The following is a 57671-nucleotide window of genomic DNA, read 5'->3' on the forward strand; positions in this document are numbered from 1 at the left end:
AAAGAGGACATTTTGATTAGTAAATACCCCGGGACATTTTGATTAATAATTTGCATAAAGCATAATTATAAAAACAATTTTGTGTTATAATTATATTATCATTAGTAGAGCTGCTATTAGCAGTTTCCATTGTTCCGGCACTGGAAATAAGAAAAACTCACATTTAGTGAGTTTTTTGAATGCCTTGATTTAATTATTTTTTAAAAGTAAAGTTTCTTGCTGCATAATAAACAGCTTCTGCAATTGTTGGGTGTGTATATGATTTAGTTTGTAATTCAGTAAATGTTCAATCGTTTTGGATGGCATGAGCTATTTCGTTAATTAAAATATGTGCCCCTTCTAAAAACATAAAGCTTCCTAAAATTTTATTTGTTTTTTTATCAATTAAAAATTTAACAAAACCGTATTTTTTATCTAAACCATCAGCATGTACTCTTGGTAATGCAGCAGCAGGTAATACTAATGATGCATATTCTACATTAGAATTAATTAGTTGTTGTTCGCTTGAACCCACTCCTGCAAATTCAGGATTTAAATAAACAGATCAAGGAATAAATTTAGGATTTACTACCTCGTTATGTTTTTTATTTAATAATTCTTTTGCAACAATATCTCCTGTTTTATAAGCGGTTGTTGAAAGAAGTAAAATACCTGTTACATCTCCAATTGCATAGACATTTTTTACACTTGTTTCCATTTTGTCATTTACTTTAACAAAACCAGCAGGAGTTAATTCAACATTAAGTTTACTAAATGATTCTGTATTAGCAACTCTACCAACTGCCATTAATACTAAATCATCGGAAAATTCCTGTATTTTTGAATCAATTTCTACTAATAAAGTTTTATCTTTTACTTCTAAAAGTTTGACATTTTCATAAATTTTAACACCTTTTTCTAGTAAGTAATTTTTTACATTTTTTTGTAATTCAATGTCAAAATTACCCATAAAACTTCTTGCTTCTAAAATAGTAATTTTAACTCCAAGAGTTGAATAAAAATAAGCAAATTCTAAAGAAATTGGACCTGAACCAACTATTGTCATTGATTCTGGTAATTTTTCCAATGTTAGTGCTTTATCTGAATCAATTAAAAATCCTTCTTGGTAACCTTGTTCAAAACCTTTGAGGTTTAATTTTCTACTAGAAGAACCAGTAGCTAAAACTAATTTATCAAATTCAATAGTTTCACTAGTTAGTTTAATAGTTTTATTACTTAAAACTTCACCATATTCTTTAAAAATGGTTACATTACTAGAAACTAATAATTTTTCAATATTAACATTTAGTAATTCTTTATTATCTTTTCTTCTTTTTTGAATTTCATTTAAATGAAAGTGTTTTCCATTTAAATGAATACCAAATTCTTTAGCTTTTTTTACAGTTTCATAAACTTTTGCAGATTTAATTAAAGTTTTGGTAGAAATACATCCTCTATTAACGCAAGTTCCACCTAAGTCGCTTTTTTCAATTAAAGCGACATTTTTTCCATTTGTAGCTAAAATGTTAGCAAGGCTATATCCACCTGGACCACCACCTAAAACTACTACATCAAATTTTTTCATTTTTTCTCCTTTTTTATAATTTTTTATAAATATATTTTATAGTTTTATTATATAGCAGTTTTATTTAAAAAACTTAGAAAATAATAAAACAAATGAAAAAATTGCATTTTTTTGCATTTTTTTCATTCAGGAAAACAAATTTTTATTCTTCATAAAAGATTTTATTGTACATATCTTGATTTTCCCTTTCAGAAAAATGCAAGTATTTAAAAGTGGTTGTAATTTTAATATGCCCCATTAACATTTGTACCATTTTAGGATTTGCATCATTTTTTAAAAGAAAACTAGCAAAAGATCTTCTTAAACTATGTGGTGAATAAATTTTTCCTAAAATTTTCTTGATTTGCTTAGCCACTGTATTTGGCTTGGCATTTTTATATTTATCTCAATTTTCAAACATTATTTTTAATGTTTCATATTTATAAAACAATTGTCTTTCACGATTACCTTTTCCTATAGTATATAGTCTGCCATCTCTAATATTTAAATGCTTTAATTCTCCAATTCTTATTCCTGTTTCAAATAAAAAACGAATTATTGTTTTATAAAAAATTTCTGTTTTCCGTTTAGTTTTAATTGTTGTTTTTTCATAAAGTTCTTCTTTTGTTATTATCGCTCTAAAGTAGAGCGGGATGGGTTTGAGTTTGATTTTGCTTAATTTTTCTAATTTTTCTTCATCCTTTGTATACTTTAAAAAACTATGATAAATATCTTTTAAAGTATGCTGGTATCCACCACCTTTTTTATCATCAATAATAATTTCAATTACTTTTTTAAATTCTTTATTATCAACATCTAAAACATCTCCTAGTATATATTCGTATTGTCTAATTGTATTTTTAGACAAATTAATTTCTGTACAATATTCTAAAAAATCTCTAACTTTCATCTTTCTCCTTATTTATAAAATTTAAAAATACACAAACAAATTTAATTTCATTTTATTTTTGACTTAAAAACTTAACAAAAAATATATAAGTTATAAAATTCAATTTTATTAAATAAAAATTAAATTCTCAAATAGTTCTTTTTTAAATCCGTAATTTTGCACTATTAATGATATATAATTTTTGTTTTCACATTTTTATAAACATTTGTAGAAAAAGTGTTATAATAATATTGTAAACATAGTTCATTACACTTAATTATCTAAATTTAGATAATGAAAACCCCATTGCGCTACAATGAGGTTTTTTTATTATTTTTTGAGGTAATGAACTTTAACAAATTTATAATTTTAGAATTTGATAATAAATACTAAAATTATGATTAAAATTAAGGTTATCATTTTCTCTATGAATAATATAAAACATAGTTCACCACCCCTTTCTGTGACAAAAAACTTAGTCACATTTTAATATTACCACAGAATTTATTTTATTACAAAAATACGGAAAAAATTGGGATTTTTGGTTTATTTTTCCTAAAATTTTTGTGTCATTTTAAGATTAAAACTTTTAACAATCAATGAAAGAATGATAAAATTTTTTACATCGTTAAAAACCAACTTTTGAATTTTATTAATAATTTATTTATAAACAAAAATTATGATTAATATATAATTAATACTATGAAATTAATGCTATATAACTCAACTGGACCAAAAAAGGCAACTTATAAAAATATTGGATATTGACAAGTTAATGGAAAAACCAGAAAAAATGTTAAACTTTTAGGACTAGGAAACGTCATTCAATTAAAAAAGAAAAATGAAAATTTCGAAGCTATAATTAAAGAGGTTATCAAACAATACGATGAAAAAGTTAATTTAGTTTTTTTAAAATCAGAAATAGACAGAGCATTAGAAAACCGAGTTACGTATTGAGATATCTTATATTATGGTTCTGAATTTATAAAAGAATATATTGAAGATATAAAATTATTAAATCAAATTACTTTTGACCAAAATAAAGAAATGAAAGAAGTAATTTCTTATCAAATAGCCAACAAAATAATAAATCCTAAAAGAATAATTGAAGAATTCTATATTAAAAACATAACAACTTTAAATCCAGATTATTCCAAAAGTAATTTCCATCAAGCTTTAAGTATTTTATTTAAAAATAAGTCTAAAATTTTAGATTTTATTTTCAAAAATAAAATCAACAAAGAAAACAACTTATTATTTTTTGATTCAAAAACTATTTATTTAGAAAATATTATAAAGGACAATTTACAAGACTTTAGTTTTTTTGAATATTATGAATTTTATGATGATCAAGTTGTTTTATCTACGATTTACAATGATCAAGGAATACCTATTTTTTATAAAACATTTGCTAAAAATACAGAATATGTTGAAACCTTAATTCCATTATTTGAAGAATTAAAAGAAAGAATTTCTATCAATAAACTAACAATAATAATTAATAAAGAAATGAGTTCTACTGAAAATATACAATTTCTTGAATCTAACAATATAGATTTTATAATTCCATATAAAACAAAAACTGCTTCTAAAAAAGAAAATAACAATATCAAAACCAATGATTCTTTTAAATCTAAAAAAATAAAAACTTTTTCTGTTTATAAAACTTCTTTATTAGAAGTAGAATTAGATTTCTATTGAAATCAAGAAAAAATCCAAGAAATATTCAAAACTTTAAAAAGCAATGATGAAACTGGTTCAATGTTGGTGTATAATCAAAACCACATTGAAGAAAGTGCGTTTTTTTCCTTTATTTCCCTTTATGTTTTCAAAAATTTATTAAGCGAAATAAAAGATTATTATAAGGAATTAGGAAGTTCAGAAAAAATTACTGATAAATCATTAATAAACATTTTAAATAGTTTAGAATATATTGTAGAAAAAGATACAAACACAAAAGAAATTATTAGAAAATTTAAAAAAGAAGGAGAATTTTCTAATAATGCATGAAAAATTTTTGAAGAATTTGAAAACTATATAAAAACCAAAAAATCTAAAATCAATAAAAACTAGTTTAATTTATAATTTTTATAAAAAATCGTGACAAATTATTTCTGTTCTAATAAAAAATTTACAATTTACAAAACATTTGTAGAAAAAGTGTTATAATAATAATGAATAATGGATTCATCACATTTAATTATCTAGATTTAGATAATGAAAAACCCCATTGACGCACAATGAGGTTTTTTTATTATTTTTTTTGAGGTGATGAACTTTAACAAATTTATAATTTTAGAATTTAATTATAAAAACTAAAATTATAACTAAAATTAGAGTTAACACCTTATCTATAAATAATGAAATAATGGATTCATCACCCCTTTCTGTGACAAAAAACTTAGTCACATTTTAATATTACCACAAAATTTATTTTGTTACGAAAATACGGAAAAAATTGGGATTTTTGGTTTGTTTTTCCTAAAATTTTTGTGTCATTTTAAGATTAACACATTTAAAAATTCTATGAAAAAATAATAGAGTTTTTTACATTAGTAAATGCCCTGGGACATTTTGATTAATAATTTGCAAAATTTACATAATCACCTTTAGAAAAAGTGTTATAATAATATTGTAAAGAGATTTCTCATTACACTATAGTTATATAATTTTACAGAATTTATAACTTAAGAATTTAATAATAAAAACTAAAATTATAACTAAAATTAAAGTTAACATCTTATTAATGAATATTTAAATAAATAGTTCATTACACTTAATTATCTAAATTTAGATAATGAAAACCCCATTGCTCCACAATGAGGTTTTTTTATTATTTTTGATTATTTTCTCTTTATTTAATGAAAAAATATAATAGATAAAATGGATATTGAAAAAACTATTCAAATAATTAAAGCATTTTTAAAATAAATTGTTTTTGTTTTTTTGTAGTTTTTAGATAAATTAGAATCAATACTAATAAGTGATTCAATGTTTTTGTATTTATCTACTCTTTTTTCTCCTAAATAAAGTGTTAATAACATTAATCCAGATAAAATATTAGGTACTAATCAGTAGAAAATTTTAAGTGAAAAACTAAATATTTTAAGATTGTTTTCTAAATCAACAACATTTTTGTCAACAAAAATATTTTTAAAAATTACTAATAATAATCAATCAGATGTCCCTATTCCACCAGGTGTTGGAGAAAGGTTATTTGCTGTATTTACAAGAGCACTTCCTGCTAAAAAATTTAAGAATCAATACATAAATTGACCTGGTGCATTATATACTTCAAGTATTTTAGGTTGAATCATTAAAGCAATAAAAATAGCACCATTTAATATGAAATTTAAAATTTTATATAAAAATATACACTCTAAAAATAATTTAATATCTTTAAAGACATTTTTAATATTGTTTTTAAATTCAGAGAATTTATTTTCTAAAACTATTTTTTTTCTATCTAAATTACTAAAATAATATAAAGGATGAAGTTTATGAAAGAAAATGATAACTCTTATAATAAAGTGTTGAACTGGTTTAACAACTGAAATTAGTAGAATAATAAAAAACAGAACAATATTTAATAATATTCCTAAAATTAAAGAAATAAAAGTTATTATTTTTTTAGCATCTATATCAACTAAAAGAGTATCTCTATATAAATAAAAACCTAATGGAATAAAAATAAAAGAAGTTATTAAAATAGATATTTGTTGAAATAGTGATGATAAAGCAAATGCAGAAGCTAAATGTGATTTATTATACCCTTTTTTCTGTAAATATCAATATGAAGATAAATCACCACCAAAAGCAAAAGGAGTAATATTTTGAACAATAGTTCCTATAAAAATTGCTAAATATAAATGTTTGAACTTAACTTTAGTTCCTTGTTTTTTAAGTATTCTATAGAGCATAAACGTGCTAAATAGATAATAAAATAAAAAGGATAAACCAATTGCAATACTAAAAAATCTATTTAAATAATTATTTAAAAATATGTTGTAAAAAATAACAAATATTCCTAAAACTCCCTCAGCATCACTTTCTTTAGTTCTATAAATGGTTGAAAATAAAATTACAAAGATCACAAAGATTATTACTAAAAACGAAGCGAACTTAAAAATGTTTTTAATCTTACTATTTATGTTTGTTTCTTTTAATGAAATAGAAAAATCTATAATTTCTTTTTTGATTTCATCTTCTTTTTTAATTATTGAATTGATTTCTTGTTTGTGTATAAAGGTTGAAAAAGTAGAAAATTGTAGTAAATTTTGCACTTTATCAAAATAGAAATTAATAATAAATCCATTTTCTAAAGTTAGTTTTATAGAAATTGTTCTTTTTGAATAAAGATTTTCCTGCTTTTTAAGATCAAACTCTAAAATTTTATATTTAGAAATCATTTTTTCTCTTTTGATTTTTTTAACAAATTTTAAAAAGGAGTTAAAACTCATAGCTATAGTTTTATTAAATCTTGAAACATTAACATCAATTTCTTTTTTTATCTTTGTTAATGAATTGCAAATATCTTTTTTATTGTTTTTAAAATAATCAAAAACTTCTATATTAAATAAAATATCTGCTACATTTTCAAATCCAACTAAATCATTTTTGTTGCTAAAATCGATTTTATAAATTTTAATTCCATCATAAACAAAAACTAAGTTTTTAATCTTATTTTTGTTTTTAAACACAAAATCAGTTAAAGAAATTTCTTTTGGACTTTGTATAATATTAGTAATTCCTTTATCTCTTAAAAGTCTTTGAAAAATAGATAATTTATCATCTAAAATATGAAATTCAACATTATTTAAACCATTATTTTTATCACTAATATACTCAACAGTCAGTAAGTTAATATCATCTTGTGTTAATTCTATATATTTATTATTTAAATTTTTAACAAAGATATTTTTTGTTTGCTTTTGAATATTATTAAAAAATAGAATATCTTTTTTTTCTTTTTTTTCTTTTAATAATGTTTGTTTAATTTCTCTTTTTAAAGGAATTTCTTTACCATTTAAAAAGCCATTAAAATGTTTGATAGAAATATTTTTATATGGTAAAAATACAGATAAATCATCTTTTTTGTCAATAGAAATTAAATACTTATTATCAGAAAAAACGGTTTTGTTACTTTTGATAATTCTTTTATCTAAAAAAACAATACCTTCTTCTCTGTTTTGAACTTTATTAAAAGCTAAAGTATTAAATAATTCTAGTTTATTTAAAAATTGTTCTTCTTTTTTTGTTAAGTTATCTCAAGTTCTTTTTTTGAAAACAATTTTATAAAAATCATTTTCTTTTAAAAATAAAATGGAGTAATCATAACTTTGCTTAAAAATTTCGTTTAATGCAAAATCTTTAGTTAAATTATTTTCTGCATTTAAAACTGTTATTTTATTATTTTGATCACTTGATAAGATTTTAATAAAAATTTCTGCAAAAGCATAATTGATATCATCATGATCAAAATATATGAAAATTTTATGATTCTTATTTGATAACTTTTGAAGCATATTTTTAAATAAAGTAGCCTTTAGAAAAACACTATTTTCATTAATTTCTTCTTCAGAATTGCCTAATTTAGCTACGATTTCGGATGAAATTATATTTGCAGTTTTTAATTCATTTTCGGAAACAAAAAATTCTCCATCAGTTGCTAATGAATCCATTTTTTCTGTATTTTCTTCGTTTATATGATTAATTAAATGCTCGTTATTATTATCTATCGTCATTGTATCCTAAAATTATTTTTCTCTTTGTGAACCGAATAAATCAAAAGCTTCTTCTTCAACTTCCTCTATTTCATCGAATTCTCCAGATGGTTCTACAAATTGATCAAACTCGTGAAATTTTGGTAAATCTTGAAGAGATTTTAATTTAAAATAATCGTAAAATCTATTTGTAATTCCATATAAAGTTGGTTGTCCAACAGTTGGTGAAACACCCACCTCTTCTATTATTCCTTTCATTAATAAGGAAGCAACAATTGCATCTGAAGCAACTCCACGAATGTCACTAATCATCGATCTAGTTACTGGTTGTTTGTAAGCAACAATTGCTGCAGTTTCAATAGCTGCATTTGATAATTTGTGTCTTCTTGTAATTGTTACTAAATCAGAAATATATTCTTTAAATTCTTCTCTTGTAGCAAATTTAAAAACATCATTAAATTCAACTACAAAGATTCCACGTTCAAGTCTGTTAAAGTTATCTGCAAATCTTTTTAGCAAACTTCTTGCTTCATTAACTGTGTTTAACTTTAGAACTTGTTGTAATTGTTCAGAAGAAATCCCTTCTTCTCCTTGCATATAAATTAAAGCTTCAATTATTTTATTTTTCATAGTTTGGTCCTTTTTCTATTATTATTGTAGCAAATTGTTCTTCTTGTGTTAAGATAATTTCTTCTTTTCTACTCATATCTAATAATGCTATTAAAGTAATTACAAAGTGTTTTATGGAAGGTACTGAAAAGATCATTTCAAAAGTAACTTTTCCGTGTTTTGCAAATAACTCTCTTATCATTTTCATTTGATCGCCAGGAGTAACACTAACACTATCGATTTTAATTTGTCTTAATTTTTCAGCATGTAATCTTTCAAACATTAAAGTTAAAATTTGCGTTAATTTAGTTTTTGAAGAATTTCCATCCACTTGTGTTCTGTCAATAGGTCTAACAAATTCTTCCAAATCATTTGCTTTTTTAATAAAAATGTGAGATCTTTTTTCTTCTTGCTCTCTTAAAAGTTGAAAAATTGGTTTAAATTGTTGGTATTCAGCAAGTAATCTTAATAATTTTTCTTTATCTTCTTCAATTTCTTGTTTTATAACTTCATCTTTTTCTGCTAAAAGCATTTTTGCTTTTATTTGAATCAAAGTTGCTGCCATAACAAGATAATCAGTCGCTATTTCAAAGTGAGTATCCTTAATTCTATCAATAACTCTTAAATAGTCAGTAGCAAGTTCTGCTAAGTTTATTTCAAAAATATCTAAATTTTTCTCTTTTACTAAAGATAATAATAAATCTAATGGTCCACTAAAATTTTCAATATTTATATCAGCATCATTATTTTTTTCTGCTTCGATTTCTTTTTCAAGATTTTCTTCTATTTTATCTATATTTTCTTTAATTTTGTCTTTTAATTCATTCTCTAATTTTTCCATTATTTATCCTTTTTACTTCTTTTTTCTGGATCGCTAACAATATATTTACTTTCTATTATGTTTTTTACTCTTGCAGCTATTGCTTCATTTGATTGAGAACTAAAACTTAGTGGTTTTATTAAATTATGAAATATAACTTCTACCTTTAATTTTCCTTTTCTTTTGGAATCAAACATTAGTCCACTATAATTAATAGTTATAGGTAAAATTGGTAAAAACATTTTTTTAGCTATTTTAAAAGCTCCTGCTTTAAAATCTTGCATTTTACCATCTTTGCTTCTGGTTCCTTCTGGGAAAATTATTCCTATAGTTTTATTGGTTTTAACAAAATTTCCGAAATCATCTAAAGTTTTAAATGATTCTTTGATTTTAGAACGGTCAATAAAAAATGTATCAATTAAATTTAAAATACTTCTAGAAACTCAATTTTTAGTGAGTTCTTTTTTAGCAAGAAAGGTTAATATTCTTCTTGGATCTGTTTTTAACTCAATATCGGATTGCAAAGCACTAAATAAAATAAAAGAATCTCCATTAGACAAGTGGTTAGCAACAGCAATAAAATTTTTATTAGTTAAATTTTCTTTGCCCTTTACTTCAATTTCAACATTGTATAATTTTAAAATTTTTTCTGCATATTTTAAAATTAAATCGTTTCTAAATTGTGGTTTTAATTCAATTTTTCCTTTTTTATATTTTTTTGCCATTCTCCTAATTTTATTAAATCTATATAATCAAATAGGAGAAAACAGAATTTTTTTAAATTTTATATTCATAATAATATTCCTTTATTCTTTTTTAATTGCTACTGCAATAACTGTATCTTCATCATTTGAGGTTGATATTTCAAAATTTTGAAATTTATACTTTTTGTTTTCTTTATAAATATCAATTTGCTTAAAATTAAAATATTTATTATCTGCTTTAAAAATTGCTTCTTTAATTGCTCACCTTGTAGCTAAAAATTTTTCTTTATTTTCTGTTTTTATAAAAGAATTTCATTCATTTTCTGACAAAATTCTTTTTATAAAATTTTCTTTTTTTCCTTTAAATCTGGAAATTGAAATTATATCTACCCCAATCATATTTATAATTATACTTTTTTTTCGAAAAATAGGAAAAATATTGTATTTTTCTCATTTTTGTATTTTTTCTTACAAAAGTAGTAAAAAAAGGAAATAATAAGTATGCAAAACACTAAAAACAGAGGAATGATCTTAGAAAAAATAATTAATAATACTATTAAATTTTATTTAGAAAATAATATTGCAATTTTTCACAAAAAGAATTTAGATATTTCTTTTAAAAAAGTATCAAATAACAATGAGTTAGAAAATGCAATTATTTCTAAAAAAAGTACTGTTGATTATTATGGTATTTATAAAGGTTTTTTTATTTGTTTTGAAGCTAAAAGCACAAATGAAAATTACTTACCTAAACAAAACATAAAAGATCATCAATTAAAATATTTAAAAAACATTAATGCACATGGCGGTATTAGTTTCTTTATAATATTATTTAAACACTTAGAAAGATTTTTCCTTATTTCAGCAAATAAAATTGATCTAAATAGTGAACAATCAATAAATATTGATTTTTTATCAAAAGAAGGGATTGAAATAGATTTAATGTATCCAGGAATTATTGATTTTGCACCATTTATCGAATCTATTTAATATTATTTGATATAGATTCTTTAAAATGTTTTGCTGGTTTAAACTTTGGAATTTTTTTAGGTTCAACAATATATTTTTCTTTGGTTTTTCAATAAATTGTTTCTCTTGCTTTTTGAGTTGTTATACAAAAAGTTCCAAATTTTGGAATCAAAATTTCTTCTTCTTCATTTAATTTATCCATAACTAAATTAATAAAAGAGTCTAAAAATAAATCACAATGTCTTATGTTTAATTTAGTTCTTTGTGAAAGTTCAACTAAAATTTCTTTTCTTTTCATTATTTATTCTCACCTTTGTTTTTTAAAATTAATTTAATTGGTGTTCCTTTAAAATTAAAATACTGTCTAAGTTGATTCTCAATATATCTTAAATAAGTAAAATGTGCATAATCTTTGTTATTAACAAAAAGTAAAAAAGTTGGAATAGGTCCTTCTACTTGTTTTATAAAGGAAATTTCCAGTCTTTTTCCTTTTAATGATGGAGCAGGTTGACTTATTTGAATTTCCATTAACACTTCATTTAAAAGACTTGCTTGAATTTTTCTTTGTAAATTTTCTTTTACATGAAGAATTTCTTCTTTTAATTTTTCTAATCTATTCTTGTATAAAGCAGAAATAAATACAACAGAAGCTCAATCTAAAAATTTATAATTTTTTCTAAGTTTTTTTTCAAAATTTACCATAGTATTTGTTTCTTTTTCAACCAAATCCCATTTATTTACAACAATAATTATTGGTTTATTTTCTTCAAATGCATAACCAGCAAGTCTTGAATCAAAATGACTTAATTCTTGTGTTGCATCAATTATAATTAAAGATAAATTGCTTTCTGATAAGGAATTCATAGCTCTCATTAAGGCGTAATGATCAACCGATTCAACTAATTTAGATTTTCTTGTTATTCCAGCTGTATCAATAATTTCAAATTCTTGATTATCAATAGTTAAAAAAGAAGATATAGAATCCCTTGTAGTACCAGCTATCGGAGAAACAATAGATCTATTTTCATTAAGAAGAGAATTTAGCAATGATGATTTACCAGCATTTGGTTTACCTATTATTGAAAGTTTAAATTTATCCGATTTTTCTGTATTTTCGAAATTTAAATGAGCAACTACTTCATCTAATAAATCTCCTATACCTTCACTATGCATAGCTGAAAGTGGAAAATATTTTTCAAAACCAAGTTTATAAATTGAATAATCAAATTCTTTGTTTCCTTCTAATTTATTACATGCAACAAGGATTTTTTTTCCACTTTTTCTAAGTAAATTTACTACGAAAAAATCGTCTTTATCTACTTCATTTCTTCCATCAAGCATCAAAATAATTAAATCAGCTTCTTCAATAGCTATTTGTGCTTGAATTCTTATTTGCTCTTGAAAAATTCTTTCTTCAACTTCTATTCCACCTGTGTCTATTATTTTAAATTTCTTTCCTGTTCATTCAACTTCTTCATAAAGTCTATCTCTAGTTACACCAGGTTGATCATGAACTATTGATACACGTTTTCCTATTAATTTGTTAAAAAAAGTTGATTTACCAACATTAGGTTTTCCTACAATTGCAACTATGTTCTTACTCATTTTTCATCCTTTGCTCAACTAATTTTGAAATTTCTTCCACTACTTCTTCAAGAGTCAATTTAGAAGAATCAATTAAAATAGCATCTTCTGTTTTGTGTAAAGGATCATTTTCTCTATTCATATCTTGAAAATCACGATCTTCAATCTCTTTTTTGAGTTTTTCAAAATCTGTTTCAAATCCCATTTCTTTATTTTGTTTCATTCTTCTTAATGCTCGAACTTCTGCAGAAGCTCATAAAAATATTTTTAACTCAGCATTAGGTAAAATAACAAATGTTGTATCTCTTCCATCCATTATTACCCCTTTTTCCTTACTTGAATAATCTTGTAAAAATTTTACTATTTGCTTTCTTATTTCTTTATATCTGGCAATATTACTTGCTCCTCATGAAATAACATCTTGTCTTAAATCATTAGAATTAATTAGCTTATTTTCTAAATATAAATTACCTTTCTGATCTAAATGCAATTTGTCTATATTTCAATTTTCTAATACAAATTTTTCATTTGATATTTGAGAAAAATTATTTTCTCCTAATTTATTTAAAAAATACAAAGAAATTGCTCTATAAAATGATCCAGAATTAATAAATTTTAAGTCATATTTTTTAGCAAGGAGTTCAGAAACACTGGATTTACCAACTCCTGAAGGTCCATCGATAGCTATATTTATTTTTTTCATTTCTATCCTTTCATTTTCGATATTAATTGACTCAACATGTTGAATCTCTTCATCAAAAATATGTGAATCTATATTTATGTTTTCTACAAATGTAATTCTTTCCTTTTTTTCATTTAAAAAAGCATTTAACTCATTTATTTTATTATTTAAAAAATTAAAATTTAAACTTATATTTTTGTCATCTTCTAAATTACTATTTGCTTTTTTTTCTCTATCTAAATTTTCTAAAATTAAAAAATCATCTATTTTTAATGTGCTTTTTTTATTAAAATTTTCTACTATTTTTTTAATTTTATAATAATTTTTCTTAAGTTTTACATCTTTTTCTAAAAGAGCAAAATAAAAAAAAGAGTATCCATTAATAGAATCTCTATATTTTTTTCATTTTTGTCTTCTATTTTCTTTATTTTCATTCATAATTTTAATTAAATTATAAATGAAAATAAGAATATTTTTTTATTTATTTCTTAAATTTTTTCCAAAAATTTTATACTCTTCAGTAAGTCCTTTAATTCTTTCTATAAATCTTGTAACTTTAAATTCTTCATCTTCTTTTTTGTTGTTGTCCACAAAAGAATCTAAATAAATTTTTTTGAGTTCCAATAAAGAATAATTAGAACTAAAAAAAGTTATTTTTGAATTTTCTAAACGATAATTTAAAATTTCGTATAAAACTGAATCTCTGAATCACATTGATTTTTTTTCTAAACCAAAATCATCTAAAAATAATTTATCTACTTTTTTCAATTTTTCTAAAATTTCATTTAAATTTAATGTTTTGGAAGTTATTTTATTATTTAAATAAGTTTGAAAAATAGGAATATTTAAAAAAATTATAGAATTATTTTTTTTAGCAAAATGCACTGATGTAGCTTGTAAAAATTTTGTTTTTCCCACTCCCATATCGCCATAAAAATAAAAGCCATGCTCTAAATTTTTATATTTTTCTATGACTTTTAAAAATCTTGAGTTAATTTTTGTATCTTTTTGTTGATTTTGTTTTAAAAGAGTTTTTAAGTCTAAATCAACATCAAAACTAAAAATTTCTGTTAATCAAAAATTTTGTTTATATTTCTCTTTTTTTCTTTTCTCAGATAAAATAAATACTTTTTTCAAAGTTCCTGTTTCAGTTCTTACGATTGAAACTTCAAAATTTTCATTTTTTTCTAAAACTTGAATAAATAAATCTAAATTTTTTTCAATTTCTTGATCCAAAATTGAATATTGTTCAATTATTTCAGATGTTTTACTATTTCTTTTTATTTCTTGAATTATTAGTTGTTTCTTTTTATCAATTATTTCTTTTTCTTGTTCACTAGAAAAGATATCTAAATTTAATTTCATTTTATACCATTCTCTTTTCTATAAAAAATCTAATATTTTTTCTAATTCATTTTCTGAAACTTCTTTTTCTTTATTTTTAAATGAATTATTAGAACCACTAGTTTCTTCTTCATCTAAATCTAAAATATTAGTTTGGGAACTCTTTTTAAAAGAAAGGGCATCTTCTAACTCATTTTTAATATCCTTTGCTTCAGTTATTTCTTTTTTTAGTAAATCAGATATTATGGTAATAAAATACTTTCTATTTATTTTACCATTAACTTCATAACAAAAACTTAACACTTCATTAATAGATTCTTGACTCATATGAACTAAAAATTTATCAATTTCTTTTACTAAAGAAGGTTTTACAGATTTTTTAGTTAAAAAATTTAAATATCTTTCAGTATTAAAAGTTTCTTTAGCAGTTGAATTGTCATTAACCTTAGTTAATTCAATTTCTACTGTATTAGATATTTTTTGTTCATCGATTTTGAAAACTTCTAAAAAGCTTGTACTAATATCTTCATAATCATCTGTATTAGTTAATTTAACTTCAAATTTATTTATTAATTTTTCTAATTTTTTTTGTCCTATTTTTTTCTCTATTTCATTTAAAAATAATTTATTTTTTAAAATAGTCTCAACTTCCAAAGGTTTTTTTAGTAAAAAAATGTATTCATCTAAGTCTTCTGAATAGTAGGTTCTAATTAAACCAACAGCTTCTAAAAATTGTTTGCTTTTTTTGAATTTATCTTCTTTCATATTTAATTCAATAATAAATTCTTCAATTTCAAAAAATAGAGAACTTAAAGATAAGTTTGCTTTAACTTTATTATGTAAAAAACTAAACAAAAATACAGCTTTTGCCCCAATAATAGGTAAGTAAAAATTCTCTATGATTTCCATATCATAATCTGTTATTCTTTTTTCTAATTCTAATTTATATTTGCTTTTCATTTTACTCCCTAAAATTTTGTTTTTTTATTTAAGTGAAATTATTTTATTATAGTATTTTTAAAGTTGTAAAAAAATCTTCAAAAAAGTTTTCTTTTTCTATATCTTCTCACGAAATATTAACAACTTTTTTGCCTATTTTTCCATTATTTAGGAAATTATTTAATTCAGAAATTTTTTTATTCACACCTTTTTTTTTAATATTTTTTTGCCTTTTTTCTTCGGTTGTTTGAATATTTAAAATTTGTGAAAAAAAACGAAGAAAATTTGCGTTTTTCGTAAATAAATTTGGTATTTCAACAAAATCATATTTATACTTGCTTAAATGTTCTTCAAGCACCGGATAAACTAATTGTTCTAATTTATTTATATTGCCTTTGTCATTAAGAATAAAGTTTCTAATTTCTTCTTTATTTACTTCATCATTTTTAATAAAATTTATTCCTAATTTTTCTTTAATTATAGAAACGCAAACTCCGTTTTTTGCATAGCATTCTTTATAAAAATCATCGGTGTATAAAACTTTATAACCGTATTTTTCTATTTTTTTTAAAAAGGTTGTTTTTCCAGAACCATATTTTCCAATAACTGCTATCATCTTAAAAATTGTCTATTTTCTTTTCTAAATTTTTTAATTCTAAATATTCTAAAATATTTGCTAATTCTTTTGTTCTTCTAAATTTAAAAGTTGTACTTTCTATTGTGTGTTTAGTTGTTGCTTGGTCGTTTAATTTTACAATTTCTCTATATAAATAAACATTTTCTTTATCTGCAAGTAATTTTTCTTTTAAAGAATCTGAAACTTCTTCAATTCTTCTATAAATATTGTCAATATTACTAAATTTATTTAATAGTTTTTTAGCAGTTTTTTCTCCTATACCTTCAACACCTTTGATATTATCAGATTGATCGCCAGCAAGTGCTTTAAAATCAATAACTTGTCTTGGATCCATTTCTTCATAAATATAAAAGTTTTTTCTTGTTTTTAGTGTATATTCTTCTCTTCTTTTGTTTAATACTGATACATGGTCATCTACCAATTGCAATAAATCTTTATCTTCTGAAAATACTATAATTTCATTTTCATTTTCTGAAAATCTTTTTGCTAAGGTAGCAATTAAATCATCTGCTTCAAAAGTTGGAATGTTTTCAAAAACTATATTCATTTCAGTTAATATTTTTTTAATTCAATCAAATTGAATTCAAAGTTCTTCTGGTGCTTGTTTTCTGCCATCTTTATAATCAGCAAGCATTTCGTGTCTTTTTGTTTTTTGAGCAGAATCAAAAGCTAGATATAAACAATCTGGATCAATGTAATCAATTACATTTAATAAAGTGTAAAAGAAAGCGTTGATTGCTGATGTTGGAACACCATCTTTATTATTTAAATTGTTGTAAATTGTTCCATAAAATGACTTAAAAAGTAGTAAATTGGCATCCACTAATAATATTTTTTTATTCATATAACTCCTTTATAATAGATGAAATTTTAAAATCATCATTTTCTTTTTTTAGTATTTCAAATTCATAATAATGATTAATTTTTAGTTCTTTAATTTTTTCTCATTCTCTTCAAAAAATTAATATTTCAATTATTTTTGAACTATCTTTAAGAGTAATTTTACCCATTTCATTATTGTTTTTATCATGGAAAGAAGATTTGGAAACTACTTTTAAAGCTAAAATGTGCTTAGTTCCTTTGTGGATATCTGCAAGTTTGATTTTTCCTTCAAATTTACTTGCTTTTTCCTTTGTAAAAGTCATTCCAAGATAAGACAACTCTTTATTTTGAATTAATTCTATTTTAGCATTATCTAGTTCTATTTTTATATCATTTTGTAAAAATTCATTTTTTGTTTTTTCATAAATTTCTTCATTTAAAGAAAAATCATCACCTTGTTTTTCTACGATTATATCTATATATAAAGAAATTTGGTTATATTTTTCTTCAAGTTCAAAGATATTTCCAAATTCTCTTAAAGTATTTGAAAAAATTAAAGTTTTGATAATTGAATCAGTAATTTTATTCATTTTCATTTTTAAACAAAAATCAAAAAATGAAGTGAATTGACCTTTAGATCTTATTTCAATAATTTTTTGTGTTGCAATAATACCAAGACCTTTAATCATAATAAAAGGTAAAATTAATTTATTTTCAACTATAACACAACTATTTAAAGAACTATTTATTTCTGGAGATTCGATTTCAAATTTTAAATTTTGAGCTTCTAAAACATATTTTTTAATTGTTTCATGAGAACCACTTGCATTATTAATTAAAGCAGCATAAAAATATTGAGTATATTTACTTTTTAAATATGCCATTTTATATGCTAAAACAGCATAAGCTACTGCATGAGCTTTGTTAAACCCATATTCTGCAAATTTTTCTATTTGAGAAAAAACTTTTTCAACAGTTTCTAAGGAATAATTATTTGAAATTGCTCCAGAATAAAATTTTTCTTTTAACTCTTCCATATAATGAATATCTTTTTTAGAAATTGCTCTTCTTAAAATGTCTGCATCAGCAAAATCCATTTTAGCAACAGTTTGAGCTATTTGCATAATTTGCTCTTGGTATATGATAATTCCATATGTGCTTTTTAAAATTTGGTCAAAATCATTAGAGATAATTGGAATTTCTTCTAAACCTTTTTTTCTTTTAGCATAAGTATCAATATTTTTTATTGGTCCTGGTCTAAAAAGAGAGATTATAGCAGCAACATCATCAATGGAAGTGACGGAAATTTTTTTCAAAGTTTCTTTCATTCCTGGTGATTCCAGTTGAAAAACACCGTTTGTTTGTGCTTTTGAAAGTAATAAATTAGTATTTAAGTCATATGTTGGAATATTTTCAATTTTGATTTGCAATCCTGTTTTTGCCTTTACAAGTTCAATCACATCTTGAATAACGCTTAAGTTTTTTAAACCTAATAAATCAATTTTTAATAATCCAAATTTTTCAAGATACTCCATAGGAAATTGAGTTTCTAAAAAATTATTATCTGTATATAAAGTTGGAACTACTGTTTCAATTTCTTTGTCACTAATAACAACTCCAGCAGCATGTGTTCCATGTTGTCGTGGAAGTCCTTCTATTTCTTTAGCTATTTCAAAAACTTCTAAATATAAAGGATTTGAGTTAATTTTTGCTTTGAATTTAGGTATTTTTTCATATGCTTGTTTTAATGAAAAATCATTTGGAATTAATTTGGAAATTTCATTAACTTCTGAAACAGAAATTTTTTTAACTCTCGCAACATCTCTAAATGCCATTTTAGCTCCAAGAGTTTGGAAAGTTGTAATTAGTGCTACATTTTTTTTGCCATATTTATTAATTAAATAATGAATTAATTCTTCTCTTCTTGTATCTTGAATATCTATATCTATATCTGGCATTGTTACTCTTTTTGGATTTAAAAATCTTTCAAAATATAAGTCATATTTCAGCGGATTTATTTCTGTTATGTCTAAAATATATGAAATAAGGGATCCTGATACTGAACCTCTTCCTGGTCCAATAAAAATATTCTCTTCTTTTGCTCACTTAATTAAATCTCAAATGATTAAAAAATAATCTGAAAAACCGAGTTCATTAATAATTTCTAACTCTTTTTTTATTCTTGGTAAACTATCAGCAAATTTTTTTAATTCATCACTTTTAGCATTAGCTTTTTCTTTAATAATATCCATTAAATATTCTTTAGAATCTAAATTTTTATCATTTTTAAATTTAGGTAAAGGATTTAGTTGTGTTGGAAAAATTATATTAATATCATCTATAATTTTTTCTATATTTTTATTGTTTTTTTCATTTATTTCATCCTGCTCACACAAAGCAAAGAAATCATTTTTTATTTCTTTATTATTAATTGAAAAAAGTGTAGATAAAACATCTCTATCTTTTTCTAAAAATAGGCGATTTTCCTTTATAAAAACAGTTTTTTCATCATTTATTTCCTTACTATTTTTGTAGAAGTTAACGATATTTGGAACTTCTTTATTTGTTGCATAAAAACCATAATCAAAATGGTCAATAACTATCAAATTTTCATCATCTAAATCAGAAATAAAAATCTCTTTTTTTGCAAAAAATTCAGAACTTAATTTACTTAATTTTAAGTAACCTTTATAATTTTTAGAAAAAATTAAAAATCTATATTTTTCTACATCTAAATCTATTCCAATTATGGGTTTTAAATTATTTTTTTGACACTCATCAATTAATTTTGCTACTCCAAACATATTATTTCTATCACAAATAGATGCATAAGAAAAATTATTTTCTTTAGCAAAATAAATAAGTTTATCTATTGTAATTGTTGATTCCAAAAAAGAATATTCAGTAATATTATGTAATTTATAATTATATTTTATTTTCATTTCCATAATTTAATTATATAGAAAAACAAATAAGAAAAAAGGAAACTTTTTAAAAATTTCCTTTATGGTCAATAAGGTGATTTGGCGCGCCCGAGAGGAGTCGAACCCCTAACCTTTTGGGCCGTAACCAAACACTCTGTCCAGTTGAGCTACGGGCGCAATTTGGAGGCACCAACCGGATTCGAACCGGTAATCAGGGTGTTGCAGACCCATGCCTTGGCCGTTTGGCTATGGTGCCTTGTATAATTACGTATTTAATTATACAACAAATTTATCTATTTAAATGATTTTAGTATTTTCTAAAAATAAAAAAAATCATTTTGAAAAGAATTAGCCTGTTCTTTTTTCATTTTTTCCTTCAGTAGATATAATCTTAAGCGGTCTAGAAAGTATAAAATGAATAGAATCTTTTTTAATATATTCTCTTTTTTCATCTGTTTTTACATCATAATCTTGTATTTTTCTTTCTCTAGAAAAAGTTAAATCATAATCATAAAAATTTTCTGAATCTTGATTTGCAATTGTTTCAACATTTTCTCTTGCATTTAAATCATTTTCAATGTTATATCAGTCATTTAAATAATTTCGAGATGTAAAACCTAAATTTTCTGTTGTAAATACGTTTATTATAGGCAATGAAGAATTAAACTTATCAATTTCTTTTTGTGAAATACCCGGTATGAATTTTTCTATTTTAGGTTTTGGAATAGAAAATCATTTATAATTTTCATTATCTTCGTATTCAGAAAAACCAAAATTAGATAATAAATTTATTTTAGAAAAATAATTATTTTTATATTCTTTAGGTAAATAAAGTTCGTTGTTAAAAGCAAATCTTCCTTCAATATTTACATTTGGAATTGATAATAATTCTTCCATAATAGAATTATCAATCGAAAAAACTTCATTATAATCTTTATCGCTTTGAGAAAAATTAAATTTAAATTTATATTTGCTTTCTTTTACTAAATAAACATCTTTTCCATTCTTATATTTTATTTTTTTGTTTGGCACAAATTTGTCAATAACGTCCTTATAAACTTGAAATTTAAATCTAAAATCAAATAATCACTTATAAAAAAATTCAGTTTTTTCTTGTTTAAAATATATAAAAATATTTTCGTTATTAAATTTTTCTAATTTTACATATTCATAAGTAGGCTTAAATTCTAATAATTTATCAATATTGATTATTTCATAGTAATCTTGATTATTGAAATCAAATTCTTCAAAATCATCAAATACATAATTATCACTTCCCACGTATTTTTCTTTATATTTATTAAAAAGTTCTTCATATTTTTGTTGTCTTGGCGTTTTTGGAAAATTTGGTTCTTTTGATTTTTCTTCATGATTACAACTTACTACCAAATTTACAGAAGCAAAAGCTAGGATTGCTGCACTAGTTAATAATATTTTCTTTTTCATTATTTAGTCCCTTCTATTTTTTTAGCTCTATATTTTATGTAATCTCTTAGATATGACATCATTCCTTCTTGAGAATCAAAGAATAATTCTTGATTATTTAAATCTATGGTTCACAAATTATAATAGTTAGATTTTATTTCAATAGATTTGTTATCTTCTACATAAAATCTTCTTTCTGCTACAGGAAGAATTAATTTTCCAAGAATTAATCTGTAGTTCAATTGGAAAATTTTAGGATCATTAAATTCAAATAATTCTTCTCTAAAAGGTTGCCCTCTAGAAATAAGGGTGCTTTTTAATCCTGGGATATAATATCTTTCTTTTGGTTTCATTCTTTTTAAAAGATATTCTTCTAAATTCGATTCTTCAGTTTGATTAGCTAATTCTGTAATATTGGTATATCTTGAATTATAATTGTAGATTTTTTTCTCTGCATCATCTATTGAAATAAAGTTTTTTAAAATTCCTATTTTGGTATTTTCTAAAAATAAAAATTCTTTGTTTTTTCAAAAGTATTGATTAAAATTTTTTAAAATATTAAGCAATTTTTCATCTTTTTTAGTTTTGTTATTTTCATAATAATCTAATCAAATGTTTCTTAATTGATTTAATCCATTTATAGTTGAATCTGTTTTATTTATGTATTTTATTTTTTGATTATTAAATGGATTTTTTATTAATTTTTGATGATTAATAATTGTATAATCATTTTTTTCAATATTTTCAAATAATGATATATTATTTTGATTTTTATAAACAAATTTATCATTTAAAGAAAAGAATTTGCTTTTCATAAATATTTTATATTTTTTATTATTTATGTCTTTAATACTATTAATTATTTTACTTTTCATTAAAATATTAAAATTATTTATCTTTTCTTTAGTTTTTTTCACTCCAGTTTTAGAAATTAAATTGTTTATATTATAAAATACAGAATCATAATTAGATGTTAAATTATTACGTTTTTCTTCAATACTTTTAATTAATATTTTTTTCATATTTAAATCTAAAACTAAATCATTGTTAAATTCTTTATATTTTTCTTTTAATTGAGAATTATTTTTCAACATTTTCTCTAATGTTGAAATCATTTGCTGTTTTAAAATTTTTACATTTAGATTTTTAATTCTATTTTCAAAAACTCTTTTTAATTTATTTGTATCTAATTTTAAGTTAACTTCTATATTAAAATTATTTCATGCTTGTGCTGAATCATAAGAATCTAAAATACTTACTGGTGCTTTAGAAAAACCAAAATATCTTACAATTGCTTGTTCATCTAGTTTTCATTTGGTTTTTGTTTTTATATTCATATTATTTATTGATAAAAAGTTTTTATCTTTGAGTCTAAGTGTAACATCTCCAACTTTATTTACAAAAAAATTATATTTCTGTTCTAAATCCGTTGTAAAATAATCATTAGAATTTTTCATTGTTTCTAAAACATTTTCTACATTATATTTATCTATATAATTTTGACTAACATTTTTTTCTAAAGTAAGACCATTTTCATCATTTTGAATAATAGATCAATTGCTTTCATTATCATTAATTGAAACTTCAAAACCACTATTTGTTTTGTTTTTATCACCTTTTGTTTCAACTAATTTAAATTGTAGTTTAAAGACTTTTTCGTTTTTCATATCAAATAAATCATCAATAAAATTATTCATAACATTTTCTAAATAATTTTCTAAATCAGTATTGTCTCTATGATAAATATAGTCATTTCCATTTAGTGTAATTCCTTGTTTTTCCTGATTAATTTTTACATTTTCTAAATCATCTTTATGACGTATAATTACATTTTCTTTTGCTAAAATATCTCTCAATTTATCTATATCATCCTGTATAAATGGATTGATTTTTAAATCATATTCTGGTTGATTTACTTCTTTAACTTTAAATTCATAAAACGGATTGTAAGTTAAATTTTCTTTAATTGCTTCAACTATGCTTAACTGCGCTTCTTCTTGAGTATCAAAAGGATTGTTGAAACTATCAAAGTATTTTTTAACTATTCTGTTTTCAGAAATATATGAATCAATTGCAAGTCTTTGATTATCAACGTAATTTCCAAAAATATCTCTGTATGCAGGTTTTATTTTTTCTCGATCATATTTATAAAGTTTTTCTGGTTCAAGAAAAACTTGACCATATTGATTATTTGTATCTTTAAGACCAATTGCACTTGTAAATCTTCTGTTTCCTATTTTTAACAATTCATTTAAAATTTCTTGATGATTTCTAAATGATTTAGGCACACCATTTATTTCTATTACATATAAATGTCCTGTTTCTGAATCACCAAAAGCAGAAACAGAAATCACTGGTAAAGCAACATAAGTTGCTGCTGTTAAACTAAATATTATTTTTTTCATTATTTACTCCTTTTTACTCAATAAAATATATTTGTAATGTAGTTAATATTATTTCGAAATTTTACAAAATATCATTTTAGTTTTATTTTTAAAAACTTGTTATTAATAAAATTTCACTATCATAATTACCATTATTTTGTCTTCTTTTAAAATAGTATTTCTGATAAAACTGCTATTTTTGATACTAAATAAAAACTTTTAAATTTCATTTTAAATAGAATATTATTTAACATTTTATTTTTATTGTAAATTTTAATCAAATTTTTGATAACCACTTTACTCATATATTTAAATTATATCATTTTATTTAAAAAAATTCATAATTATTCAAAAAAATAATCAAAATTTTTCAATTTTTTAATAAATTAGATTTTGATTTAAGAAAAATACGGAATATTCTTTTTTTAGGATTCCGTATTTTTTTATTATGTTTTGACTAATATTTATTTTTTTATTTAAATGATTTTAGTATTTTTGATACTCCGCCGTTCTGTTTTCTCGGTCCTACGACATCCGCAATTTCTTGCAACCTTTTAGAACCACTTTTCATTGCTACTAAAGTACCTACAATATTTTTTGTTGTAGAATCGTTCATAGAATCGCCAATGTGCATTGATTCTTTTAAATCAATATTTAAAAATTCTGCTATGGTTTTTGCTGCTTCTCCTTTTGAACAATCATGTCTTGTAATTTCAATTGCGTAATTTTTACCCACAATTCTTGCGTCTATTTGGTTATGAAATTTAGTTGTTAAATCATTAAATAAATTTTTAATTTTCTTTTTTGAATGTCCTATTACAAGAATTTTATTTAATTCTTTGATTTCAAACTCTTCATAGTCTTTATGACTAAAGTGAGAAAATAAAGAATATATTTTATTTCAAAAACCACGTCCATAAACTATTGATCCAGGATTTGCAACAAAAGTAAGTTTTTGATTAATTACTTCATCCAAAATTTGTTTAATTACTTCTTGAGAAATTTTATAGTTTTGAATTTCCTTAAAATTTTTGTCAAGTATAATGGAACCGTTTTGACATACTATAAATTTAGCATTAACTGATTTAGCTATTTTTTCTACTTCATGATTAAAGGTTCTACCTGTTGAAATAACAACAGGATATTGTTTTGAATATTCTAAAACAGCATCTTTATTTTTTTCACTCATTTTAGCTCAAACACCTATACCTTTATCTAAAAGTGTTCCATCTAAATCTAAAAATAATAATTTTGGAAATTTCATAGGTTAATTATACTTGTTTAATTAAAAAATATGCTAAAATTTATAATTAATTTTAATGTAGAAAGGAAAATATGTTCCCATATAAAGCTGAGTCTTTTAATGGAAATATTGATTTAGCAATTTTTGTTAATCTATTAATATATATATCAATATTATTAATAGTACCAATTACAATGGTTTTACTAATTGCTAAATTAAAACCAACTATTAAAAGAAGTTCAAATATTTACTTATATGCCCTAAGTGCAGGAATGCTAATTATTATAGGAACAGTAGGATTTTTAAGAGAAGGTTTTGATACCATCGAACACAAAATTCATCATCAAGATGAATTGAAAGATTTTCTAAGTAAAAGTGTTTATAATGAACAATTATTGACTTTAGCAATAATTGGTTCAGGAGCAATTATTGGAATTGGTACTATTTTTATTGTTAGATATATTTTTGTGCGTTTTTTTGGTGTTTCTGATGTTCACAAAGACCATAATGAACATGGTCATAGCGACCACATTATAAACTTTAGTGATATCGATAATCCTAAATCTGCTTGATTAGCTATATTATTGCTTTTATCACATAGAACAATTGATGGATTTATTTTAGGAGCTACTGTCTCAAGAATAAGTGTAGGTGAAGATATTAATGCAGGTTTAATTGTTACATTTAACATTCACATTGTAATTGAAATTTTAATTGTTTATTATAGACAAGTACAATATGGTCAAACAATTAAAAAAGCAGTTATTTATAATTTATTAACTACTCTTTTATTAATTCCTATTATGACTATAGGAGCATTTATAAATAGACATTTACAAACAATTTGATGATTATTACCAATAATAAATGCTTCTGGTGGTTCTATTCTAACTTTTGTTGTTGTAATAGAACTTGTTCCGGAATTCATTCACTTGAGAAATGGTTCAAAAAAAGAATGATATTGATCATTAATATTCTTTGCTATTGGAATTATAGGAACTTTAATGATGCTTTCTTTCCACTCTCACGAAGCAACACATGTAGAAGAAGTGGTAGAAAATCATTCATTCATTAAGTTACTTTTAAAATAAGAAATATTTCAATCTATTAAGATTGATTTTTATTTTTATTAGTTTCTCAGTTTAGATAATTAAAAAACCGTTTATGCCTGTTTTATGGGGTAAAACGGTTTTTATTTATCTGATTTAATTACATTTTTATTTAATGATTCTTTTTAAAAAAGAATAAAAAAAATCACCTTCAAAAGGTGAGGTCATTTTTTGAAATGGTGGCTCCGACAGGAATCGAACCAGTGACACACGGAGCTTCAATCCGTTGCTCTACCTACTGAGCTACAGAGCCATGGCGGTCCAGACGGGGATCGAACCCGCGATCTTCTCCGTGACAGGGAGACGTATTAAACCACTTTACCACTGAACCGTTGGTTGCGGAGATAGGACTCGAACCTATGGCCTTCGGGTTATGAGCCCGACGAGCTACCAACTGCTCCACTCCGCTATATAAATGTTGTAAATTGACAACATTGGAATTATTTTTAAGTTATTACCTTATTTAATAATAAATGGCGGGCAATGAGGGATTTGAACCCCCGCGGGCGGTGAAGCCCCTGCTAGTTTTCAAGACTAGTCCCTTCAGCCTCTTGGGTAATTGCCCATGGTGGACCCAACTGGACTCGAACCAGTGACCGACCGGTTATGAGCCGGTTGCTCTAACCAACTGAGCTATAGGTCCAAAATAAACCCGCTGGATTTCCATATGGTGGCTCCGAAGAGAGTCGAACTCTTGACCTTTCGGGTATGAACCGAACGCTCTAACCAACTGAGCTACAGAGCCATGGTGGAGAGGAAGGGAGTCGAACCCTCTACCTCCTGCGTGCAAGGCAGGCGCTCTAGCCAAGTGAGCTACCCCCCCATGGTGAAGAAGACAGGATTTGAACCTGCGACCACTACGACCCAAACGTAGCGCTCTGCCAAGCTGAGCTACTTCTCCGTTGAAAATTATAACATAAAATAAAAAAATCAAAATATTTTTTAATAATTTTTTTTAAATTTATTTTTAGAGGTATATTTATTAAAAAAATAATAAGAAAAGAACACTTATTTAGTGTTCTTGATTTTATTATATTTCATTTAAATTTATTATTTTATTAAATTTATTTAATTGTTTTAAATCTAAATGATGTGATACATAAATTAAAGTTTTATTGCTATCTAAAAATTTATTTAAAATTTGCTGTGCTAATTCTTTATTTAAATTAGATAATGATTCATCTAAAATAATAAAATCTTTATTAAAGTAAATTAATCTAGAAAGTGCAAGTCTTTGTTTTTGTCCTAAAGATAAAGATGTAAAACTATCAAAATCACTAGAAAATGCATTTGGCTCTAATTCTTTATTTAAACCCACAAATTCTAATGCTTCTTTTATTTTTTGCTCATCATTTTCAAGCAAGGAAACATTTTCAGAAACATTTTTGTCAAAAACAAAATTTTGATTATCCAAGTAAGAAATAGCATTTTTTATACTTTTGTCATTGAATTTTTTTATATCTTGATTGTTAATAAGAACTTGTCCTTGATAATTGTCTAAATCATTTAATAAAATGCTAAGAAGTGTTGATTTACCAGAACCAGAAGCACCAATTAATGCATATTTTTGCCCTTTAGAAAAGGTTTGATTGAAATCTTTAAAAATTACTTTATTATCAAAGCTTAAATTTAAATTTTTAATTTCTATTTGCTCTATTGAAGCGAGTTTTAATTGATTTTCTTCTTTTTCAAGATTTGTTTCTAAAAGTTTATAAATTTCTTTTGAAGCAACAATTTTTTTAAATTCAGAAATAAAATCTAAAAATTCAGTTTTAGAATTTTCAATAACTTTTTTAAAAATATAAATCATTCCTATACTTACAGAAGAATCATTTTTAAAATATATAAATACCAAAATAATTATTCCTATTATTTCACCTGCTTCAACAACAAATTGTGAAAGACTGTTATTAAAAATATTAAATCTTTCTCTTTTATAAGTTTTTAAATAATAATCTAAAATTTCTTTTTCTATAAAGGAATAAAGCATATTTTCTTTATTAGCATAATATAAAACAGTATATCTATCTATTCAATAAGTAAGTTTAGAAGATAGTTGATTAAAAGAAATTTGTTTTTGTTCTGTATACATTTTTGCTTTTTTAACTGAAATTAGATTTGGAATGGTGCTTAAAGTAAAAATTGCTAAAACTATTAATAAAATTACTCAATTAGTTATTCCAAAAAATAAGAAAATAAATAGTAAATTTACTAATATTGCAGTTAACTGTGCTAAAGGAATGATGGATTGATATGTAATTGCACTACCATTATTTATAATTGAATTAAAAGCTAAATCTGGACTATATTTTTTCATTCCTTTTGCATTAGTATTTAAAAAATCACTATAAAAGTTTTTAGAAATACTTTTTGCAACATAAAGCAATAGTTTATTATGAAAAGTAAAGTAAAAATAATTACTTACTAATAAAACCACATTTGCTAAAATTAATATTATTATTAAGGTACCAAAAGTTAAAAAAGGATCATTTTTAATAAATGACAAGGTTTTTAAAACACTATCAATTGCATAACCTTCAATAATTGAGAGAACCATTTCTATAACACTTATTAAAATAGAACAAATTAGAAAAACAAAAAAAGTAAATTTCATATTTTTTAATGTTTTATTCATTTTGATCTCCTTTTAGTTCAATAACGTGATCATAAAAGTCTGGATTTTTAAGATGATGTGTGCAATTTATAAATAGTAAATTAGGATTGTTTTTAAAAATATTTTCTAAAATTATTTTTGCATTTTTCTCATCAATATTAGACATTGCTTCATCCAAAATTAATAAATCTGGGTTTTTAAAGAAATATCTTGCAATGTTAATTCTTTGTTTTTCTCCAACAGATAATTCATCATCTTCTTTAAGTTCTCTATTTAAATCTAAATTTTCTAAATTTACTTTTAATAATGCTTGTTGAACTTTTTGCTCTTGATTCTCTTCTCAAAGAGAAATATTATTATAAATAGAATCAAAAAATAATTCTTCTCTATTAGATAAAAACATTAAATTTTCTTTTAAATTATTTATATTAATTTCTCTTAAATCTTTTCCATTTATACGGATATTTCCTTTATAATCATCAATTTGTTTTAATAAAATATTTAACAAGGTAGATTTTCCTGATCCCGATTTTCCTATAAGAGCATATTTTTTACCTTTTTCAAAAGTAAAATTAAAATTTTTGAAAATTTCTTTTTCTTCATAGTTAAAATCAAGAGATTCTACTTCGATTTTATCTATATTTTGTTTTACAATATTTTCTTTAGTAATTTCTTTTGCACCTGTAAATTCTTTAATATATTCTTTATAAGTTCCAAAATATTGAAGCAGCATAATTATTTCTCTAAAATTATGAGCAAATCCCATAAAGAAAGAAGGTATAACAAAAATGGTTCCCACAGGTTCATTTAGATAAAAAATAAAATAGCCTGTTATAAAAAGCAATAATATTGATGAAATAATTTGAAAAAAACTATTAATTAGTTCAAGTAAAATTACTTTAGATTTTTTAGTATTTATTTCTTTTATTCAATTATTCAAAATCGAATTAACCAATTTAATAATTTTTTCTTCTTTATTTAAATAATATAAAATTTTAAAACCATTGAAAACTGTCTGTAAAGAAGAAATAAGATTTTCTTGATTTACAACATATTTTTCATTAATTTTACCTGCTAAAATACTTAAAAATAAAGGAATTATAAACGCTAAAATTAAAACTGCAATTCCTATTAAAGCAAGTTTTCAACTTATAAAAAACATAATTATTAAAACTACAATATTAGTTAAAGTTTTTAAAAAACCTTCTAAGGAATGTTCAAAAACTAAACTAGTAATTTCAGGAATTCTTTCTTTAATTCAAATTAAATATTTTCCTTCTTTATTTTTCTCTATTTCATAATTAGAAATGGAAGAAATTTTTGTAATAGCATCTTTTGTTAATGTTTGATTTATTTTCATATTTAATTTATTTTTAAAAAATAAATAACAAAACGTTGAAATTACAAATAAAGATGATAAAACTGTATTTGCAATAATAAATTTATTATATTCTTCCCAATTTTTTTGTTCTATTGAATTTATTAAGTTTACCAAATATAAAACTAATAGAGATGAACTTAATATAGTAAATAAATAAAAAATTGTAAAAAATATGATTATTCATTTATTACTAAAATATTTTTTCATTATTCCTCTCTTTCTTTTAATAAATAAATTAAAAACTTTATACCGCTATAACCAAATAAAAATGAATTATCTACTTCTTTTCCATTAAAATCAATAATTTTTTTATTTTTTAATGCAAATTCAATAAATTTTATTTCTTCAATTAAAGAATTTTCTTTTTTATTAAATAATTTATTGTATAAAAACAAAATAAGTATTATACCTAAAAAACCTCTACCTATAGAAATTTTTCTTGTAAAAAAATAATTGATATTTACACATATTTTATTTATGAAATTATCATATTTATTTATATTAAACATCACTTTAAAATACATTAAAATAAAAATTATACCTGCTGTTCCATCTATTAGATAAATAGATAAATTTTGACCATTATTATATAATAAATGATCATCAATATTTGTCATAACGCTATTTAATCAAACATCTATTTCTTTTTCTATTGAATCTTTATCCATTATTTTTTTTGAGTCTTTTATTTTTAATAAAATGTCATTAAATAAAAAATTTTTATCATTTAAAAAATTGCTAATAAATTGTAAAATAAAAACAATATTATTTTTTTCAAAATTAAAAGATAAAGTATTTTTAAATTCTAAAATTTTTTCTATTTTATTAATAGATGTTTTATAATGTAAATTTTTTAGTTTAATTTTTTTATTAAAATTTTTATTAAATTCCAATATAAATTTTTTTAAAATATAATTATTATTTTTTTCTAATAAACAAGAAAAAAATAAGTTTTTATCTATTTCTTTATTGTAATCAAAAAAGAAATCTGCAAACATTAAATATAATTTATTTAAATCTTTTTCTTTCGAATTTTTGATATTTTGATCATAAATAGATTTAATTTTAATTTTTTCTTTTGAATATGTATAAAAAGAAGTTTCTAAATCTATAAAACTGATTTCTTTTGTTTTTTCATTTAAAACAAAATTATCTAATTTAACATCATTGAGTATTAATTTTGAATTTTCTAAATATTTTTTAAAATCAGTTATTTTTTTTAATAAACAAATATAATTAGATTCATCAAAATTTCTGTTCTCAGGTAAAAGTAAATTATATTTTCATTTTAATTTATAAAAATTTTCTCCTTTTTTAAATTCATAAACAAAAAAATAGCTTTGTTTGTTTCAAAAATACTCTATTGATTTAGGAAAATATTCTTTTTTTTCTTTTTTAGATATAAAAAACTCATTTTTTCTAATTTTTATGTTGAAATTATTTAAAAAATGTCTTTTAGATTCTTTTATAATAAAAAACTTATTTTCTTTTTCTGATAATCAAATATTAGAAAATGAATCAAAAGTAATCAATCCTATTAACTTATAACCATTTAAGTCTTTTTTAATTTTAGAAGTGATTTTAAATAAATCCTTGATTGAATCTGGTTTGTATTTTTTTATTATATTATTATAATCTTCCTTTTTTTCTTTAGAAACACTTCCCCATCTATAATGGATTATACTTTTTTTGTATTGTCTATCTGTATATGTTAAAGGAGCAGAAAATTTTTTAAATTTTTCATATAAAACTAATATTATTTTTTTAGCTGTTTTTTCATCTTGTGGATATATTGTTATAAATTTACCTGTTAAATTATTTAAAGATTTTGAAGTTAATGTTTCTTTAAAAACATTTAAACTTTTTATAAATTTAAAACTAACTAAATTTCTTTTTAAAATTTCTGATGCTAAATATAAAATTTCTTTATAATTTTGCAAAGTAGCTGATATATGAATTTTTCATCCTTCATCTGGAAGGATTTGATTTTTTACAATATAATAATAAAAGGGAAAAATATTAGTTTTTTCCCATTTATTTGATAAAAATTTTACTTTTTGTGCTATCTGTCTCATTTATCTACAAATTACAGTTACACATATAAATGTTTTAAGTTTTTTTGCCATCATATATTCACCATAATTAAAATCTTTATCAGCTATCGCAACTCTTTCTAATGTCATAGGTGATACCATATCAAAATTATATAATTCTTGCATTTTTTTCCTCCTTTATTTTATTTGCTAAACAAAAAATTTACTTTTTCAAGTAAATTTTTATTAATTGTTTAAATTCTGATAATAATAATATTAATATTATTTTTATTATTTTTTAAAAAATTAATTTACTTGAAAAACGAAAAGTTTATTACTAATAATAGTAATAATATTTTTACGATTCTTAATAAAAATATTTCTTTTCATTTTTCTCCTCTTTTGTCTAACAAAATAATTCTATCATATTTTTTCTTAATTTTAAATTTTTATTATCTTTTTTTACATTTAACCAATATGTGGTTTTTTTACATAAATTGGTTGAATTTCAAGCAAATTTTCTTCTAGTTTAAATAATTTTTGATAATCAAAGAAATTATTTATTACATCTAAATAATCAATTGCTCAGTTTTGATTTCTTTCAACCACTTCAATATCTGAAAGGATTTTCCCTTTTTGAACAAATGCTTTATAAGAAGATTTACCACGAGCATCAATATATGCAATTTCTTTATTTTTTGTATGTAAAGACACTAAATTAAAACTAGAAGTTGTGTAAATATTAATGTTGCTTAATTGTGAAATGGTACGACAAAAAACTAAAGCTATCCTACTTCCTGTGAACGTTCCTGGACCTAAATTAATGTAAAAACTATTAATATTTTGTAAGCTAATATAGTTTCTTTTTAAAAGGTTTTTAAAAACTAATGGCAATTTTTCTGATTTTTCTTTTAATTCAGTTTCTAATACATAATCAATAAGTTTGTATTGAGAATTAAAAAGAGCAACAACTAAATCATTTAATGTTGTATCTATAAAAATTTTCATTTTAATCCCCCGTATTTATAGTAATTTCATAAATTCTTTCATTGTTTGAAAATTTTATATCAATAGCAATAAAATTTTCATAATCTAAATTTAAATTTTTAGATCATTCAATTATAACTTTTTTATCTTCAAAATAATCTTCAAATTCTTCTAAATCACCTAACAGATTATAAGCATCGATATGTATTAAATTAGAATATACTTTCATTTTGTTAAAAGTGGGAGAAACCACGTTTTCTTTAATACCTAACTTTTTAGCAATTAATTTTGTCAATGTTGTTTTTCCTGCTCCTAAATCTCCATTTAAATATAAATATTTTCAATTAAATTGGAAAATATAATTTACTATATCTTCTAAATTTTCTTCTTTTTTTATAAAAATTATTTTATCTTTCATATTTATATAATTTTATTACATTTTAGTATAATACAATTATGAAAAACAAATTATTTTTTTTAAAAAGTGACTATTTTCTAACTATTTTAGATAATATAGTTGCTACTAGAGAAAATATGAAAGGTATTAAAGACGAACATCAACAAAAAGTTAAAATAACTAAAATAATATATTTTTCAGTGATTTTCTTCTTTTCTATTCTTTCTATTTTCAGTACCACAATTTTAGCACTTTACTTAAATAATAACGATTCTTCAGGAATTAAACATTTAGTAGGGTTTATGGAAGTGTTCACATTCTTTTTAATGATATTTGATTATCTTTTATGAATGTGAAGTGCTCCTGTTAGAAATGTAAAAAAACATAAATATCCAAGAATTTTCTTTGTATTTTCTGTCTTATCTTTTAATTTAATATTATCAATATTGCCTTCATTATATTCTATTGATTTATTAACACCAACAGAATTAAATATTTCTTGAATAACATTATTAAAAAGTTTTAAATTTTTAAGAATGATTAGAATAATTTTATTATTAAATTTATTTTCATCATTTTCTTCATTATTTTCTGTTTTTAAAACACAAAAAACAATTTTAACCAATATCTTTGTTTTTATAATAATTGTTATTTTGCTTTTCTCTTTAATTATTTTAGATGCAGAATTAGATTATATTAAAAACAATAAAATACCAGAAGAAGATTTAGGTAGTTATGTAAATACGTTTCCTAAGGCTATTTATTTTACAACTATTACTTTAACAACTATTGGGTATGGAGATATAACTCCCCATTCAGATATTGCTAGAAGTTTAGTAGTAATTATGTCAATTATAGGTATAGCTATCTTTGCAATCCCTTCCGGGGTTATTGCAGGAGCATTTTTATCAAAAGTGCAAACTAAAATTGAAAAAAAAGAAAAACATAAAAATACCAAAAATACAGAAAAACAAAACAAAAACGAATCAAATAACCAAAATAGTGATAAATAATTATTTGAACATAAACAAAGAAAAACACAAGTTATTTAAACTTGTGTTTTTTAGTAAGCTTTTGCAAAAAGAACATATCTTTTTGAAGGTTTTTGTGAAAACATACATAATCCTTCATCAACTGGCTTTAAATATTTAAATGGAATACATCTAGAAGTAGCACCAGTTTCTTTTTGAATCATTTCTTCTTCTTTTTCATCGCCATTAAATGCAGTAATGACAAATTTATTTTTAGCAATTTCTTTTTTGAAATCTTCATAGTTATTTACAACTACTGTATTGTCTTCAAGTCTTTTTTTAGCTCTTTGATACATACTATCTTGAATTTCAATTAATTTGTCTTCAAGATAATCTCTTAAAATAGAAATTTTTACTTTTTCTTTTTGTAATGTATCTCTTCTAACTACTGTAACTACACCTTCTTCAACATCTTTAGGTCCTACTTCCACTCTAATAGGAACTCCTTGAATTTCTGAATTAGCCGCTTTATATCCTGGTTGATTATCGCTTCTATCTACTCTAACTTTTAGTTTTTTAGCTAGTCATTTTTCTAGTTGATTTACTGTTTTTGACACTTGTGGATTTTTATTTGCAAAAAGTTCGAGAATATCAACTTGAATTGGAGCTATTCTTGGTGGAATTACAATTCCAGAATCATCTCCGTGAGTCATAATTAAAGCACCTAATAATCTTGTGGATAAACCTCAAGATGTTTGATAAGCAAATTCATCTTTATTATCTTTATTTGTAAAAATAATTTTGAAAGCACGTGAAAAATTTTGAGCTAAATAATGGGAAGTTCCTGATTGAAGTGCTTTTCCATCCTTCATCATAGCTTCAATTGTATAAGTAGAACAAGCACCTGCAAATTTTTCTCTTGGTGTTTTTTTACCAACAACTGTAGGAATAGCTAAATATTTTTTTAAAAATCTTTCATAAAGTTTAATCATGTCTCTTGTGAATTTTCTAGCTTCCATTGCATCGGAGTGAACAGTATGTCCTTCTTGTCATAAAAATTCACTAGTTCTTAAAAAAGGATTTGTTGTTTTTTCTCATCTCATAACTGAAGTTCATTGGTTATAAATCAAAGGCATATCCTTATAAGATTCAATATTTTTTTTAAACAAATCAGCAAATAAAACTTCACTAGTAGGTCTAATATACAGGTTATTGTGTAATTTTTTATCACCAATATGTGTTACAGTAACAAGTTCAGGAGCAAAACCTGCCACATGCTCTTTTTCTGTATTAATAAAGAAATCAGGAATTAGCATTGGTAAATAAACATTTTGAATTCCTTTTTCTTTAAATAATTTATTCATTTCTGTTTGAATATTTTCTCAAATAGCATAAGAATTAGGTTTAAAGATTATAGTTCCTTTTACAGGACCATATTCTATTAATTCTCCGTTTTTTATAACATCCACATATCACTGTGCAAAGTTTTCTTTTCAAGGTGTAATTTTATCAAGCTTTTTCATATGTATAATTTTATATTTTTTTGGTAAAAAACAAAATAAAAAATTGTTTTTTTAATATTATTTTAACTTTTTGAAAAAAGGTATTCATTAAATAAAAAATCAACCATTATGATTTTGGTTGAATTTTTGTTTTTAAATTATTTATTTTTTGTTTGAGATTTAAAAATATAATTGTAAATTTCTTGATAGTTAGAAACTGGGTGGAAAGTAATATTTTCTTTAACTTCTTCAGCTAGATCAACAATATTTTTTTCATTATCTTTAGGAATGAAAATAGTTTTAATACCAAATTTATATGCTGCAAGAGTTTTTTCTTTTAGACCACCAATTGCTAATACTTTTCCTCTTAATGTTATCTCTCCTGTCATTCCAATTGTTGGAGAAACAGGTTTTTTAGCTAAAGCAGAAATAATTGCGGTAGTGAAAGTTACACCAGCAGAAGGTCCATCTTTTGGAACAGCTCCTTCAGGTACGTGGATGTGAATTTGATTATTTTCAAAATCAAAATCAATACCAAATTCTTTAGCATTTGCACGAACATAACTAATAGCTATTTCTGCAGATTCTCTCATAACATCTTTTAATTGACCAGTTAATTTGATTTCAGCTTTTGTAGAAGGAACGGTATTAACTTCAATTGACAATGTTGAACCACCATAAGCAGTATAAGCTAGTCCGTTAACTATCCCTATTTGTGGTTTAGTTTCGTTTATATCATCTGAGAATTTTTCAATTCCAAGCATATCTGTTACAACTTTTTTATCAACTATAAAATCTTTGTCTTTGCTAATTTCATTTTTTAAGAGTTTAACGATAATTTTTCTAGCAATTTTATCTAAATTTCTTTTTAAATCCCTTACTCCCGCTTCTCTTGTATAAGATTTAATAATATATTCAATTGTTTCTAAATCGATATTAAAGTATTTTTTATCTAATTGAGTTTCGCTTAAAACTTTATCTAATAAATGATTTTTAGCAATTTCTTTTTTCTCTAATAAAGTATAGGAAGATAATTCAATAATTTCCATTCTATCTGCAAGAGCTTCGGGAATACCATCAAAGTAATTTGCTGTTGCAATAAAAATAACTTTAGATAAATCATATTCTGTTTCTAAATAATGATCTTGGAAAAATTTGTTTTGCTCTGGATCTAAAACCTCTAGCATTGCTGATGCAGGATCTCCTCTAAAATCTGAAGACATTTTATCAATTTCATCTAATAAGATAACTGGGTTAGAAACACCTGCTTTTTTAATTGCATTAATTATTTTTCCTGGCATAGCTCCAACATAAGTTCTTCTATGTCCTCTAATTTCTGATTCATCTCTAACTCCACCAAGAGAAATTTTTATCATTTTTCTTCCAATGGCGTCAGAAATAGATTGAGCAATAGAAGTTTTTCCTGTTCCTGGAGGACCAACTAAAGTTAAAATAGGCATATTATTATTTAATTTATTAGAATGTTTATCAAATAAACTTAAATCTAAAGCGGCATTTTCTGTAGGCAATGGCTTAATAATATTTAATTTTTTCTCATCATTTTTGTTTTTTATGTTTGTTAAAACAGCAAGAAATTCTAAAATTCTTTCTTTAACATCTTTTAAACCAAAGTGTTTTTTTGCTAATTCCTTGGATGCTTGTTCTATGTCTAAATGATCAATTTTTACTTTTCTTCAAGGTAAATTATAAATTAAATCTAAATAATTTTTAGTTACATTGGCTTCAGGAGAGCTAGACAACATTCCTTTTAATTTTCTTGTTTCATTTTTAATTATTTCTCTTACTTCTAAAGGAAATTTATTTTCATCATCCTTTTTAAACAATTCTTTTTCATTTTTTTCTTCTTGAGAATCTTCATCACCTAATGTTTGACGAATTGCTCTCATTTTTTCTCTTAAAATAAATTCTTTTTGTTGTTTATCAAGAGTTTTTTTCATTTTATTTTCTATTTCATTAACAATTGCTCTTTCTTGAATTAAACTATTAATAAAATCTGCCATTGCTGCTAATCTTTGTAAATTATCTGTTGCAAAAATTAAACGTTTTTTATATTCTTTTGGTAAATCTACTTCTTCAGCAATTGCTAAAAGCGGAAAAATGATTTCATTTTCATCCATTAAATTTTTTAATGAAAAAAGTGGTTCAAAAAATTCTTTAATTGGTTTTAAAAAAGAATGATTTGAAAATTCTTCTTCCATTTTTCTAATACCAGCTTTTACAGCACCAAGACTAGAAGAATTAAACTTTATAAATTCTGCATCAACATCTTGACCAATAATTCTACTAAAACTTTTATCTACCGGAGAAAAAGAATTAATTTTAACCTTTTGAGCTGTTGGCAACATATTTAATTCGACAAAAGTTTTCATTTCTCTTTTTATATCAATTATTCTTCAAACTATACCAACTTTTTCTTCATCAGGAATTACTTCCATATTCATTGTAGAGTCGATTCATAAATCAAAATGAGAAATAACCACAGGAAAACCTTCACTTAAATCGTTATTTTCCCCGTATTTTTCCCTTTCTTTTCATAAAAATTTAAATTCTTGTTCATCTAGTCTAATTACTTTTTTAGTAAAAAGAAAGACTTCATCGAAATTTAATAATAACATTTTGTTTTTTGTTTTATTTTGCATATCTCCCCTTTGCTTAATTTAATTATTCAATTATACAATAAATAAAATTATATAATAAAAATTAGCACTCTCCAATAAAAAGTGCTAATTTTTTTAAAATCTATTTTAATCTTTTCATTTTAATGAATTAAGTGCTGCTTTTAGTGCTGCAACTTTTTTATCATCAGAAAGTCCGTAATATCCTTCTGCAAGTCCTTCTTCAAATCCACCATATGAAGCATTACCACCAATTAGAACATATCCTTCTGCTCAAGTTTCATTTTCGTGAGTTACTTTGCCATCTTTTTTTGTGTATTTAATTCCTTTTGTATTAACATCAAAGTTACCAAATAATTTTTTTGTTGTTTCTAATACTGTTTTTCTATCTGTATTAGATTTTTTAGCTGATGCTATGTCGTTGAAATCATCAAAGTTATCTCCAACTCTCATAACAACTTTAAAGGAAACAGCAGTTGCTCCTGATTGTTCAGCACTTAAGTCAAATTTTTTATCAGAACTTACTAAATTCATTCTTGCTTCTTTAGCAGATTTTACCCTTTTTCCATTAGCATCTTTTTGAATGTGATCTCATGGTTTGTCTTTGGTTAAATCAACTCCTTGCATTCATCAAATTCATTTTGGCATGTATTTTGCTTCTAATCCTTCAGCTACTAAATTTGCTTTTGTAGGTTCTAGTTGATTTTCTTGTTCTCTATTTGAGTTGAACATAACAACTCCACCTTTTGATCATACGTGTTTAATAAATTCAATAGCTCCTGCTATTTTTTTAGCTTTTTTATCTTGAACAAATTGATTTCATGAATCTGCATTAAATGTTTGTTTATGTAACACTAAGTAATTTTGGTAAGCATAGTTATTTAAAACTGTTTCATCTAAATCCATAAATACAACTGGAATAGATTTTCCTTCTGTTGTATTTGTAACAGTTACATGTTCTCCATTTGTTTTTACTTTATCAAGTTCAAAAACACTTGTTTGTCCTTCTACTAAAGTATCAAATTGTTTCATTGCTGATTGGTATAAAGTGTATGCCATAGCATCTTTTTCTGCTGAAACTGAATTTCAAACATTAGCTAATCATCTTTGATTATCTAAAATGTTTTTATCTTCTGAATTTTGGTTAGTTGAAGTTTGATTTGTTGTTTTTTCACCACAAGAAACAACAGTTGCAAAAGCGATTGCTGGTGTTAACACTAGACTTGATTTAATTAAAATATTCTTTAATTTCATTTTTCTCCTTAAAAATATTAATTTTTGATTACATATAAAATTATAGAAAAATATGAATAATTTTTATAAAATAAAATCAAAAAGTTGCATTTTTTATGAATTTTTATGGAAAAATTCATTTTATGCCCTTTTAGTTAATTAAATTTTGAGTCCGTTTCAATAAAAAAACATCATATTTTGTTTTTTAAATATGATGTTTTTGTTTTCTGTGATTTTTATAATAAGTTTCTAAAAATACAATAATTCCAAAGGTTAATATTGAAGAAAGAAGGTAATTAGCTAAATTAAATGGAATAAAAGTAATTAAAGAAACTGTAAAATATTCAGTTAAATATTCTTTATAACTCATTTTTAAACCATATAAATAAAAATATGGTCAATTAAAAACAAAAATATTTAATGTGGTAATTACAATAGTTGTAACTATAATAGATAAAACTAAAGATAAAACAATAAACCAGTTTTTATTTTTAATTATTTTTTCAAAAAGTTTTTTAAACAAGAAAAAACTAAATATAAAGATCAAGTTTGCTACTAATAAAATAAAATGTCCCAAATAACCCGTTGCATCTATATTTAATTGAATTACTGGTCCTAAAAGAAATCTTATTAATAAAGCAATTAAAGTATATCTATAACGCAAAAAGAACGCGATTGGAAATATAAAGATAATTGATAGGTCAATTTTTAAACCAAAATCCCCAAGTGGTCACGCTATATATTTACTTAGAAAAAGAGCTATTAAAGATAAACAAAGAAAAATAGCTGTAAATACAATTGAAAACACAACTCTTTCTTTGGAGTAAGAAAAGTTTTTATGCATTTAATAAATAACTTAATCCAATAAGTGCTGAATTGTCCTTTAATTTATCAAATTTAAACTTAACTTGTTTAAATTGTTGTTTATCACAAAGTGTTTTTGCCATTTTAATAGCTTCTTTTACAAAGAAACTGTTTTTGTGAGTTACTGAACCTCCAAAAACAATTAAATTCGGAGCTAAAATCCCTATAAATGTAGCAATAGTTTTAGCTAAAGTTATAACAGATTCATTATAAACTCTTTCAAAAGTTTCATCTTTGTTGTAATTTTCTAAAACTTCTTTTGCATCTACTTTTTTATCTTTTAATTGACTAGCTCTTAGTGCAAAACCTGTTCCAGAAACAAATAGTTCTGCAGCATATTTAGATAAATGAAATGTGCTAAAAAGTGGTTCTCCAAGAGGAATTCTAGCAATTTCTTGTCCTAAATGATTTACTCCAGTGTAAATTTGGTTGTTAATAACTAATCCTGCACCAAATCCTGTAGAAATGGTAAAAAATTGAGTTATATCTTCTTTATTTTGATTATAAAAATGATGGTTAGCTAAAGCCATAGCATTAGCGTCATTTTCAAAAACAATTTTTTCTAATTTAGTGTTATTTAAAAGGTATTCTTTAACATTTAAATTTTTTCAACCTTTTAAATTAGGAGTGTTAAAGATGATACCATCTTTGTAGTTAGCAGGCCCTGGAATGCAAACTGCTAATTTATTAATTTCATATGTATTGATAAGTTTAACTATTTTATCAAGTGTTTCTTGTCAGTTAGTTGTGTTTGTTTGAAATTTAATTTTTTTTGTAATTTTGTGTTCTTTTATTAAAGCGAAACGAACATTAGTTCCGCCAATATCAACTGTTGCAAATTTATTCATTATTTTGTACCGAAAATCCTATCTCCTGCATCTCCAAGACCAGGTAATATATATTTTTTATCATTTAATTTTTCGTCTTTTGCTGCTAAAAAGATTTTAACATCTGGATGTTTAGAAGAAACATGATTAATTCCTTCTTGCACACCAACAAGACAAACTAAATTTATATTTTTAAATCCATCAGCTTTTAATCTACTAATAGAATCTACTGCTGATGTTCCAGTGGCAAGCATTGGATCTACCACTAAAATTAAAGAATCTTTAGAAACATTAGGTATTTTATAAAAGTATTCATGAACTTCAAAAGTTTTTTCATCTCTATAAACTCCAATATGTCCAACTCTTGATGTTGGAACAAGTGATAAAATTCCTTCTACCATCCCAAGACCAGCTCTTAAAATTGGTACTATGACAATTTCTTGTTCCATTTTTTGTCCAATGGTTTCCACTCCCACTGCTGTTTTAACTTTACAATCGACAGTTTTATAATCTCTTAAAATTTCATACACCATTAATGTTGAAATTTCTTTTAGTAATTCCCTAAATAAATGGTGTGTTGTGTTTTCGTCTCTCATTATTGTTAATTTTGTAGTAATTAGGGGGTGATTTAAAACTTTTACCATTTATATTTCTCCTTTATTTTTCTGTATATTTGGTTTTTTAATAGTTATTATTTTTATCTAAAGCTATTCCTTGCATAATTTGAACACCTGATGATGTTCCAAATCTTGTAGCACCAAGATCATACATTTTTTTCAAGTCTTCTAGACTTTTTACTCCACCGGCTGCTTTGATTTCAATTTTGTCTCCTACAACTTCTTTCATAATTTTAATATCTTCTTCTGAAGCACCTCTATATGAAAAACCTGTTGAAGTTTTAACAAATTCTGCTCCGGAAGCTAAAACTATTTCTGTTGCTTTTTTGATTTCGTCCTTAGTTAATAAAGCGGTTTCTACAATAACTTTTAAAATTTTAGAACCGATTTCTTTTTTAACTGCTTTAATATCGTTTAAAATAAATTCATATTGTTCGTCTTTTAATTTCCCGATATTAATAACCATATCAATTTCATCAGCTCCGTGGTTAACAGCGAGTTTTGCTTCTTGTGCTTTTGCTTGTGTAATCATTGCACCTAAAGGGAAACCAACCACTGCTGTGATTCCTACTTCAGAATTTTCTAATTTTTCTTTTACATATTTTACTCATGATGAGTTTACACAAACTGTTTTAAAACCGTATTCTTTTGCTTCAGCAACAAGTTTATTAATTTCTTTTGTTGTTCCTTCTGGTTTTAAATAAGTGTGATCAATTAATTTTGCTCAATTCATTTTTACTCCATTTTTTCTAAAATTATTTTATTTTCTACTGTTTGAGAATTTATTTTATATGAATCTTTTAATTCTTGAACTAATTCTTCATTTATTGGATTTGAAGAATATAGTGTGAATAAAAGATCGTTTTTATTAACTTTGTCATTTGTTTTTTTGTTAATTTGTATTCCTGCTTCAAAATCGATTGAATCTTCTTTTGTTTCCCTTCCTGCACCAAGTTTTGAAGCAACGATACCAAAATCTAATGCGGAAGTGATTTCCATATATCCATCTTTTTGGGCAAATACTTCTAATTTGTATTTTGGATTTCAAAAATCAGCAGCTTTCAATTTATCAACATCTCCGCCTTGGAATTTTACAAATTCATAAAATTTATCAAGTGCTTTACCGTTGTGAACTACTTCTTCAATCATTTTTAAAGCTTCTTGTTCATCGTTTGTAACTTTTGCTTGTTTTAGAATTGTAGAACAAGCAGAATAACATAGCTCAACAAAATCTTTTGGTCCATTACCTTTTAAAGTTTCAATAGCTTCTAAAACTTCATTTTTATTTCCAATAGCTTTTCCCATTGGTCTAGACATATTGGTTATTTCTACTCTAACATCTCTATTAAGTTGTTTTCCTATAGTAATCATTTGTTCGGATAATTTTTTTGCTTCTTCTAAATTACTCATAAAAGCACCATTTCCACATTTTACATCTAAAAGAATTGCATCTGAACCAGTTGCTAGTTTTTTAGACATAATTGAAGATGCAATAAGTGGAATTGATGATACATTTCCCGTAACATCTCTTAAAGCATAAAGTTTTTTATCAGCAGGAACTAAGTCATTGCTCTGTCCTATAACTGCAATTTTGATTTTATTTACTTGATTGATAAATTGTTCTTCAGTTAACTCAACTCCAAAACCTGGAATTGATTCTAACTTATCAATAGTTCCACCTGTATGTCCAAGTCCACGACCTGACATTTTAGCAACCGGAACACCTAAAGCTGCTATAATTGGACCTACTACTAAAGTTGTTTTATCACCAACACCACCAGTTGAATGCTTATCAACTTTTATTCCGTGAATTGAAGATAAATCAATTATTTTTCCTGATTTCATCATTTCTAAAGTAAATTTACCAATTTCTTTAGGTGTCATTCCTTTAAATAAAATTGTTGTTAGAAAGGAAGACATTTGATAATCTTTAATTTCTCCACTTACATAATTATGAATAATAAATTCAATTTCTTTATCTGTAAGTTCAAAACCTTCTCTTTTTTTTATTATTAAATCAACTATTCTCATTTTTTTCTCACTTTTCTTTTTTTAAAATAGACCAACCTAAAAGTTAGTCTATTTTTGTTTTATGCAAGTTCTAAAGCAATTTCCATCATTTGTAAAAATTTAGTTTCACGTTCTTCTGATGAAGTTTCTTCTTTTGTAATTAAATTATCTGAAATGGTTAATAAACAAGCAGCTTCTTTATTTAATTTTTTAGCATTTGCAAATAAAGCAAATGATTCCATTTCAACAGCAACTGCTTTTGTTAATTCAATTGTCTTATTTAATGGTCTAGAAGAGTAGAAAACATCAGATGAGTGAACTCTTCCTACATGTAAATTAATTCCTAATTTTAAAGCATTTTCTAATAATTGTGCATTTAATTTTTTAGATGGTTCTAATAAATGTGTATTTTCTCCAAGCACAAGTTGTGAAAATGCGTGTGAATCTGAATAAGCACTATCAGCTAATAAAACATCGTATAATTTTAAATCTGCTGTATAAGCTCCTGCAGAACCTATTCTTACAATTCTATCTACATCATAAAATTTAAATAATTCATATGAGTAAATTCCAATTGATGGGACTCCCATTCCTGATGCAGCGATTGTAATTGGTTTTCCTTTGTATAATCCAGTGTACATAAACATATTTCTAACTGTATTTACAAGTTCAACATTTGTTAAAAATTTTTCAGCAATAAATTTTGCTCTTAATGGATCTCCAGGCATTAAAACTGTTTTAGCAATTTTCCCTGGTTTTGCATTAATATGTGGGGTCATTTTTTCTCCTTAATTTAACTAATTTATTATTACTATTATACAATAAAGTTATCTAAAAGTTTTTAAATTTATCTAAAAAGAAATATAAAATAAATAAAAAACTTCTTGGGAAAAAGAAGTTTAATTTATATTATTTTTTTAGAATTTTTGTCATTTCTTTCACATATAAAAATCCAGAAAATAAAGAGAAAATAAGTGCTATAAAAAGCGGGATATTTACAACTCAGTAGATTCAAACTCAGTTTGTATTATTAATAAAAAATGGTGTTATTCAGAAAAGGAAAGGAATAGCAAAGCTTTGAATAAAGGTTTTTCATTTTCCTCAAATAGAAGCACTAATATTTAAATTATTTTTTGCTGCTAAATTTCTACATCCATCCACAACAATATCTCTAACAATGAAAACAATTACTACTCAAATTTCTGTAAAATTAAATAGTCCTAAAAATATTAATGCAGTTGTTGTGATAACTTTATCTGCAATTGGATCAAATAGTTTTCCAAAATTGCTAACTACATTTCATTTTCTTGCTAAATATCCGTCTAAAAAGTCTGTAAACATTGCAAGCAAGAAGATGATAACAGAAACTGCTAAAAGATGAAAATTAATAAAACTATCTTTAAAGGCATATTTATAATGTGCATTATTGTAATAAATGACTAAAAGAATAACAAAAGGAATTCATAAAATCATTCTAAAAATAGTTAAATAATTGGGAATATTTTTCTTTTTAGACATTTGATAAAACCTCTTGCTTAAATTGTTCTTTTTTAGATAAATATTCTTCTGAATTTTTTTCTAAAAAGATTTTTTCCATATCTTTAAAATATTTTATTTCTTCTTGATTTTTTTTAGATCATAAATTTGATTTATTTTCAATTAAATTTAAAATATTTTGATGAATTGTAGTATCTCTTTCCAATTTATTATGAATAAAAATTTTTTTATATTTTTTTTCATGAGTGATTTCTTTTAATTGTTTTTCTGCAAAACTACGAATGTCCTTCATTTTTTTATCACCAACAGAAACTACAAATTTTTTTAAAAAGTCATCGTTAATTTCCATTATTGCATTCACTTTATATACAGATGCTTCAATTACTTCTTGCTCTATTTTATTTAATTCTGCTTTTTCTTTTTTGATTTTTTTTCTTTTGATTCTTTCTGAAATTATTTGAAATAAAAGAACTCCGATAATTAAAGCTAGTAAAACCCCAGCAATAACTCATATTGTTACTTGATCCATATTATTTTCTCCTTATATAAATTATATTAAATTAATAAGAATATTAAAATAGTTATACCAAAAAAGATAAAAGTTGAAGTTGCATCTGTTAAAGTTGCTAAAATAGGTGCAGACATAACAGCTGGATCTTTACCCATTCTTGCTGCTAATAAAGGTATTACAGAACCTAAAATTTTTGAAAAGATAATTACCAAAAACATTGATACAGAAGCTGCTGCTGAAATTATTAAAATATAGGCATATTTAGGTAATTTAGTAACAATTCCTTCACTGGATGTAATAAATTCTGTATTAAAAATATCTTTTGTTATCATAAAATAAATTACTAATCTTGAAAAATTGACTAGCATTAATATTAATCCAATAATTGCTCCAACATTAACTTCTTTGAAAAATACCTTTTTTAAATATCCTCTTTTTTCTATTTCCCCTAAAGAAAGGGCTCTTGTTATGGTAGTTGCTGATTGCGAACCAGCATTTCCAGCTGAACCCGAAATTACAGGAATTATCGAAACAATTGTTGAAATAAATATCCCTAGTCCTAAAGCTTTTAAACTTGAACTATTTTCAAGTGAATCGGTAAAAAGTTGAATAACAACTTGTGATAAAGTAGAACCTAACATCAAAATTATTAATCAAAATATTCTTGATTTTACAATGGTTAATACTTTAGTTTTTAAGTATTCTTCTTCAACTATCTTCGAACTAATTCCTGCCATTTTATAAATATCTTCTGTAGCTTCTTCTTGAAAAATATCAATAATATCATCTGAAGTCACCATTCCAACAAGCTTATTAGATGAATTCATTACCGGAATTACTGACATATCGTGTTCAGCAAAGATATTAGCAACTTCTTCTTTTGAGTCTGTTGTATAAACATTAGGAACTGCAAACATAATATCTTTAAGTTGGTAAGATACTTTTGAAAAAACGATATCTTCTAAAGTTAAAGCGCCAACTAATTTTTTATTTTTATTAACAATGTAGTAATAATGAGTTAACTCTACTTCATCTTTTTTATTTCTAATATATTCTAAAGCTTGTCCTGCGGTTCAATTTTCTTTTAAAGTTATAATGTCTACAGACATCACCGAACCAATTTGATCTTCATTATATCTTAAGATTCTGTTTAATGCTTTTCTTGTTTCCGGATCGATGTTTTTTAATATTTTTTGTGCTAAATTTTGTGGAATTTCTTCAATTAAATCTGCAATTTCATCTGTATAAAGTTCATCAACAATTTGATTAAGCATATCTTGAGAAAAATTATGAATCAAATTTTCTTGTATTTCAATTGGCAAATAAGAAAAAACATCTCCTGCTACTTCTGTATTTAACATTCTAAAGAAAATTATTCTATGAATATCATTTAATTTTTCTACCTCATCGGCGATTGTTACAATAGGAGTATTTTTCGAATATTCCCTAATCCAAGAAATATCTTTTTTTTCAATAGCATTTTCAATAGGTGTCATATTCTGCCCTCCTTTGTTTCTTAATTTTTAAGTTTTGTTTCTAAAATTTTTCTAAAATCATCTATTAAAACGTATTCAAATTTACCATTTTTTGCAATGGTAATTCCTCCTGTTTCTTCTGAAACAACAATAGTTGTTGAATCTGATTGTTCACTAATTCCCATTGCCGCTCTATGTCTAGAACCAAATTTATTATTAATTGATTTAGATGTTATTTTGTAATAGGTGGAAGCATAAATCATTTTATTTCCACGAATTATCACTGCTCCATCATGAAGTGGAGAGTTTTTATTAAATATAGAAAGTAAAAGTGAAGAAGAAATATTGGAATCAATTTTTATTCCATCTGTTCTTAAATTTTCAATATTATCGTGATTTTCTATAGTTATTATTGCTCCTGTTTTAGTTCTTGAAAGTTCATCAACTGCGTTTTTTAATTCTATTATTACTCTATTTTTATTAGAATCAGCTAATTCTCTGAATTTTGATTTTTTACTTTTTATATCTTTAATTAAAATTAATATTTCTTTTATTCCTATTGATAGAAATATTATAAAGACAAGTATAAAAGTAAGTATAACTAATGCTAACATTATTATTCTTTTTAAAAAAACGTATCTTAATAAATTTGATACGTTTTAATTTTTATTATTAAACTGCCAAGAAGAAAATTAATAATGATACTAATAAAAGTAATAGTAATATTCAGAAAATAAATCATAGAACATAGTTTGTTCTAGTTCAGATACTTTCTTTAGTTTGTTGTACGTTTTGAGTACCTGTATTAATATCTAAACTAGAAATTTCAACAACTTCAACATCAATTGCTTCTTTTGTAGATTTTTTAACTAAAACATATTCTTCATCTACATTTATTTTTTCATTAGTGTGGTAAACTAAAACCTTACCTGAAACAACTAAAGATTCAGAATTTTCATTTATTATTAGTTGTGGATTTTCTTTATTAGATACAACAGATGAAGTTTTTGGAGAAGAAATAATTGTTTGTTCTTCTTTTTCAATAGTTGAATATTTATTTAATTCAGCATTTCATTTAGCGATTTCTTGTTCTATATTATAACATTCTTGACATCCTTCTTTTGATTCCAAGTTTGTTACATGGTGAATATCTGATTTTTTGAATAAGATTTCGCATCCTGAACATTTTTCTTCTAATTCTACTTGATTTGCTTTTGCACAAGCTTCACAATCTGAAGAAATTTCTACTTTATTTTTTTCTTCTAAAGTTACAAAATCTTTTGATTTTTCTTCATTTTCAGCTAAAACTTGAGTTGAAGGTGATACGTTTGATTTAACAAATGAATCACAAATATTACATCCATTTATTAAATTTTGATTTTCAATTTCAAGTAATCTTAAACATTCATCACAATCTATATGTGACAATTCAACTTCTTTGTTTGTAGATGAAATAATTTCTTTATTATCATTTGCACTATAGTCACATTCTGAACAAGTTTGTTCATTTTCTTGTAGTTGACAACCTTTGCATTCTTCTTTTTCAATTTCTACATTATTTTCACATACTTCACATGAATTAGAGTTTGGTAAATCAGATGATATTTCTACAGCAGAAACAACTTTAGATGTATTTTCCTCTAAATCACATTCTTTACATTCATAACAGTCAGAACCAACTTCTGCTTCTAATTTGCATTCTAAACATTCTTCTTCAACAACAATATTTTCTTTTGTTTCTAAAATTGGAGTTTTTTCTTCTTCCAATTCGCAATTACATTTATTGTCATCTTCTTCTTCAAATTCAGAGCATTCTTTACATTCTGAACAATCTAAAGTTTCATCTTTTAATTCAACCACTTTGTTTGAATCTTCGATAGAAGAGGCAATTGCACACATTTCGCAATTACAATTTCCTTCTGCAACATTTGAAGAAGAATGAGAAACAACTTTCACTTCTTCTTTTTTAACTTCTTCAACTTTATTTCAAGCCTCTACACTTGCATCTAGTTTTTTGCACTCTTCACAATCATCAGAAACGTTTCATTCAACTTCTACTTCTTTTTTCTTAGGTTCAAAATGAACAATTTCAACTTCAACTTCTGAATCTTCTTCTTCACCAATTCTTGTTTTTATTGAACTAACAAAAATTCCGTTTTCTCTTAGTCACATTGTTGCATTTAATTTTAATGATTTGAAATAATTAATAGTTTCTTCTAAACTGTTAAAAACTAAATGATCTGGTTGTTTAGCTGCTTTAAATTGAAATTCAACTGTTTTTGTATTATGGTTTTCTACTTTAGAACAATAAAATTTTCTAATCATATTTCCTCTTTTTTAAAATTTTGTTTTCTATATTACTTTTAAAATTTTTATTTTGAATAAAAATTTTTAAATTTATTTTTATTTTTTAATATATAAAAATTTTACATTATTTTTTGAAAAAAGAAAGAAAATAAACACATTTTATAAAGAAAAAAACACAAAAAATGGTCTTTCTTAGTAATTGAGAACAAATTTACTGTTCTCTTTTATTTTTTCTTTTGGTTTTTTAACTCTTATTCTATATTTTCCAGAATAAGGAATTTTCAGTGAAATTTTCTCAACATTAGCTTTTTTGCTTGTTGAACTACCTATTTCTATTCAACCACCATCGTAAAAATCTAAAAATAAATCTAAGTCATTTTTAGAATAAAAAGTTTTTTTGTACTCTTTTCTTAAATATTCACTAGTTATATCACCAAATACAGGATTAGGTTGTCAGCTTGCTGCCACTTGACTCATTTTAAGTTCTAAATATTTTTGATATTTTTCTTTATCTCGCACTCCTTCTTGATCATATCAAAAAATAGTTAAATTTAAGTCTTGTTCCTTTAAAAAAGAGAATTCCTGTAAATATGCTATTTCATTTTCTTTTGATGTGTTCTCAATTTTAATAAGTTTAGACCTTTGATAGTTTTTAATGGACTTTTCAAAATCAAAAACTCCACTACCTATTTTAAGTCAAAAATTATTAAAATATTTTTCATTAAAATTTAAATTATTTTTAGCAGAAGAAAGCAAAGAATTAATTGCTAAAAGAGTTTTTTCTTTTAAATTTTTTCTTGTATCTTCAATAATCATTCTTGAAAATGTAGCTATTATTATTGCTGTTGCTAAATAAGCATCTTCCATACTACCTTCTTCAGTATTTGAAATTCAAGCAGTTGTTGCTACAATGCTTGCAGAAATTTTGCCATTTTTTGTTTTTTTATTTTCATACTGATTTTCTTTTTTTAAAGAATTAAAATCAACAATATTTCCTTTTAAACGAGTTCCTATATTTCCTACCAAAATAGAATTAAAACTATCTAAAAAAATATTATTTTCTTTATAAATTGCAGGAAAAAAATTACCTATATAATTAATATCTGAAAATTTTTCAAGAAATTTTAAAGCTTCTTCATTTTTTTCATCATTTTTATCAACCTGATCATAAAAATGAAAAATTCCTTTATTTTTTTCTGTATTAATCTTATTAAGAATGGTTTTATAATCATCTTCATTATTAAAATAATAAATATTGACTTTTGTTTTAGGGCTAATTTCACTTATAACTTGAATTAAAAATTTGTTTTTTTGACTAAATTTTTCTTTTTCTTGATTCTTTATTAAAAATGCTATATTTTGTGAATCTAAGTCAAAGTCTTTTTTAAAAGTTTCAATATAATTAATGTTACTGAATAACTTTTCTTTGTTTAATATAGAAATTTTATCTTTATTTTCATATTTTTGCACACCTGCTGAAAAACTGAAAAAAGGTAATAAAAAACAAATAAGTAAAAACATAATAATTCTAACAATTCTTTTTTTCATTCTATTTAATATTTCTTTTTTTGTGAAAAAATTTTAAAAAAATAAAAAAATAGGAAATTTTCTTTATTTTTCCTATTAATTTAAATTATTTTTTTATAATCAGTGATTCTTCAGTCATATATTTGGATTTTTGTATACCCATATAATCTAAAACTGTTGGTGCGATATTTGCTAATTTTCCATCTTTTAATTTTAAAGTTTTATCTGTTGTAATTAACATTACAGGTTGAGAAGTATGTTTTGTTGCTGGTTTACCATTTTCATCTTCTGTAATTTCGGCATTTCCATGATCTGCTGTTATAAATTGAATTGCATTGTTTTCTTCAACTCATTTTTTAATTCTTCCAAGTTGCTCATCTAAAATTTCGACTGCTTTTATTGCTGATTTTAAATTCCCTGTATGTCCAACCATATCTGGGTTAGCAAAATTCATAATCACAAGGTCAAATTCTTTTGCTCTTTCTAATAATTTATCAGTAATTTCTTTTGCAGACATTTGTGGAGCATCAGCATAAGATTCAACTTTTAAAGAAGGAACCATTATTCTTTCACTGTTTTTGTATTCTACATCATTACCACCATCCATAAAGAATGTTACATGAGCATATTTTTGAGTTTCTGCAAGTCTTAATTGTTTTAAACCTGCTTGTTCTATAACTTTTCCAATTGGTTCTTTTACTTCAGTTTCTTCAAATGCAATATTTGTTTCAATTCCTTCGTATTTCATCATTGAAACAAAATTATGTACATGAACTTGTTTTTCTGGCATAAAATCATAAAGATTAGTTCTTAAAATCAAATGACTTAATTGTCTTGCTCTATCTGGTCTAAAGTTAAAGAATATTACAGAGTTTTTATTTCTTAAAAAGTCATTTTTTTCAACTTCATAATTTACTGCTGGAACTAAAAATTCATCATAAATTCCTTTTTCATATTGTTGTTTTACATAATCAGTTACATCAGTAAATTTTTCATTAGAAAACCCTAAAATTGCATCATAAGCTTTCTCAACTCTTTCAAAAACTTTATCTCTATCCATTGCATAAAATCTTCCGGAAATAGAAGCTATTTTATAATCTGGATATTTAGAAAGTATTGCATTTAATTTTTCAAGTGATGTTAATATGGATTGTGGAGCAACGTCTCTTCCATCTCCAAATAAGTGAATAGAAACTTTTTTAACTCCATTTTCATGAGCTGCTTCCACTAATTCAAATAAATGATTTTCTAATGAATGCACTCCCCCTGGAGATAAAAGACCCATAATTTGTAAGGCTGTATTTGTTTTTTTTGAATTTTCAAAAGCACTTAAAAATTTTGGATTTTTCTTAAATTCTCCATCTTCTAAAGCTTTATTTATAAGGGATAATCCTGTATAAACAACAAAACCAGCCCCTATATTTAAATGTCCTACTTCACTATTACCCATTTGTCCTTTTGGCAATCCTACAAAATCTTCAGATGCTTGAATTATAGAATAAGGATAATTTTTAAAATATTCATCAAATGTAGGTGTTTTTGCTAATGCAAACGCATTTCCTTGTTTTTCTTTTCTTAAACCTAAACCATCAATAACTGTTAAAATAACTGGTTTTTTCATTTTTTCTCCTTATTTTTTAATTAAATTTTACCATTTTTATATTTTTTTAAATTCTTTTAAGTTTTATTTTATTTTACCACTTTTTGCAAGAGTAATTTGAGTTTAAAATTTAATACATTTTTTCGTTTCACTCATTATTAAACTTTTTAACCAAATATATTCATTTGTCTAAATTATTTTTTTTGATTTTAAAATATTTAATAATTAATTTTTTACTTATATTAACGTATAAATATAAAGAAGCTAAATCAAACATTAAATAATTTAGTCTAGTTCATTCAAAATCAATAAAATAAATATTGTTTTTTTTGTCTATTATAATATTTTTCTTCCTTAAATCTCCGTGAGAAAGTGTCATTTTTTCATTTTTGTATCCATTTAATAATTTAGTAATTTTCTTATCATTATGATTTCAAGTTTCCCAATTAAAAACTTCTATATCTTTTGCTTTTAAAGACGAAAAATAATACAAATGTTCTAGAATTTTTCTTTGTTTTTTCTTTGTTAAAAAAATTTTTTCTAAATTTTCTCCTGAAATTCAAAATTTTATATAGTTACCTTCTTTGTAATAAACAAAATTATTTTTTTGTGTTTGTAAAAAGAAATTTTCTTCATTTTTTGAATTAACAATATTGTTTTTTTTAACTCTTATTTGTACTTTTTTATTTTCAAAATATCCAATATAAGTTTTATTATGATTTCCTTCATAAAAAAAAGAAATTTTTTTTAATTTTTTATTAATTTCTAATGGAAACTCTTTTAATTTCATATAAAAATTATATAATTAAAAAATGAAAATAAAGATAAATAATGGGTATACAAATATTTCATATAAAGAAAATGACACTTTTCTTCAAGAAAAAAAATATAACGAATTTAATCACAAAATAAATTATGAAAACTTAAGTGTTTTTGATTTTGTTCCTAAACTTTTAGAAAATTCAGATTCTTTATTAAAATATGAGTGAATTGATGGAAAAAATATAGAAATTACAAATGAAAATTTAATAAACATTGCTAATTTAATGAAAAAAATACATACTTCCAAAGTAGAAATGCCTAATTCAAATCATGCAGCAAGAATTAAAAAATATAGAGAAATATTGAAAAATAAAAACATTAATATTCCAATAATTAATGAATATTATAAAAAAATCAATTTAATTTTGAGAAATATGAAAAAAGATACACCTCTTCATAATGATTTGTGAGCAAATAATATTATTATTGATCCAAATAATAAAATTTGAATCATAGATTGAGAATATGCTTCAAAAGGTGATAAACATTTTGATTTAGCTTATTTCATTGAATCATCAAGATTAAGTGATGAACAGGAAACTATTTTTTTAAACACTTATGATTCTTATGACTACGAATTTGTTTTACAACACAGAATTTTGGTTCTTTATTTAATCATTTTATGAGTAAATGCTCAAGAAACAAAACCTTTTGATGACAAAGAATTTATAGACAAAATTAAAGTTGTATCAAAAACTTTAGAAGAAAGACAAAGAGAATGAAAAAGAACAAAATAACAACTTGTTCTTTTTATTTTTCTTTTAAAATTTTATCTCACTTTCTTGGAAAACCAATTGGAGTAGAGTGTAATTTGTGAAAATTAATAGTAAAATTTTGTTTATCTTCAAAAATTTTTAATTCATTTACATTAATTTCTTCATTGAATTTTTGAGTTAAATTCACAGAACTTTGAACTTCTTCTTGTGCTTTAGGACCTTTTAAAAAACTAAAAAATGCACCTTTTTTACCTAAATGATGAGTTATTTCAAATAATCTTTTAAAGTCCATAACTGCTCTTGCACAAACAAAATCAAAAACTTCTTTTTCTTTAGATTCTTCTGCTCTTAATGGAAAAATTTCCATATTTAAATCTAATTCTTCTTTTACTATATTTAAAAAATTTACTCTCTTTTTTAAAGGTTCATAAATAGTTAATTTAATATTAGGTTTAGTTATTAAAAAGGGAACTGAAGGAAATCCTGCACCTGCACCAACATCCAGAAAATGATTTTTTTCTGTAGTTATTTTATTAGCAAAACTTTCTTCCATGAAAAGGAGCGATTCATAAATCCCTTCTTTTCAAAGAACGTCTCCGCTAAATCCTGTTAAATTCATAACCTTATTTTTTTCTTCTATTAAATTTACATATTTTTCTAGTGTTTTAAAATTGTCTTCATTATTTACAAAAATACGGGTTTTTTCTTTATAGAAGTTCATTTTTGAAACCTTTATAAATATCTGAAACAGATGATTTATTAATTGTTGCTATAATAACTTCTGATATAAAATCACAAAGTGAAACTATTTCTATTTTTGAAAATTTACTTAATTCTGGTTTTTCAATAGAATCAGTTATTATAACTTTATCTACAAACGGACTTTCTTCAAACATTTCAAATCCACGGGAAAAAATTCCATGAGTAGCTACTATTGTAACACTTTTTGCTCCGTGTTCTTTTACTGTTTGAGCTGCTTTTAAAATGGTTCCACCTGTATCAATAATATCATCAACTATAATTGCATGCTCTTCATCGACAGTTCCAATTATACCAAGAACTTCTGTTTGATTTGTTCCTACTCTTCTTTTATCGATAATAGCGATTTTAACTGAATTTGATAGCAATTCAGATAAAATTCTTGCTCTAACAGCTCCACCATGATCTGGTGAAACAACTGTAAAAGAGTGTTTTTTCTGTTTAATTCTTTTTGCAAGAACATATTGCCCTCTTAAATCATCTAAAGGTATATTGAAAAAACCTTGAATTGATGGATTATGTAAGTCGACAGTGATTATTTTTGTAGCACCAGCAGTTTCTAATAAATTTGCAACTAATTTTGCAGCAATTGGTTGTCTTCCTTTTGCTTTTCTATCTTGTCTTGCATAACCATAATATGATAAAATTACAGTTATTTCTTTTGCACTTGCTCTTTTTAATGAATCAATAAAAATTAAAAGTTCCATAATATTGTCATTTACTGGTGTATGGGTACTTGCAACTATGAAAACATTTGAATTTCTTACAGTTTCAGCTGAATTAAGCATAACTTCTCCATCAGCAAAAACCTCTTTTTTAATTGGTGTTAATGGTAAATTTACCTTTTGTGAAATTTTTTTAGCTAGATTTAAGGAATTTTCCATTCCAAATAGAACATTTCGTTCGTTTATTAGCATTTTTTCTCCTTTGTTGTAAAATTGAATTATTATTTAAATTATAAACTTAAAAGAAAGAAAAAAAAGAATTAAGGAATAAAAATGGCTAATTTTAGATTTAGTGAATTAAAAACCAAGCATAAAGACGTTTTTTTAAATACAAATTTTGAAAATAATCCAATAAGTTTTTCAAAAATTGAAATTTCTGAAGAAAATTTTCCTAAAATTATAAACTTCTTAAAAGAACTAACTAAAAAAGAAGCAGATGATGAGTTTTTAAAAGGTAAAATTTTATTTTTAATAGATGAAGATGGTGAATTTGATGAAATAGCAGCTTGATTTAATATAAGAAAAAGTAACGATTCAAATAATGAAATTATTAATAATTTTGGTAACATTGGTTATTGAGTTAATCCAAAATTAAGACAAAGAGGAATTGGAACCTTATGTTTAGAAAAAGCACTTGAATTGATAAAAAATGAATATAATCTAGATACTTGTTTTATAACAGCAGATAAAACTAACTTATTTTCTCAAAAAATAATTGAAAAATTTAATCCTTTTTTTAAAAAAGAAATTAAAAGAGAAAAAGAATCTACTTTCTTTTATAAATTAAGTACCAATATTATGGAAAATAATCTAATTGACTTACATGCTCATCCATTTAAAGAATATTATCAAAATCCTTCACAAGAAATTCAAGAAAATTTTAAAAATGGCATTTATAAAATGTTTTTCGTTTCAACTAATTGAAACGAAAATACAGAAATTATGCAGGAATTTGGAAAACATAAAAATGTTTTTCCAGTTCTTGGGATACATCCTAATACTGTTTCTATTAATGATGATTATGAAAATTTAGATAAATTAATAACAAAAGACATTGTAGCAATAGGTGAAGTTGGTTTGGATTTTTATTATGAAGATAATCCATCTAAAGATATTCAAATTAATTCTTTAATTAAACAAATTGAGATTGCAAAAAAACATGATTTACCTGTAATTTTACATATTAGGGATGCTTTTGAAGATATATATGAAATTATTAAAAAATATAAAAATGTTCCCTTCGTTTTTCACACTTATTCAGGTAACAGATTATGAACTGAAAAATTTCTTGAATTTAAAAATGTTTACTT

General features: G+C 23.6%; 49 protein-coding genes and 10 tRNA genes (1 of these 59 running past the window's edge). 6 read left to right on the forward strand and 53 right to left on the reverse strand.

Features of this window, described 5'->3' with window-relative positions; genetic code table 4:
• Positions 1-193: 193 nt before the first annotated feature.
• Both ACXX85_RS00005 and ACXX85_RS00010 read right to left on the reverse strand, forming a co-directional pair.
• A complete protein-coding gene (locus ACXX85_RS00005; protein WP_458560316.1) occupies positions 194-1564 on the reverse strand; it encodes a dihydrolipoyl dehydrogenase in 1371 nt (456 codons plus the stop codon).
• A gap of 142 nt (positions 1565-1706) precedes the next feature.
• Complete coding sequence (locus ACXX85_RS00010; protein WP_436358470.1) at positions 1707-2453, reverse strand: tyrosine-type recombinase/integrase; 747 nt, start codon at positions 2451-2453, stop codon at positions 1707-1709.
• 681 nt (positions 2454-3134) lie between these two features.
• Between ACXX85_RS00010 and ACXX85_RS00015 the strand changes: the two genes are divergently transcribed.
• On the forward strand, positions 3135-4505 hold the full coding sequence (locus ACXX85_RS00015) for a transposase (RefSeq protein WP_458560317.1): 1371 nt from the start codon (positions 3135-3137) through the stop codon (positions 4503-4505).
• 785 nt (positions 4506-5290) lie between these two features.
• Here the strand turns inward: ACXX85_RS00015 and ACXX85_RS00020 are convergent.
• The 5 genes from ACXX85_RS00020 to ACXX85_RS00040 all read right to left on the reverse strand — a co-directional run bounded on the left by ACXX85_RS00020 (position 5291) and on the right by ACXX85_RS00040 (position 10687).
• Positions 5291-8176 carry a lysylphosphatidylglycerol synthase transmembrane domain-containing protein gene (locus ACXX85_RS00020; protein ID WP_458560318.1) on the reverse strand — a complete coding sequence of 962 codons (2886 nt, stop codon included), beginning with the start codon at positions 8174-8176 and terminating at the stop codon, positions 5291-5293.
• 12 nt (positions 8177-8188) lie between these two features.
• Positions 8189-8785, reverse strand: a complete 597-nt coding sequence (gene scpB, locus ACXX85_RS00025) for an SMC-Scp complex subunit ScpB (protein ID WP_436358474.1) — start codon at positions 8783-8785, stop codon at positions 8189-8191.
• On the reverse strand, positions 8775-9605 hold the full coding sequence (locus tag ACXX85_RS00030) for a segregation/condensation protein A (RefSeq protein WP_458559603.1): 831 nt from the start codon (positions 9603-9605) through the stop codon (positions 8775-8777). The genes scpB and ACXX85_RS00030 overlap by 11 nt, the downstream gene beginning before the upstream one ends.
• Positions 9605-10309 carry a lysophospholipid acyltransferase family protein gene (locus tag ACXX85_RS00035; protein ID WP_436358476.1) on the reverse strand — a complete coding sequence of 235 codons (705 nt, stop codon included), beginning with the start codon at positions 10307-10309 and terminating at the stop codon, positions 9605-9607. The genes ACXX85_RS00030 and ACXX85_RS00035 overlap by 1 nt, the downstream gene beginning before the upstream one ends.
• Before the next feature lie 81 nt (positions 10310-10390).
• Positions 10391-10687: a holo-ACP synthase gene (locus ACXX85_RS00040; RefSeq protein WP_436358477.1), complete on the reverse strand. Its 297-nt coding sequence runs from the start codon at positions 10685-10687 to the stop codon at positions 10391-10393.
• Positions 10688-10789: 102 nt separating this feature from the next.
• On the opposite strand from ACXX85_RS00040, the gene recU reads away from it, so the two are divergent.
• Positions 10790-11278 carry a Holliday junction resolvase RecU gene (gene recU, locus ACXX85_RS00045; RefSeq protein WP_436358478.1) on the forward strand — a complete coding sequence of 163 codons (489 nt, stop codon included), beginning with the start codon at positions 10790-10792 and terminating at the stop codon, positions 11276-11278.
• On the opposite strand, the gene ACXX85_RS00050 is transcribed toward recU, so the two are convergent.
• The 13 genes from ACXX85_RS00050 to ACXX85_RS00110 all read right to left on the reverse strand — a co-directional run bounded on the left by ACXX85_RS00050 (position 11271) and on the right by ACXX85_RS00110 (position 25262).
• Positions 11271-11555 (reverse strand): HU family DNA-binding protein, encoded by a 285-nt coding sequence (locus ACXX85_RS00050; protein WP_436358479.1) that lies wholly within the window; start codon positions 11553-11555, stop codon positions 11271-11273. The two genes, recU and ACXX85_RS00050, sit on opposite strands and share 8 nt — an antisense overlap.
• Complete coding sequence (der, locus tag ACXX85_RS00055; RefSeq protein WP_436358480.1) at positions 11555-12862, reverse strand: ribosome biogenesis GTPase Der; 1308 nt, start codon at positions 12860-12862, stop codon at positions 11555-11557. The genes ACXX85_RS00050 and der overlap by 1 nt, the downstream gene beginning before the upstream one ends.
• Positions 12855-13961: a (d)CMP kinase gene (gene cmk / locus ACXX85_RS00060; RefSeq protein WP_458559601.1), complete on the reverse strand. Its 1107-nt coding sequence runs from the start codon at positions 13959-13961 to the stop codon at positions 12855-12857. The genes der and cmk overlap by 8 nt, the downstream gene beginning before the upstream one ends.
• Positions 13962-14000: 39 nt before the next feature.
• A complete protein-coding gene (locus tag ACXX85_RS00065; RefSeq protein WP_436358482.1) occupies positions 14001-14888 on the reverse strand; it encodes a DnaA ATPase domain-containing protein in 888 nt (295 codons plus the stop codon).
• Between the two features lie 18 nt (positions 14889-14906).
• Positions 14907-15827 carry a DnaD domain protein gene (locus ACXX85_RS00070; protein WP_458560319.1) on the reverse strand — a complete coding sequence of 307 codons (921 nt, stop codon included), beginning with the start codon at positions 15825-15827 and terminating at the stop codon, positions 14907-14909.
• 46 nt (positions 15828-15873) lie between these two features.
• On the reverse strand, positions 15874-16422 hold the full coding sequence (gene coaE, locus ACXX85_RS00075; protein ID WP_458560320.1) for a dephospho-CoA kinase: 549 nt from the start codon (positions 16420-16422) through the stop codon (positions 15874-15876).
• Between the two features lies 1 nt (position 16423).
• Positions 16424-17287: a 5'-3' exonuclease gene (locus ACXX85_RS00080; RefSeq protein WP_436358485.1), complete on the reverse strand. Its 864-nt coding sequence runs from the start codon at positions 17285-17287 to the stop codon at positions 16424-16426.
• Complete coding sequence (dnaE, locus tag ACXX85_RS00085; protein WP_458560321.1) at positions 17280-20207, reverse strand: DNA polymerase III subunit alpha; 2928 nt, start codon at positions 20205-20207, stop codon at positions 17280-17282. The genes ACXX85_RS00080 and dnaE overlap by 8 nt, the downstream gene beginning before the upstream one ends.
• 82 nt (positions 20208-20289) lie before the next feature.
• A tRNA-Arg gene (locus ACXX85_RS00090) sits at positions 20290-20366 on the reverse strand.
• 4 nt (positions 20367-20370) lie between these two features.
• A tRNA-Cys gene (locus ACXX85_RS00095) sits at positions 20371-20445 on the reverse strand.
• Between the two features lie 92 nt (positions 20446-20537).
• A complete protein-coding gene (locus ACXX85_RS00100) occupies positions 20538-21635 on the reverse strand; it encodes a hypothetical protein (protein WP_458559613.1) in 1098 nt (365 codons plus the stop codon).
• Positions 21635-24019, reverse strand: a complete 2385-nt coding sequence (locus ACXX85_RS00105) for a hypothetical protein (protein ID WP_458560322.1) — start codon at positions 24017-24019, stop codon at positions 21635-21637. The genes ACXX85_RS00100 and ACXX85_RS00105 overlap by 1 nt, the downstream gene beginning before the upstream one ends.
• 451 nt (positions 24020-24470) lie before the next feature.
• Positions 24471-25262: an HAD-IIB family hydrolase gene (locus ACXX85_RS00110; RefSeq protein WP_436358487.1), complete on the reverse strand. Its 792-nt coding sequence runs from the start codon at positions 25260-25262 to the stop codon at positions 24471-24473.
• Positions 25263-25333: 71 nt separating this feature from the next.
• Here ACXX85_RS00110 and ACXX85_RS00115 point away from each other — a divergent pair, with 71 nt between their 5' ends.
• Positions 25334-26332 carry a hypothetical protein gene (locus ACXX85_RS00115; RefSeq protein WP_458560323.1) on the forward strand — a complete coding sequence of 333 codons (999 nt, stop codon included), beginning with the start codon at positions 25334-25336 and terminating at the stop codon, positions 26330-26332.
• Between the two features lie 195 nt (positions 26333-26527).
• Here the strand turns inward: ACXX85_RS00115 and ACXX85_RS00120 are convergent.
• The 14 genes from ACXX85_RS00120 to tsaE all read right to left on the reverse strand — a co-directional run bounded on the left by ACXX85_RS00120 (position 26528) and on the right by tsaE (position 33783).
• Positions 26528-26603, reverse strand: a tRNA-Phe gene (locus ACXX85_RS00120).
• A gap of 1 nt (position 26604) precedes the next feature.
• Positions 26605-26681 (reverse strand) — tRNA-Asp (locus tag ACXX85_RS00125).
• A 2-nt stretch (positions 26682-26683) separates the two neighbouring features.
• Positions 26684-26759, reverse strand: a tRNA-Met gene (locus ACXX85_RS00130).
• Between the two features lie 65 nt (positions 26760-26824).
• Positions 26825-26915 (reverse strand) — tRNA-Ser (locus tag ACXX85_RS00135).
• Between the two features lies 1 nt (position 26916).
• Positions 26917-26993, reverse strand: a tRNA-Ile gene (locus tag ACXX85_RS00140).
• Between the two features lie 25 nt (positions 26994-27018).
• Positions 27019-27095, reverse strand: a tRNA-Met gene (locus ACXX85_RS00145).
• 1 nt (position 27096) lies between these two features.
• Positions 27097-27173 (reverse strand) — tRNA-Ala (locus tag ACXX85_RS00150).
• Position 27174: 1 nt separating this feature from the next.
• Positions 27175-27251, reverse strand: a tRNA-Pro gene (locus ACXX85_RS00155).
• A 129-nt stretch (positions 27252-27380) separates the two neighbouring features.
• Entirely contained in the window at positions 27381-28985 is a 1605-nt protein-coding gene (locus tag ACXX85_RS00160) for an ATP-binding cassette domain-containing protein (protein ID WP_458560324.1), read from the reverse strand.
• Positions 28978-30324: an ATP-binding cassette domain-containing protein gene (locus tag ACXX85_RS00165; RefSeq protein WP_458560325.1), complete on the reverse strand. Its 1347-nt coding sequence runs from the start codon at positions 30322-30324 to the stop codon at positions 28978-28980. The genes ACXX85_RS00160 and ACXX85_RS00165 overlap by 8 nt, the downstream gene beginning before the upstream one ends.
• Positions 30325-30551: 227 nt before the next feature.
• Complete coding sequence (locus tag ACXX85_RS00170) at positions 30552-32420, reverse strand: class III lanthionine synthetase LanKC N-terminal domain-containing protein (RefSeq protein ID WP_458560326.1); 1869 nt, start codon at positions 32418-32420, stop codon at positions 30552-30554.
• The gene (locus ACXX85_RS00175; protein WP_458560327.1) at positions 32421-32564 is read right to left on the reverse strand and encodes a hypothetical protein; all 144 of its coding nucleotides are present in this window, start codon (positions 32562-32564) and stop codon (positions 32421-32423) included.
• 282 nt (positions 32565-32846) lie between these two features.
• Positions 32847-33386, reverse strand: coding sequence for a tRNA (adenosine(37)-N6)-threonylcarbamoyltransferase complex dimerization subunit type 1 TsaB (gene tsaB / locus ACXX85_RS00180; RefSeq protein ID WP_458560328.1), 540 nt, complete (start codon positions 33384-33386; stop codon positions 32847-32849).
• A gap of 1 nt (position 33387) precedes the next feature.
• Positions 33388-33783, reverse strand: coding sequence for a tRNA (adenosine(37)-N6)-threonylcarbamoyltransferase complex ATPase subunit type 1 TsaE (gene tsaE, locus ACXX85_RS00185; protein WP_458557220.1), 396 nt, complete (start codon positions 33781-33783; stop codon positions 33388-33390).
• 38 nt (positions 33784-33821) lie between these two features.
• Here tsaE and ACXX85_RS00190 point away from each other — a divergent pair, with 38 nt between their 5' ends.
• The gene (locus ACXX85_RS00190; protein ID WP_436358493.1) at positions 33822-34775 is read left to right on the forward strand and encodes a potassium channel family protein; all 954 of its coding nucleotides are present in this window, start codon (positions 33822-33824) and stop codon (positions 34773-34775) included.
• 50 nt (positions 34776-34825) lie between these two features.
• Here the strand turns inward: ACXX85_RS00190 and proS are convergent, their stop codons facing one another.
• The 17 genes from proS to ACXX85_RS00275 all read right to left on the reverse strand — a co-directional run bounded on the left by proS (position 34826) and on the right by ACXX85_RS00275 (position 54129).
• Positions 34826-36256 carry a proline--tRNA ligase gene (gene proS / locus ACXX85_RS00195; RefSeq protein ID WP_436358494.1) on the reverse strand — a complete coding sequence of 477 codons (1431 nt, stop codon included), beginning with the start codon at positions 36254-36256 and terminating at the stop codon, positions 34826-34828.
• A gap of 137 nt (positions 36257-36393) precedes the next feature.
• On the reverse strand, positions 36394-38895 hold the full coding sequence (lon, locus tag ACXX85_RS00200) for an endopeptidase La (protein ID WP_436358495.1): 2502 nt from the start codon (positions 38893-38895) through the stop codon (positions 36394-36396).
• Positions 38896-39000: 105 nt separating this feature from the next.
• Positions 39001-40125: an HAD family acid phosphatase gene (locus ACXX85_RS00205; protein WP_458560329.1), complete on the reverse strand. Its 1125-nt coding sequence runs from the start codon at positions 40123-40125 to the stop codon at positions 39001-39003.
• Between the two features lie 184 nt (positions 40126-40309).
• The gene (locus ACXX85_RS00210; RefSeq protein WP_436358497.1) at positions 40310-40948 is read right to left on the reverse strand and encodes an MPN527 family putative ECF transporter permease subunit; all 639 of its coding nucleotides are present in this window, start codon (positions 40946-40948) and stop codon (positions 40310-40312) included.
• On the reverse strand, positions 40941-41816 hold the full coding sequence (locus ACXX85_RS00215) for an ROK family protein (protein WP_436358498.1): 876 nt from the start codon (positions 41814-41816) through the stop codon (positions 40941-40943). The genes ACXX85_RS00210 and ACXX85_RS00215 overlap by 8 nt, the downstream gene beginning before the upstream one ends.
• On the reverse strand, positions 41816-42439 hold the full coding sequence (gene upp / locus ACXX85_RS00220; RefSeq protein WP_436358499.1) for a uracil phosphoribosyltransferase: 624 nt from the start codon (positions 42437-42439) through the stop codon (positions 41816-41818). The genes ACXX85_RS00215 and upp overlap by 1 nt, the downstream gene beginning before the upstream one ends.
• Positions 42440-42476: 37 nt before the next feature.
• Positions 42477-43145 (reverse strand): deoxyribose-phosphate aldolase, encoded by a 669-nt coding sequence (deoC, locus tag ACXX85_RS00225; RefSeq protein ID WP_436358500.1) that lies wholly within the window; start codon positions 43143-43145, stop codon positions 42477-42479.
• Between the two features lie 2 nt (positions 43146-43147).
• On the reverse strand, positions 43148-44443 hold the full coding sequence (locus tag ACXX85_RS00230; RefSeq protein WP_436358502.1) for a pyrimidine-nucleoside phosphorylase: 1296 nt from the start codon (positions 44441-44443) through the stop codon (positions 43148-43150).
• A gap of 59 nt (positions 44444-44502) precedes the next feature.
• Complete coding sequence (gene deoD / locus ACXX85_RS00235) at positions 44503-45201, reverse strand: purine-nucleoside phosphorylase (protein WP_436358503.1); 699 nt, start codon at positions 45199-45201, stop codon at positions 44503-44505.
• Positions 45202-45331: 130 nt separating this feature from the next.
• The gene (pgsA, locus tag ACXX85_RS00240) at positions 45332-45940 is read right to left on the reverse strand and encodes a CDP-diacylglycerol--glycerol-3-phosphate 3-phosphatidyltransferase (RefSeq protein ID WP_436358504.1); all 609 of its coding nucleotides are present in this window, start codon (positions 45938-45940) and stop codon (positions 45332-45334) included.
• Positions 45933-46448: an MHJ_0274 family protein gene (locus tag ACXX85_RS00245; RefSeq protein WP_436358505.1), complete on the reverse strand. Its 516-nt coding sequence runs from the start codon at positions 46446-46448 to the stop codon at positions 45933-45935. Before ACXX85_RS00245 ends, pgsA begins: the two co-directional genes overlap by 8 nt.
• A gap of 26 nt (positions 46449-46474) precedes the next feature.
• Positions 46475-47926, reverse strand: a complete 1452-nt coding sequence (mgtE, locus tag ACXX85_RS00250) for a magnesium transporter (RefSeq protein WP_458560330.1) — start codon at positions 47924-47926, stop codon at positions 46475-46477.
• Positions 47927-47946: 20 nt separating this feature from the next.
• Complete coding sequence (locus ACXX85_RS00255) at positions 47947-48519, reverse strand: diadenylate cyclase (RefSeq protein WP_436358508.1); 573 nt, start codon at positions 48517-48519, stop codon at positions 47947-47949.
• Between the two features lie 58 nt (positions 48520-48577).
• On the reverse strand, positions 48578-50230 hold the full coding sequence (locus tag ACXX85_RS00260; protein ID WP_458560331.1) for a hypothetical protein: 1653 nt from the start codon (positions 50228-50230) through the stop codon (positions 48578-48580).
• A 174-nt stretch (positions 50231-50404) separates the two neighbouring features.
• Entirely contained in the window at positions 50405-51760 is a 1356-nt protein-coding gene (locus tag ACXX85_RS00265; RefSeq protein WP_436358510.1) for a hypothetical protein, read from the reverse strand.
• 85 nt (positions 51761-51845) lie between these two features.
• The gene (gene gpmI / locus ACXX85_RS00270) at positions 51846-53360 is read right to left on the reverse strand and encodes a 2,3-bisphosphoglycerate-independent phosphoglycerate mutase (RefSeq protein WP_458560332.1); all 1515 of its coding nucleotides are present in this window, start codon (positions 53358-53360) and stop codon (positions 51846-51848) included.
• 109 nt (positions 53361-53469) lie between these two features.
• On the reverse strand, positions 53470-54129 hold the full coding sequence (locus tag ACXX85_RS00275) for a phosphotransferase (protein WP_458560333.1): 660 nt from the start codon (positions 54127-54129) through the stop codon (positions 53470-53472).
• Between the two features lie 22 nt (positions 54130-54151).
• On the opposite strand from ACXX85_RS00275, the gene ACXX85_RS00280 reads away from it, so the two are divergent.
• Positions 54152-54898 (forward strand): phosphotransferase, encoded by a 747-nt coding sequence (locus ACXX85_RS00280; RefSeq protein WP_458560334.1) that lies wholly within the window; start codon positions 54152-54154, stop codon positions 54896-54898.
• Positions 54899-54911: 13 nt separating this feature from the next.
• Here ACXX85_RS00280 and rsmG read toward each other — a convergent pair whose 3' ends face one another.
• Positions 54912-55598, reverse strand: a complete 687-nt coding sequence (gene rsmG, locus ACXX85_RS00285) for a 16S rRNA (guanine(527)-N(7))-methyltransferase RsmG (protein WP_458559328.1) — start codon at positions 55596-55598, stop codon at positions 54912-54914.
• A complete protein-coding gene (locus tag ACXX85_RS00290) occupies positions 55585-56553 on the reverse strand; it encodes a ribose-phosphate pyrophosphokinase (protein ID WP_458557229.1) in 969 nt (322 codons plus the stop codon). The genes rsmG and ACXX85_RS00290 overlap by 14 nt, the downstream gene beginning before the upstream one ends.
• An 81-nt stretch (positions 56554-56634) precedes the next feature.
• Here ACXX85_RS00290 and ACXX85_RS00295 point away from each other — a divergent pair, with 81 nt between their 5' ends.
• Positions 56635-57671: the 5' portion of a TatD family hydrolase gene (locus ACXX85_RS00295; protein WP_436358518.1), read on the forward strand. 250 nt of this gene lie beyond the right edge of the window; only the first 1037 of its 1287 coding nucleotides appear in the window; its start codon is at positions 56635-56637; its stop codon lies off the right edge, out of view.

It is taken from the genome of Mycoplasma sp. Z386 (genome assembly GCF_054343375.1).